The sequence below is a fragment of the Paenibacillus sp. FSL R10-2736 genome (genome assembly GCF_038000245.1).
Lineage (GTDB): Bacteria > Bacillota > Bacilli > Paenibacillales > Paenibacillaceae > Paenibacillus_AQ > Paenibacillus_AQ phytohabitans.
The window spans coordinates 115343-173013 of the sequence record NZ_JBBOBN010000001.1 but is presented as its reverse complement, the minus strand read 5'-3'; the positions used below and the strand labels follow the sequence as shown (position 1 = coordinate 173013).

The window sequence follows — 57671 nt, the reverse complement described above, 5'->3', positions numbered from 1 at the left end:
AGGCGGGTGGCGGCTCCTTCCAGAGGTACAACGCAAAAAAGCCGCCCTGTAGAGGACAGCCTGTTAAAGAATAACCTGGTATCGCCGCATAGCAATTAAGGCGAATTCCGTACCGCTTCTTCCCGGAACATACTCTTTAGCAGCGGCGGTGTCACCAGTGTAGTAATAATTACAGCAATGATAACGCCGGTGAAATATTGCGGCAGCAGCAGCCCGCTCTCAAGCCCCGTGGCCGCAATGATCAGGGCGACCTCGCCTCTGGAGATCATTCCCGTACCAATGACCAGTGATGAGCGGGTATTGAAGCCGGTAAGGCGTGCGCCGATTCCGCCGCCAAGCAGCTTAGCCAGAATAGCGACCAGTGACAGCACCACCATGAATCCAAGCTGGCTGGCGAGGCCCTCAAAGCTGACACTGAGGCCGATGCTGACAAAAAAGACCGGCACAAACAGCGAGTACGCAATCGGCTCTACTTTGGACTCCACCACATGCTTGAAGGAGGTTTGTGCAATGGCAATCCCGGCAGCAAAAGCGCCGATAATTCCGGCCATCCCCATCATTTCAGCGAAATAAGCATATCCGAACAGAATCACCAGGGCGGCCGTGATCGTCGCTTCGGTCACCCGCAGCGGAGCAAGCCACCGCATCACCCGGGGGACAACCAGCCAGCCAGCAAGGACAGCGACGGCGAAGAACAGCAGTTTTTTGCCGATCAGCAGACTTATCGAAATATCATCGCCCGTACCAAAGAAGCTCATCAGCACCGCGAGCAGAACCACTACCAGAATATCATCGACAACCGCCGCACCCAGAATTGTGGAGCCTTCCGGTGTATTCAGCCGGTTCATCTCCTTGAGCACCTGAACGGAGATACTGACCGAAGTAGCACTCATAATCACCCCCAGGAACAGCGCGTTATGATACGCGAAGCCGAACCATTCCCCGATGGCAAAGCCGCCTGCGAACGGCAGGATAATACCGCCAACCGCTACCGCGAAAGCAGACTTCCAGTTTTTGCGCAGCTGATCGAGGTCTGTCTCAAGGCCCGCGATGAACATCAGCAGCAGCACACCGATCTCCGACATGTAGTGAATGAACTCGCCGTCCTGCACCCAGCCCAGCACCGCCGGTCCAAGCAGGATACCGACAATCAGCTTGCCCAGCACGGCAGGCTGCCCCAGCCGCACAGACAGTTCCCCGGCCAGCTTGGTGAATAACAGAATCAACAGCAAATATAAAATGAATTCCATGATGTACTCTACTCCTTTTGTCTATATTGGCCCCTAAAAAAGACAAAGAGGAGCCCTTGGTGACAGGCTCCTCCTAAAAACACATAAATATTCAGTTCGGGTCAAACTATTACCTCTAGTATAACTTTAATGATAATGGCTGTAAACCGCCATGCTTATTTAAGCTCAGCCACTGATTCCCGCTTCATTCGGACGCAGTATGGTGGAGCCAATCGTCAGCAGGACTGCCGCCATCAGGCCCAGAATGGCAAAAGGCAGCCACAGCTCGTTCCAGCCTCCGCCCGTTGCGGCGATATCTACCGCCTGGATGGCCCATTTCTGCGGTGTGAAATTAGCTAGCTTCTGCATATAATCCGGCATGATCGAGATCGGCCAGAAGCAGCCGCCCAGCATACAGGTGGGTATAAGGATCAGCGAATTGAGCATGCCGGCATTGCGCGGATTACGGATCAGTCCCGCTACGGTGCTGGCGATGCCCATGGATACCAGCATGAATGCGGCCAGAACCAGGAAGTAGAGAAACATCGGCATCTCATAATCGTAGCGTAGCACCCATCTCCCAAGCGAGAGCACCACGATGATCTGAATAATCCCTACGAGAAAGCTGCCTAGGAAATTGCCGAGGGCAATTTCGTAAGAGCGGACCGGGGCGCTGAACATCCGCATCATCGTGCGCCCCCGGCGGTCATCGTTGATCAGGGACACGGAGCTTGTCACCAGTGTCATCAGGAACATGAGCGTCAGACCGGTAATCACACCCAGCGTCTCCCGGGGGTATAAATCATAATCCGTACGAAGGCTTCCCACATGATGCTGCTCCGCCTGCTTCAGCACAGCAGCGAACTGCGCCTGCTGATCTGCTGCCGTGCCGCCGCTGAGCGCAGCAACGGCATGCGCAGCTTCAGCCATGTTTCCGGCAATCGCATTGACCTTCATCTTGACGATAATGGAGCTCTCGCTCGCGCGAAGCTCATAGATGCTAATCTTCGGCTTCTGCCCGGCAATCAGGGCGGCTGAATACCCCTCTGGAATCCATATCCCTGCCGCCCCCTCCTGCCCGATCGCCGCTTCCTTCAATGCCGCCTCATCCTTGCGCTGCTCTAACTTGTAATCGCCGGTCTGCTCCAGTTCGGAGAGCAGATGCTTTCCGGCAGCACCCTTATCCATATTGGCGTACAATATGGTCGCCGGACCATCGCCAACGCCCCCAGTGAGCGAAATGATTCCTGCAACCACAACACTGGGCAGCAGAATAAATATCAGCACCCCTTTGACAGAGCCCAGGCTTCGGCGGATCATATTCCAGGCAATGGTTATTATTTTATTCATGGTAGCCCACCTTCCGGTATGAGACAGTCATTACACACAGCAGAACTGCACAAATCAGACACATCACCCATAAGTTCGGCAGAATCTGCTTCAGACCGGAATGGAGCATCATGCGGATAATCGCCTGCTGTGCCCAATGGTTGACTGTGAATGCACCGATGCTGTTCACCCAGGAATCAGGAAGCGGAGCCATCCCCCCGCTGACGAAGGTCATCACTACGGCGAGAACATTAATAACATTCGTTGCACTGGCCGAAGTTTTGCTGAACAGGCAGATGACAATGGAGAACGTCATGGACGCGATGATCATCAACAGGCAGAACAACAATAGAAGTCCCGGCCGGTTGCCCCAGTATACACCGAACAGCCGGTCTGACAGCACAATGATCGCCAGACACTGAAGGATGCTGACCAGGCCTACCCCCAGCATTTTGCCGATAAACAGCTGGGAGCCCTTGACCGGCATCGAATTGATCCGAAAAAGCGTATGGTTCTCTTTATCACTGAAGAGAGAGCCCGTTACCGTCAGCCCGCTGTACAGAAGAAACATCATCAGCATGGAAGCCGCGTAGAACTGGGAGGCTGTATAGGTTTTACCCCCGTTATTCAGATCACCCATCACCACTGCCCCTGCCTCTGCCGTTACCGGAGGAACTGCAAGTGCTTCCGGCCCAAGCGCTACCGCTGCCGATTGCTTGTAATTGATCGTACTAAGAAAATTGTCAAAAGCCGTTCCCGCCACCAGATTATCGGTATGATCCTTGCCGAGAATAAACTCCAGCCGGGCGTGTTCTCCGCGCTGTACCTCTTCATCGAAGCCGGAAGGGACAATGACCGCATAGGCGTATTTGCCTGTACGAAGCCCGCTTTCTGCCGCCTCCCGGCTCTCTGGCTTGTGGGCGATGATGAGATCCTTCACTTCCGGTACCTCCAGAAAAGCGGTTATCATAGCAGAGGTCCCTGCTTCTCCGCCTGCGGCATTCACAACAGCTACCCGTACTGGGTCGATCTCATCGGCTTCTTTCACACCCACCACCCCGGAGAGCGAAGCCCCCAGCAGAAAGATCAGCACCAGCGGGAGCAGAAACATATTAAGCAGCATCGAACGTGAGCGGAACAATCTGCGCAGTTCATAGTTCATAATGGTCCAGGTATTCATCTCGCTGTCCCCCCCTCTAATCCCGTAATGTCCGTCCGGTCAGACTGAGGAACAACGTCTCCAGATCCGGCTCTTCAATGTTAAGGGAGGCAATTACCCCTTCATGCTTGGCGATAATAAACAGAATGTCCTGCAGCTCATTTTGTGAAGAAGGCAGATACATCTCCACAGCATCCTGCACAACCTCCACCCGGCTAATCCGTGGATGCTGACGAAGCTCGTTAATTAGAGCTTGAGTGATATTCGCCGCCTTAACTACGATTTTCTCCTCATGGGCTACCCGTTCCCGCAGCTCGCTTTCCGTGCCGCAGGCAATAATATGACCTTTATCCATAATTGCCACCCGGTCACAGACCGCCGCTACCTCCTCCATATAGTGGCTGGTATAGATAATCGTTGAGCCCAGCTTATTCAGTGTTTTGACCGATTCCAGAATGTGATTGCGGGACTGCGGATCAATGCCGACGGTCGGCTCATCCATAATGATCAGGCGCGGCCGGTGCATGATGGCACAGGCGATATTGAGGCGCCGTTTCATCCCTCCCGAGAAGGTGGACGGCTTATCCCTGGCCCGGTCGCTAAGACCTGTGAATTCGAGCGCTTCCTGGATCCGTTCCTTCAGCAGCTTCCCGCGCAGGCCATACAGCTTCCCGAAAAAGCTTACATTCTCTGCCGCCGACATATTCTCATATAAGGCCAGCTCCTGGGGGACAAGCCCTATACGCTTCTTAACCTCCAGCGGCTTCTCCCTTACGGACAGACCATCGATCGTAATCTCGCCGCTGTCCGCCTTAAGCAGACCGCAGATCATGCTGATTGTTGTGCTTTTCCCGGCACCATTAGGGCCGAGCAGACCGAATATTTCACCTTCCTGCAGACTGAAATTCACATGGTCCACGATCAGTTTGCTGTCATACCTTTTCACCACATCGGTTAATACCGCAAGTGCCATTTGCCATCGCTCCTGTTCCCTTAGTTCTCGTATTCCCATTGTAGCGCAATGAAGGCGCCGCCGAAGGTACAGAAGGTCATCCTCCAGAGGTGACCAAAGTCATCTCCTGAACGATGGCGCTCTTATGCTAAGATGGAGATACCTGAGAAGGGATAGAAGGATAAGTTGTCGCGTAAGACATATAAATTCATTTATTTTAAAAAAGGATGACCCTAATTGACCAGAGAACTGAATATGCTGCGTTACGGTCTCATTATCATTCCTGCAGTACTGTCTATCTATGTCTATGAGTACGCCGACTATGAACAGTTCACTCTTCATTTCCTCCTGCTGCTCCTGATCGCGATGCTTGGCACAAAACTGCCGCAGCCCTTCCCTCTGCTCACCAGGGGCATTGAGCTGATCTTCACAGCCTGGCTGTGTTACCAGTACAGCACATTGATGATTTTTCCGGCCCTGTCGGCGGTACTCTCCTATTCCTGGCTGCAGCGTAAGAACACGGCAATTGCCTTCTTCTGTATTCACCTGGTGCTGCTCAATGTTGCCTTCCGCGATGCCGCCCCGGCTGTGCAGGCGTTCACGAACCTCACCTTCCTGCTGGCCGCCGCACTGAATATACAGCTGATCCGGACAGGGCGCGGCCGCACAGATACCTTGTTTCTCTACGATGAGCTGCGCAAGAAGCATTTCGAGCTTGAGGAAGCACGCTCGCGTCTGCTCCAGTTCACCTCGCAGGTAGAGGTTGCCGCGCAAGCGGAGGAACGGGTGCGGATCGCACGCCAGCTGCATGATGATATCGGACACCGGTTAATCCGGGTCAAAATGATGACCGAAGCCGCCATCCATACGCTGCCGGCTGCTCCCGAAACTGGCCTTGGCATGATGCATCAGGTCCGGGACCAGCTCTCGGCCAGTATGGAAGATATGCGGGCTGCGCTGAAGCGGATCAACTATACGCCGCAGCTTGAAGGTGCGTATGCGCTCGACCGGCTGCTGGAGGAGGTAGGCCGTGATACCGGCATTGCAACCGCCTATACTGTGCAGGGAATTCCTTATCCGCTCTACCCGAGCATTCAGGTCGCGCTCTACAAAAACGCCCGGGAAGCCATCACCAATGCACTGCGGCACGGCAAGGCAGACTCTGTCTGGATTACCTTATCGTATAGGGATCACGAGATCATGATGGAGGCAGGAAATAACGGCCGGCTGCCCGAAGAAGACGCCCTGCATAAACTGCAAAGCGGCGGAGGCATGGGTCTAACCGGTATGACGGAACGCACCGTCCTGATCGGCGGGACCCTGGAGCTGCGGCCTGTGCCGCAGTTCACAGTCATTACCCGGTTGCCTGTGTACAGGCAAGGAGAGGATTTTCAGTAATAGTTATGGGCTGGCAGAGCCCCAATTACAGTGAGAAGGAGCTAAGCATAGGATGATTAAAGTATTGATCGTGGACGACGACTCTTTTATCCGTGAGAGCTTGAAGGTGCTGGTCGGGCTGGACCCTGAGATTGAGGTAGCCGGTACGGCAGGGGATGGCTTTGAAGCGCTCGCTTTGCTGGGGACGCCAGGCTGCGGGGCTGATGTCACACTCATGGATATCCGGATGCCGGGCTGCGGCGGTGTGGAAGGCACACGCCTAATCAAAGAAGCTTATCCGCACGTAGCCGTTCTGATGCTGACTACCTTCGACGATGATGAATATATCATTGAAGCACTGCGTAACGGAGCCAGCGGTTATCTGCTCAAGAACATTCCGCCGGACCGGATCATTCAAGGCATCAAGACTGTTCATGAGGGTAACATGCTCATTCATCCGGATATCGCCCGTAAACTGGCCGGCTTCCTCCAGCCGCCTGTCCGTCAGGAAGCCACCCATAGGCAGGCTCTGGAATCCTACGGGCTGACTAAAGCAGAGCTGACAATAGTGTCCTCGATTGCAGAGGGACTTACCAATAAAGAGATTGCCGGGAAGCTGTTCTTAAGCGAAGGCACGGTCAAAAACTATATTACCGATATCCTCAGCAAGCTCGGGCTGCGGGACCGGACACAGATCGCCATTCTCTATTTGAAGAGTCAGGGGATCGGGTAGGGGTTCGGGTAGGAGATCGTGGCGGCTCGGGGAGTACATGGGGAGCGGCACGGCAGTACATGCGGAGGCAGCGATTCCTCCTCAGGAGGGTAGTCTCGATTTCTGGAGACTTTAGGTTTTTCAGGTGGAGATAGAACGGGGACTTCTGTGGGACATTAAATTTGGCGTATACGAGATTGGAATGAACCATAGGTTGGCGGTTCGCCGGGTTTGGGTAACCGGGACATATTGTTGTACGTAATGCAGGAATTCTGCCGGATTGGCGGGTAAAATGTTGCATTGTTGTACTTTTTGCAGGATTTTCGCCGGATTGGCGGGTGCTGAGCGCATATTGTTGTATTTTTTGCAGGATTTCCACCAGATGAGCGGGTGGTGGGCGTATATTGTTGTATTTCATACAGGATTTCCATCGGATTGGCGGCTACTGAGCGTACATTGTTGTACTTTCTACAAGATTCTCGCTGGATTGGCGGGTTTGCGGGATGATGGTGTCTTCAAGTTGCATAATTAAGCAGGTATTCTCTCAACTTTCTCTAAAAAAGGCCAGTTCTCCCTGGATGATAATCAGGGAGAACTGGCCTTCACGGTTTCATTCAGTTATGCTGCCCCGTCAGACTCCGGCAGATTTCTGCTTAGCCTCCGCAGAGGCGGACGGCTTCTTCCGGCCCCGCCGCCCGGGCGTATGCCCCCGCTGGTGGGTTCCCGTCTGCATCCCGATGATGCTGAAGATGCTGGACGGCTTGGCCTCTGCGGTCACGCTTCCGTCCGGCTCCGGCACCAGAATGATGCCGAGCTGATGGTGATCGCCATCGTAGATCGCGCGCTGGAGGTATTTGCTCTCGCCTTCGCGGTTCAGCACCTCCAGCTTGCAGAACGCCGAATTCATGCGCAGCGCCTCATGCAGCTGCGCCGCGCCGGTCAACAGGACCCCGTTGACCTTCAGCAGGACCTCGCCGGGCAGGATGCCCAGCTCCTGCCCGGGGCTGCCCGGCAGCACGGCCAGCACCTTGCGGCCGGCCGGGGGATGCACGAAGACGGGACTGGTACTGCGCTCCTCCAGAGCGCTGTACCAGCTTAACCCTTCGTGCAGGAGCACTGCACTTAGCGCCGCGACCAGGGTCAGCGGGCTCCACCAGTCCGCAAGCAGGCTTAAGCCGAGCAGGACGATGCTGTATACCAGCAGCCGTCCTGAAGTGCGGGCCGCCTTGCGTCCGGGCAGCATGCCCTGGGTCATCTCGCTGAAGCCGATGATGACCGGCAGGGAGACCAGGCCCAGGCCCCCGCCCAGCAGCGGATGCCAGGGCAGTTCGCCGATTCCCGCACCCGGGGGAATCAGCAGGAACAGCGGCAGCGGCCAGAAGGCCTGCAGCTGGTAGCCGCCGACTACCTTGCCGCGCTTGCCGGCAAGGAAGAGCGGGGTCGCCAGCCTGGCGCCCTGCCAGCGCGCCAGCAGCGCTTCAGCCAGATGGAGCAGCGCGGCCAGCACCAGCAGCGCCGGGATATCCATCTCCCGCAGCGCCCCGGCAATCGTTCCCGCGGCTCCGCTCTGCAGCGTATCCGGAAAGAACGAAAGAACAAACTGTACAATTCCCAGCACACCTATAGAATACGCAAAGCATAAATAGCGCACACGAAAAAGCATTAATACCAGACTGACCACCCAGATGCAGGCTACAGCCGTATAGGACAAAGAGATACCCAAGGCTACAGCTGCTAAGGAAACAATAAGTCCCGCAACCCCGCCGGTCCACACCGTCCGCCATGTTTCCCGGCCCCAGCTGTGCAGCTTCACATGGATGAGCTTCCGCTCCAGCGCAACCTGCCTGCGGTAATAGAGTGCAATAAATATAAGAGCGATATAGTAATAAGGCTGAATCAGCAGATGAATGACCGCTGTACCCCAGCTAGCAAGCAGTTCCAACATCACATTCAAACCGTTCGTCACACTCCTTTTCGTCCGGGACCAGTGGAAATGTATTAGGTGTCCTCTAAAATGAGTCTATGTTATCGAAGCAACAGTACTCTGTATCGCCTTCAGCCTTTAGCGTACAACATAAACTTTCTTCTATTTGTAGAAAAAAAGAAGGCTGGAATCAGCCTTCTTACTTGTTCGACGCCGTAGCCTTGATTTCCTTCCGGATCTCTTCGATTCCCTTATTCCGCTGATTGTCCTTGGCCGGGTCCTGAATGACCTTGATCAGCGCCAGCTCCAGCGCTTCTGCGGTCTTGGCATCAATCACGCCTGTTGACTTCAGCTTAGCGGCGCTCTGGAATTTCTTGACCGCTTCCTTGGTGCCCGCATCGAAATATCCATCCTTACGGCCCGGCTTATAGCCCAGACCATCCAGCATCGTCTGTGCGCTTTTGACATCCGTGCTGTTCATATTATATTGCAGCGTTACACTCTTATTAATCGGCGCCACCGAGAAGTAATCCGGCTGGGCGACCGCAATATCCGGCTTGATGCCCTTGCCGTGAATCCAGGTGCCGTCTGGTGTCAGCCACTTGGCAATCGTAATCTTCAGCAGACTGCCGTCACCCAGCTGCTCTTCGAAGCTGGTCTGGACGGTGCCTTTTCCGAACGAGTCCTCACCGATCAGCTTTGCACCCGCAGATTGCTGCAGTGCTCCTGCCATGATCTCCGAAGCGCTCGCGCTGCCTTTGTTCATCAGCACAACTACAGGATACTTTTTACTGGATCCCTTTGAGGTGCTGACCTCGCGCTGCTTGTTTTTGTCTTCGACCTGCACGATGGCTTTGCCGGCCGGTACAAACTGCTCTGCCATTTCGATAACGACCGGCAGCACACCGCCGGGGTCATTGCGGACATCAATGACAAGTCCCTTCATGCCTTGTGTTTCCAGCTTGGTCAGCTCTTCCTCGAACCGCTTCCCAGTATTCTGAGAGAATTGCGTAACCTCGATCACTCCGATATTGTCCTTCTCCATCGTAGCGTAGACCGTTTCCAGTCTCACATCATCGCGGGTAATGACGAATTCCAGCGGCTCAGCTGTACCGGTACGCTGAATCTTCAGGGTTGCATCGCTTCCCTTAGGGCCGCGGATTTTGGCTACAGCATCATTAAGCTCCAGCCCCTCCAGCGATTCCCCATTAACGGAGAGGATTACATCCTTGGCCTGAATGCCGGCCTTCTCAGCCGGTGAACCTTTGATCGGCGAGACTACAACGACCTTGCCGTTATCCGAGGAGACTTCAGCACCGATGCCCGAGAACGAGCCTTCGATACTCTCTTCGAATCTTGCTGCCGTTTCCTTGCCCATATAGTTGGAATAAGGGTCGCCCAGTGCTTCCATCATACCGTTGACAGCGCCGTCGATCAGCTTCTCGCGGTCCACGGTCTCATAATAATTGCTCTCGATCAGGCTGAGGGCGGTACCTAGCTTCTTGGATTCCTTGTCTTGCAGTCCGGCTGTCTGCAGGACCGTCGCAATTCCCTCGCCTGCCGCTTGTCCGAATACATGCGCATAGCCGGTCACGCCCAGGGTCAGCAGGCTGCCGCACAGCAGCGCGGCGACGATCATAAAGGCCGCGGTACTCTTCTTTAACATGATGTTCCCACCGTCCCTTCTTGTCCATCTTATCACCCGCAAGGGTCCGTTCCATGAGAAACGGCATCTCTTCCAGTATATGCCGCTGAATCAAATTATATTTATTAGAGCTTAAATTTACAGATAAGGCATAGGATTAACCGTCTTGCCGTCGACCCGCACTTCGAAATGCAGATGCGGGCCGGTCACGCGTCCGGTAGCACCGGATTCGGCAATGGTCTGTCCGCGTTCTACCCGTTCACCCGGTTTCACTTTGATTCCGCCTTCGCGGATATGGCCGTACAGCGTCCATACCCCGCCGCCATGGTCAATGATTACACAATAGCCGTAGCCGCTCCACCATTCCGCCACCAGGACAGTACCGGAATCCGCCGCATGAATATTCGTGCCCTGCGGAACTGCAAAGTCTACGCCTGTATGCATTTTGCCGACTTCACCCGTAACCGGATGCGTCCGGACACCATAAGGCGAAGAGACACGCGCCGAGCCTACCGGCAGCAGGAACGGCCCGTCACCGCCGGCATATTCCTCTACGCTGGCAATGGAGCTTCCGCCGCTGCTCGCAGACTTGGCGGCCTTGGCCGCTTTGGCAGCAGCTGCTGCCGCCCGGCGTGCCGCTTCAGCTTTGGCGGCCGCTGCCCGGCGGGCAGCTTCCTCAGCCTTGAGCTTGTCCTTCTGCTCCTCCAGGGCAGAGCGGTTGCTGGCCAGCTGCACCAGCTTGGCATTCTGCTCTTCGGAGATCACCTCAGCCTCTTGAATCTCTTCATCGTAGTAAGCAATTAGCTCCTGCTTCTCCGCTTCCTTCTCCTTCAGCGCACTGCGCTGGGACTCCAGATCGGTGTACAGCTGCTTAGCCTGGGCGTATTGGCCCTCCAGCTCCTGCTTCTTCGCGATGACCGTCTGCTTGTCCAGCTTATGCTGCACCAGCAGATCCTGATCCTGATCCACGATCATCTTCAGGGAATCGGCCCGGTCGAGGAAATCCGAGAAGCTGGTGGAAGACAGCAGCACATCCAGATAAGAGACTGCACCATCCGTGTACATTAGGCGGACACGCGATTCCAGCAGTTTTTCGCGGGAAGCCACACGTGCCTCTGCATCGTCCAGTTCAGTTGCCGTCACATTAAGCGACTCCTCCGTACTGGCGATTTTACCGGAAATGGTCGTCATCTCACCCTTCACCTGGTCAATCTGGTCCAGCACATACTGGAGATTCAGCGTCGTCTTATTCTTATAGTGCTGCGCTTCCTGATTGCGGGATGCCGCCTTCTCCTGCGCCGCCTTGGCCGCCTGGACCTCCTGCTGCAACTGCTTCAGCTGCTTGTCAATCTCGGCAACACTTGTTTTCTTCGCATATCCGTCAGAGGGCCCGAACATTGTGACAGCCAGCAACATTACGGCTATTCCGGCGACAATCTTCTTCAAATCGCACTCCCCGTCCTTTGTTCAAATGTGAATTTTATCTATGCTATACCTTCAGGAACTTGCGGATCGACACGGTACTTCCCCACACACCAATCAATACTCCGAGGCCAACCAGCAGTCCGCACAGCAGCAGCCAGATATCTTGAAATGGGATCAGCTGCAGCCCCAGCATCGGATCTCCCTGCACCGAAGAGACCAGACTGCTATAGCCCACATACAGCGCACCCGAAGTAACCAGCGAGCCGATCAGCCCGATGAGTGCTCCTTCAATAAAGAACGGCCAGCGGATAAAATAATTCGTTGCCCCTACGAGCTTCATGATGCCGATTTCCTTGCGGCGGGCGAGAATCGTTACGCGGATGGTGTTCGAGATCAGGAACATGGACATCAGCGCCAGACCTGCAACAAAAATAAACCCGATGTTGCGCACAGCCTTAGTCACTTTAAACAAGGTCTCCACCGAGCCTTTGCCATAATTCACTTTGTAGATCGGCTGCTCTTCATGGGTCTTGTTCAGCGCTTCTATCTTCTCAGCTACAAACGGAACAGTTGTCGGCTCGATCACCTCTACGAGCAGCTTGTCCGGCAACGGATTATTATCTTCATCGAAACCTTCCAGGAGCTCGGCGGCATCCGGCCCCATATCTTCACGGAATTCCTTCAGACCCTGTTCTTTGGAGACGAACTCCACCTTGCTGACTTCCGGCATACTGCCGATTTCGTTTTCCAGCTTCTCCCGCATTTTCTGGTCCGTATTCAGCGTCAGATGCACGTTGATCTGCACCTGGCTGTCTGCTTTGTCCGCTACTTCATTGACATTGAGCACCAGCAATATAAACACTCCGAGCACGAAGAGAGAGACAACGATGGACGTGATGGAAGCCACCGACATCCAGCCGTTGCGGAATACGTTTTTGAAGCCTTCCCGCACATGCCGCAAGAAGGTTTTAAAACTCATAACCGTAATCCCCTCTCAATTGGTCTCTGACAATCGTCCCGTTCTCAATAGCCAGCACCCGTTTGCGCATTTTGTTGACAATATCCCTGTTGTGGGTAGCCATTACGATCGTTGTTCCGCGAAAATTAATCTCGTCCAGCAGCTGCATAATGCCCCAGGAGGTCTCCGGGTCCAGGTTGCCTGTAGGCTCGTCCGCGATAATGACGGAAGGATTGTTGACAATGGCTCTGGCAATGGCGATCCGCTGCTGCTCTCCCCCTGAGAGCTGTGAGGGCTCACGTCCCGCTTTGCTGCGCAGTCCCACCAGATCGAGCACTTCATTCACACGTTTCTTGATAACCTTCTTCGGCGCCTCGATAACCTCCATGGCAAAAGCGACATTCTCATAAGCCGTCATCTTCGGCAGCAGGCGGAAATCCTGAAACACCACGCCGATGTTGCGGCGGACATAAGGAATCTTGCGGGGCTTGAGCTTGCCGATATTGAACCCGCCTACAGAGATCTGTCCTTTGGTCGGTGTTTCTTCTCTATAAATTAATTTCATGAACGTTGATTTACCTGCGCCGGACGGTCCGACGACATACACGAACTCATTACGGTCGATCTTGACAGATATCCCCTGGAGCGCATGGGTTCCATTAGGATAGGTCTTCCATACATCCTGCATCTCGATCATCTTTTCACTTCCCGATTCTGACATATTCCGCCGGGCCTTGTCCACCGGGCACCAAACTGCGGAAGCTTCCATAAACTGCATTATTATCGCAGGCGTATCTATTGTAACAAATCCCTAACCCCTTGAGTACCCGAAAGTTTTACCGAATCCTTACATATACATAAAAATATCAGGTTTACTCCAGCTCTTGCTCTTATATATATCGGCATTCCCAGGCGTTCCTTAACACTTGTGTCCATGGCCCGCGCCGCTTCCGGCGCAAATCCGCCCCTACAGAAGGAGATTGCTTATGAAAAAAGTACACGCTGCCCTCATCGCGGGTTTCGGCCTGATTCTGGCCGGCTCGCTGGTTGCCGGAGGGTTTCATTTATATGGCACCCAGACCACCCTGCCCAAGGGAACTGCCATTGCCGGCTGGGATATCAGCGGCCAGGACATCACCGAGGTGCGGGCCGCACTGGAGGCAAGACTTCAGGCGCTGGAAGCTACGCCGCTCACCCTGAAGGCCAAGGGGGATACCGGGCTGAGTGTCTCACTGCAGCAGGCAGGGGTAACCTATGAAGCCCAGGAATTCCGGCGCGCCCTGAAGACGCTGACAGACGGTCCGCTAATGGACCGGGTACAGGCCCGGTACAATTGGAACGGGAACTGGAATATCGGAATTGATCTGGAGATTTCGCAGCTCATGAACAGCCTAAGTCCAGCCTGGGAAAAAGAATCCTTCGGCGTTCCTGTCGACGCGGTGCGGCAGATTACCAGTGATGACCGTGTCGTCTATACGCCCGGGACCACCTCCTTCGAGGTAGACTGGCATGCGCTGGAGCTTGCCCTGCAGGCGGCCGTACCAACCCGGCTTGCCGGCAACGGGGCACTTGAGGGGGAGCGCATTTTGCTGGAGGTGCCCTTAACGGTCAAGCAGCCGAATGTCACGCTGCAGGCGCTCAAGGATCAGGGCATCGAGCGCAAAATCACCCAGTTCAGCACCTCACTCGGGGCCAGCGGACCCGGGCGCAGCTTCAATGTGGAGGCAGCCGCCAAAGCCGTCAACGGGACCATACTGCCTCCTGGCGCTATTTTCGATTACGGAAAAGCGATCCAGAAGGCCCAGGCGGAATATGGCTTCCGCGAGGCTCCGGTGATTGTAAACGGCAAGCTGCAGCCCGGCACGGGCGGGGGAATCTGCCAGGTCTCCAGCACTCTGTATAATGCCGCGCTGCGCTCCGGGCTTGAGATCGTTGAACGGCGCAACCATTCTCTTCCAGTCAGCTACCTGCCCAAGGGCCAGGATGCCACTTTTGCCGAGGGCTATATTAACTTCCGCTTCCGCAACAATACCGGCAAATATCTGATTATCAAATCCGAAGTGAAGGGCCGCACGCTGACCGTCAAGCTGTTCGGTACTTTTCCGAGAAACGTTACTTATTCCGTAGAATCCCGCACTGTTGAGGTACTTCCTCCCACCGACAAGTATGTGAGCGATGCCTCGCTCCCCCGGGGCGGAACAAGGGTACTGCAGGCCGGCAAAACCGGCTATGTAGTGGAGACTTATATTACCCGCTATGTTGACGGCAAAGCCATGGAGAAGAACAAGCTCTCCCGTGATGTCTACTACGCCCAGAAACGCGTCATTGCCATCAACCGCGGCGGCATGAGCAAATCTGCGCAGCCGGAATCCCCGGGCAGACAGCTGGTGGAGGACGGAGTAAAGGGCCAATAAGCTGCTGCAAGTAAAAACGGCTGTGCCCTCCTTGTAAAAGGGAGGCATAGCCGTTCGTGCGTAACATTAGGCGGAAACTCAAACTGTAGTCCAAGCATGCTTTTTAATAAATAATGGCATCCTTTACATAGGGCTTACCCGGGAAGCCATTATAATTTACGATTGCGCGCTACAGTTGAAGTAGACCTCTTCAGAAAGGATGAATTCTTATGACTACAGCATCAATAACCAATCTGTCTGCGATCCTCCGCCAGGCTCCGGCTGTGCTGCCATCCCTTACCTGCCGCGAAGCCCTGAGGGTATTGTTCCAGCATCCGGAGTCCAAATGCATCGTCGTCCGCAGCAGCAGCAATGAACCCGTGGGACTGATTATGTGCGAACGCTTCTTCCTCAAGGCTACAGGCCGGATGGGTATGGACAGATTCTACCATGAACCCGTATCCCAGCTGATGAACCGCAAACCTCTGGTGGCTGACATCTCCACCCCGGCTGAATTGCTCTGGGCCGAAGCCATGCAGCGTCCCGAACCGATGAGAAACGACTGCATTATCGTGACCGATCAAGGCCGGATTGCCGGTATTCTTCACCCTGCGGAGCTGCTGCACTGAGTGCAGTTCTCCATCCCCTCTAGAAAAGAGTATCCGGTGACATGTCGATTCTCCAGTAGCCGCTTACCTTCTTCAGCTTCACCGTTACGGTTTCGGTAACTCCATCTGAACCCTCACTTGGCACAGTCAGCTCAAACACTGCAGCTTGTGCCGTTTTTGAGATCATCCGGGCTGTTGCCTTCGTATAATCCAGTGTATTGCCTAAGTCCGCATGGACCTGGGCCATTCTTCCGTTATATTCCAGGAACTGTGTCTGTACATAGAAAGCTGCAGCATTATGCGTGTACGCTTTCTTAATATAGTTCATCAGCTGCTGCTTCGTGCCAAGGTCACTGGACAGATAACGGTATTCAAGCGTTTTGTAGGTGAATAGCTCCGGCTTGTATTCGTTGCCTCCCCGGCTTGCGTACGTATACAGTGCTTTGGCATGGACAACCAACGGAATCACACTCCGTACCGTAAGGTTATTAATCGTAGCGGGACCTTCCTTGCCTGGTGCAGACACTGCTACTGTTCTTACTCCCTCTATTCCCACCGCTGGCGAAGCCGCGAGCGCTCCGCTTCCCGCAGAAACCAGACCCAGTGATAGTGCTAATGAACCGATCAACATTTTTTTGTTCATCCTGAATGCCTCCTTGTAATCCTGTTTTATAAATTGAAGAACTATTTCTCTCCAACTGCTGCGATAAGTACTATATAACTTACGATAGCCCGTAAGCTAAAATACCCAATACTACCCCATGTGTAAACGGTTAAACCCCAAAACAGCATAAAAAAGCTCCGTCCTCCTGTTCATAGGGGCCAGAGCTGGAATAAATGGAACTATATAGGGTAAAAAAGCACTACCTATGATTGCCTAAGCTCAGGGCTGCTGCTCTTGATCCAGTGCCGCAACTTGTGCCGAAGTTTCTAGGGGTTCTGACGACTTCTCATAGTAGGCCGTAAAAGTAATATTGGCTGAAATAATGTTGCCGGAATCGCTGGAGTGCTGGAAACTGAATGCGTCCACATTAATAATGCGGGGCAGAAGCTGTAGTGCAGTCATCCAGCTTCGCACATTAGTATAAGTTCCTTCCACCAAGGCCGTCATCTTCAGGGCCTTCACGGTAGGGAACACTGCTTCGGAGGAACCGGTCATAACCTGAATGGGATTTGTATCATCCAGCGTGAACCCGATATCTTTCAGTCTGGCATTGGTCATTGTTCCAATGGCTCGCAGATCGAGAATAAGCTGCTCGCTGTCGTCACCGCGCGGAAGCTGGGCCAGAAGTGCATCCTGAGTATCGTCATTCACCGATGAACGGTTCAGCTCTTCTATTTTATTCTCCATGAGGCTGTTTTGCTGCTCCAGCTGCGACATCTCTGATTCCTGCTCCGCAATCCTGCTGTTTGTAGGCTGGAACCCCAGAAGGAAGAACGCGAACAACAGCAGGAACAGGACAAGAACCCCCAGCACAATAGGCGAGCGGTATTTATTGATTTGTTCCATTTTCATCCGCCTCCCCCGGGTTAGCTGCATCAGTATCCTGCTGCGTGCTTTTCGCCAAATTCACATGATATATTGCTGTGTAGAATCTCGTTAGAGTCGCTGGAGATTGCGTACTTCCGGACGGATCTCCTTCAGACAGCTTCTGAATACTCACGTCAACCGTGAAGGACATTTTGCGCAGTTCAGCGAGATATTCGGAAGCATCCTCCATTTTGAGCATCTTGACGGTCAGATCAATGGAGGTGAGGTATGTGTAACCAATATTGCTAAGCGAAGCCCCTTGCGGCAGCCCGGAAGCCAGCTCATTTAATACAGAAACAATATTCAGCTTGTACTTCAGGATCTCTTCAACGGCCGCTTTACGGTCGAGCTTGCCTGAACCGCCGTTATTAGCTTTGGCCAGCTCCAATTGAAGCAATGCGCTCCGGTCCTGCAGACCCTGGATCTGCTCCGACTGATCGTTAATCTGCCCCTTATTCGCTGCATAAAAGATCCCGGTGCCCACTATGCCCAGCAGCCAGATTCCGACCAGTGCAATGGCCAAATAGGGAAATAACATGGCCTCACGATCTTCTCGGGGCAAGAGATTAATATGCTGTGCACCCGAACCCAGTGCAGCTCCGGTTGCAATCCGGTAGCTATTCAATTGCAGGTTCTGGCTTCTAGCCGCACTGGTCTCCAACTGATCCAGACTTACCGGGATAATCTCCTGTTCGGATAAAGACAGGCTAAGCTCCTCATGCAACTGGCTGCGGATGCCTGAAGTCCCAGTAATCAGTACATTGCTGATACGGGTACTGCCATCGTGCAAGCTGTATTGGTAGAAGTTCAGCATCCGCGAGATTTCAGCTGTAATCTCCAGCATCTGTTCAGGTGACAGATGTTCTTCCACACTCTCTTGCGTAGCGGCGGCCTCCGACCTGAATTTGATCTCTTCCTGCATAGGTGGAGCTACCGGCTCTGCTCTACCCGCTTGCAGATCGGCAACATTAATCGTACGGATAAAGACTGGATTGCCATCACGGAACATATAGATATCCAGCAGTGACTGCTCCAGATGGATCAGCATCGTTTCTGCAAAGGCTTCGCCCTGATTCAGCATGATGCTTCTTGCTAACGCCGTAGCGGAAATCTCGACACTGCCCACCCGTAAACCTGCCGCTTCCAGGACATCGATATAATCCTGAATCGGCTTGCGCGGCGCGGCAAATACCAGCAGATGGCTCTGATTTTCATCCACGCTTGTTGTAACGTAATCATACACCGGATTTTCAAAAGGCAGATGCAGACCCGTTTCTACCTCCAGCTTCACAAGCTGCTCCAGCTGTTTTTCATTAGTGCTGGGAATACTCATTTTACGGATAATGATTTGAGCAGGTGGAATAGCCAGGGACACCTTCGAACCGCGAAGGCCTTGTTTTTTAACCCAGGGCTTAAGGATATCCAGCAGCGACTCACCGTCAGCAATCTGATTCTCGACAATCATGCCCGGATGCAGCGGAAGGACTTTCTTCTTGCGGAATTCCCATGTTTTATTCTTCTTCAAGCTGACGCAGCGTATGGCGGATTCCTCAATGGAAATCCCGACCGCTTGTTGACCTAATCTCAGCATCCGATGATGTTCCTCCTAACCGATAAACGAAAGATATGCGCCGATGATGTCCGGGCCGAACAGATATGAGAGCAGTGAACCCAGAGCCAGGAAAGGTCCAAACGGGATTGGCTGTTTGCGCTGGACAATGCCTAGCAGCTGCATAATTCCTCCGATGGCGGCGCCCAGCGCACAAGCCATCAGAAACGCCACAATGACATTTGGCCAGCCGATGATCCAGCCCAGCAGTGCAAACAGCTTGACGTCGCCCATTCCCATTCCCCCAAACAGGGCCAGCAGGAGGAGAACGCCTCCACCACTTAAAGCGCCAAGCAAATGATACCATAGCGGGACTTCCGCCATGAAAGGAACCAGTCCCAGAAATACCGGCGCAAAGAATAACAGCACCTTGTCAGGAATCAGCATATATCTCAGATCAGAGACTGTAATAATGACCGCCAGACTGACCAGCAGCATCCCTGTAATTCCCTCAAGCGTGAGGCCGAATTTCAGATACATCACCAGAAATAATAGTCCAGTTGCGGCTTCTCCAAATAGATACATTGGTGACACCCTAGTTCCGCAATGCCGGCACTTCCCCCGCGATAACAGATAGCTGAGAACCGGGATCAGATCCAGTGGCGTAAGCCGCATCCCGCACTTGGGACATTGCGATGGCGGATGCAGCAGAGACTCTGCTGCCGGTACCCGCAGTCCTACTACGTTTAAGAAGGACCCTAGAGTTAGACCTAGTAGAGTTATATAAATTGCGATAAATATAGTCATGATTGTTAGTGTCCCTTTCGGGGATTTTAAAAAAGGAATCGGAATGGTTCCGATTCCTTTTTTGATTAAGATAATCACATAATTAAAACTTACTTTTCTACACTTAGTACCTGCGCAGCAGTATAAGTTTTTGTACTGTCTACTGAAGCGGTTGTAGTAACAATTTCTACAGCATTAGTTGTATCTAAAGTACCAGTGCTACCGAAATTAACCTCACCACCAGAAACTGTTTTTTTATCACTTGGCAAAACTAGAGTGGACTCTAAATATTTTTTAGTCTGAAGCTCAGTGATACTTACAGTTTTACTTGTGAAATCCCCCTTAAGTTCACTGGTTATATATAGCCTTGCCGCTTCATAAATCTGCCGTGCAGTTGCAAGATCGGCATCTTTTTTAGAATTGTCTATTATTCCACTAATCATAGGAATCGCTATAACCGCAATAATCCCCAAAATAACGATAACCGCCAGTAACTCAATCAGCGTAAACCCTTTCTGATTCTCTTCCTTGCTGATTCTTCTCTTAATTGCCTGTGCCAACATTTCGTTTCCCCCTTGATATTAGTAGTGTGTGATGTTCCGACAGAAACTCATCCTATGTTGCTACCTTCCTGCTGTATTGCTCTTGGTATAGAAGCAGCTCTCTCCATCGTCCAGCACCTGCGGAAGCAGCTTCAGCTTCCGCTCCGCCTTTCCGGCGTCACCCCTCTCAATAATTGCAAGGAACCGTAAGGTTCACATATTACTGTACAGACTGAACATCGGCAGCATGATAGCTGCTACGATCACCCCGACTACTCCCGCCAGGAAGGCAATCAATAGTGGTTCTAATAGAGATTTTAGACGGTCAACTGTATTCTCTACATCCATCTCGTAGAAGTCAGCAACCTTGGATAACATCGTATCCAGCGCTCCGGTCTCTTCACCAATGGCAATCATCTGTGTAACCAGTGGCGGAAATACCCATGCCTTCTTAAGCGGCTCAGAGAGCGGATTCCCCTGTCTAAGGGAATCACTTGCACTGCGGATATAACGCCCGATTACCTTATTACCTGCCACTTCCTCTACAATAGCCAGGGATTGGAGGATGGGCACGGAGCTGGCGTAGAGTGAAGAGAATGTCCGGGTAAACTGCGCAATCGAGCCCTTCTGATTCAACTTACCAAAGACCGGAACCTTCAGCTTGGCGTAATCAAGTGCATAGGCACCTTTTTCGGTACGTTTAGTTATTTGATAGGCAACTACTAAGAGAAGTACCCCCAGAATCCAGATATACCATTGCCCCTGAATACTTTTGCTGAGTGCCAATACCATCTTGGTAATCGCCGGAAGCTCGGCATCAAAAGACTCAAACATGGTGACAAACTGCGGCACAATTGCCCATAACAGGTAAATCACTGCTCCTATTGCCATCACCCCAACAGTAATCGGGTAAGTCAGCGCAGATTTTATCTTCTCGGTTGTTGTATGCTGCTTCTCAAAAAATATTGCCAGCCGCTCCAGCGTTCCTTCCATATTCCCGGATTCCTCACCGGCGCGAATCATGCTGACAAACAGCGGTGGAAAGATCCGCTTGTGATCCTGAACTGCCTGCGAGAATGAAACCCCTCGCAGCAAGCTGGAACCAACATCCTGCAATGCCTTACGTAGCGGTTTACTATCCGTCTGCTCTGCCAGGATACGCGTAGCGTCTACAATGGATACTCCGGCACGCATAAGTGTAGCGAACTGGCGGCAGTAAATAATAAAGTGAATAGTTTTAACCGGATTGCCTATATAAATATCCATTTGCAGAATGGAGGTTTTACGTTCCACCAGCGAGAACACCGTCAGACCGCGTTTGCGGAGCTCATCCATGGCTGCCGGCTTATCCGTAGCGGTAAGCTTGCCTTTGATCGGCCTGCCCGCCGCTGTTTTGACCTGATATTCGAATAATGCCATCAGCCATTCACCTCACTCATATACGCTTTGGCCGCCGCAGGATGTACAAACCCTCCCGCAAGATATTCACGGATGTTCATCTCCAGTGTGTGCATACCCAGCGCCTTGCTCGTCTGCATGACATTCTTCAGTTGATGCGTCTTCTCCGTCCGGATCAGGTTGGCAACCGCCGGCGTATTCACCAGAATCTCTGTTGCACATAACCGCCCGTGGCCCGAAGCTCTCGGGAATAAGCGCTGGCTGACTACAGCCAGCATCACCGAAGCCAGCTGGGAACGGATCTGATTCTGCTGATGGCCTGGAAAAGCGTCGATAATCCGGTCAATCGTCTGCGGCGCATCTGTCGTATGTAGCGTTGCTAATACTAAGTGTCCAGTCTCAGCAGCAGTAACGGCTGCTGAGATCGTCTCCAAATCACGCATTTCCCCCACCAGAATGACATCCGGATCCTGTCTTAATGCTGCCCGGAGACCGCTGGCGAAGCTGTTCGTGTCGCTCCCCACTTCTCTTTGATCCACCAGACATTTGCCATGGCTGTGCAGGAATTCTATAGGATCCTCCAGGGTCACGATATGCTTGCTCTCGGACTGGTTGATGGAATGAATCATCGCCGCCAGCGTTGATGATTTACCGCTGCCCGTAGGGCCTGTCACCAGGATAAGACCTTGCGGTTTCTTTACCAGAGATGCCAGAATCGGAGGCAGGGATAACTGCTCCAGCGACGGAATATCAGCGGGAATAGACCGGGCTGCGATGCTTACTCCACTCCGCTGACGGTACACATTTACTCTGTAACGCACTCCATTATCAAGCGGGTAGGAGAAATCAATCTCACCGGTCTCATTAAAAATACTGTTATGCCGCTCCTCCATAAGCAACTCTGCCATTGCCAGTGATTCCCCGGCTGTGACCTGTTCCCCTTCAACCGGATACAGGGTTCCATCAATGCGTATTACCGGCGCTGAACCTACAGAGATATGCAAGTCGGAAGCCTTGGAGGTATAGGCCATATGAAGCAGTTGTATAATGTCTCTCGTGAATGTCGGCACTGGCTATCCTCCTCAACGTTTTGTCAGCTTAATTAAGACTTGTTTACTGCGATACTGTTTCCCGCAGAACCTCTTGGAGCGTCGTGGTTCCCTGTGTAACCTTGAGGAAGCCATCCTCCATTAGCTGCACAAGCCCGCGTTCACGCGCGGCAGCTTTCAGTTCATCGACGGATGCCAGATCCGTAATCAATTGCCGCATATGGTCATCGATAGTTAACACCTCGTGAATGGCAATACGTCCACGGTAACCTGTAGTGCTACAACTGCCGCAGCCCCGTCCGCGATGGAGACTGTCTGTTGGCAGACTATATTTTCGCAGCATGATCGCTTCCTGCTCAGACGGCTTGTACTTTTCTTTGCAGTCCGGGCAGATTTTACGCACCAGCCGCTGGGCTACTACCCCAATCAGGGAAGATGCAATCAGATAAGGCTCAACGCCCATATCTCTAAGGCGCGATATAGTACTGATAGCATCATTGGTATGGAGCGTCGACAGGACAAGATGACCGGTTAACGATGCTCTGACTGCAATTTCTGCCGTTTCAGTATCTCGAATCTCCCCTACCATTACGATATTAGGGTCCTGCCGGAGAATCGAACGCAACCCTGCTGCGAAGGTAAGGCCAACAGCAGCATTCACATGCACTTGATTGACTCCTTCGAGCTGATACTCTACCGGATCTTCAACCGTTATAATATTTGTGCTCTCCACATTTAAATGGTTCAGCGCCGAGTACAAGGTTGTCGTTTTGCCGCTCCCTGTTGGGCCAGTAATCAACAAAATCCCGTATGGTCTGGCAATCATTTCTCTAAAAACAGCAGCATTCGACTCACTGAAGCCAAGACTGTCCACTGATTTCACGCCTGTGCTGAGATCCAGCAGCCGGAGTACAATTTTCTCCCCGTGCATTGTCGGCAGTGAAGATACGCGGATATCAACCATTTTGTAATCGAATTGCATCTTGATACGCCCGTCCTGCGGAAGCCTGCGCTCCGCAATGTTCAGCTTCGCCATGATCTTCAGCCTTGCTGTAATAAAGCCCTGCATTTGTTTGGGAATCACACGTTCCGTACGCAGCGTGCCGTCAATCCTGTAACGGATAGAAAGGTTATTCTCACCCGGATCTACATGGATATCGGATGCCCGCAAGGCCACTGCCTGCTGAATCATCTGATTGACCAACCGGACTATAGGCGAATCTTCATCGGTAATCTCCGTCTCTTCAATTTCTTCCTGGGTGGGCAGTTCAACCATCATCTGGCTCATAGAATCACGCATGCCGTAATGCCGGGCAATCGCCCGCTGCAGCTCATCCCGGGTGGAAATCGCAGGTTCGATTCTGAACCCTGTACTCATCCGCAAATCCTCAATGGCGAAATAGTCCAACGGATCAGCCATAGCCACCATCAGCTTGCCGCCTTCCTTCATGAACGGGAGCACCTGATATCGTTTGGCCATACTCTCCGGAATAATCTGCGTAATGGCCGGGTCAATCTGATATTTGAACAAGCTTACATGAGGTATGCCAAGCTGGAATTCCAATACTTCAATTAGCTGCTGCTCGGTAATATAACCCTGCGAGATCAGCAGATCACCAAGCTTGCGTTTGGTTTTGCGCTGTTCGGCTAGAGCCTCGGTCAACTGCTCCTGCGAGATAATGCCGTTATCTACCAGCAAGTCTCCCAGTCTTTTTTTTATGATTGGCAAAGTTACTCATCTCCAGCTCTCACCCGTTTAATTTTTCTTACCGGTTATAAACTTACATAATTTAGCAATAAAAGGATCCAAAGCTGCTAACCTTCTGGAAACTCATACCGATTTCGTATATGTAGTCCTTTGCGTGTTACAGAAATCATTTTCCCGGAATTTCAATGGTTTTCTAGTTCTAATTACTTAAATTTGAGGTAAATTTTTCATATATTATGATTGCCTATAGAGGTAAATTGTCCTAGAATGATATATAGCATATAACCGTTATTTTTACAATTAGGATTTCCAATACTTGGTCAATTTTAGCGAAAGTTTCGATAAATCTACCAATCGATTATTAATATCTTTACGGGGGAGATGCTAGATGAAATCATTCCGGCGGAGAACATGGTTTCTAGTTTCAGGAGGTACATTTTCGGCTATATTAATTGCTTTGTTTGTCCATTCTTTTGTTCTTTCAGTCAATGCAGTAGTAGATAGTTCGTATACCATCCGTATTCTTGAGATCACTGATCCAACCAGCACTGCGAGCTTGGCACTGGATGCCAATGATAAATACCCCAAGAGCGAACTCGATGGTCTTCAGGGATTAGCCAACGTCAAGATTGATACAATGACTATGAAGCGCTTCGTATCCCTGCGTGATAACTGGGACGGCAAATACGATGCTGTCTATATCGGTAAAGGGGCATTCAGCAAGACATTGATTAAAAGTACAGGATCCACTTCCGAAGCTGATCGCAAGATTGCCCATAATACCACTGCGGTCGAGAATGATATTACCCTCCTCAAAGCTAAAGAGATCACCGACTACTATATCAGCAAAGGCCTGAATGTCTTCCTTCGCGAGGAGACCTTCAGCCAACAGACTACAAGCAACACTCAGGGTGTCCTGTATGCAACGTTCAATCCCTACCGCACAGCTACTCGCTCCAATGTAATTTTCCTAAAGAACCTGAACGAACTCAACACACTTACGGCTGCGATAAAGGATGGCAGTTGGTCTAACCTATCCACTCTTGAGCAGCGCCCTAGACTAACCATTACCAACAAACCTGATAATTACAGCGAGGGTTCTGCTACCGTATATAAGTCCGGAGACACACTGGTCTTCCCGATCAAGATCGATAACATCTCAGACCCCAAAACATCAGTGCGGGTCAAATTATATATGAATGTGGACTCTTCTCTGCCCGTAACTGAAGATACGGTAGTTGCTACCAAAGAAATCACTTCTCCAACAGATACATTGAGCTATACGCTGCCGTCTACTTTCTCAGGGCCGTTGTATTGGAGAATGGAAATCAGCACAATTGCCGGACTGAAAGACTTTGATACAGGGAACATCTTTTATAAGGGCATAAAGCCCGTCATCAAAGTACTTCAGATTATGCCTTCGGGCAAGACAGACAGCAACCTGTTGAATTCAAACAATATGCAGACTTCATATTTGTCCAGCGATAATTACGAGTTGCAGATCACTCCAAAGGACATGAGCTGGTTCAACACCTATATTACCGACCATGCCGGTACAAGTGATACAACTTCAGGCCTGAACGGAAAATTTGACATGGTGGTCTTCGGTTTCCAGGATATGTACGACCGTGTCAGTACGCCAATGCTCTCCAAGGCAGCTGCAGAGGCGGTTAAAGCTTTTGCTAAAGAGACCGGACAGAGTCTGATGCTTACACATGACACTATCTTCCGTGAGGTAACGGCTCCTTACCAAGAGAGTACCAATAATTATAACTATTGGAGCCCTTACTTCCACGATATGGTTGGTCAAGCTTTGCCCCGGACTTATCTGGGCGGCAACGCGGTGAATCCGTCTACCAAGGTAGTTTCGGTCAACCAAGGGCTTCTGACGCAATACCCGTTTAACCTTGATACAACCGGTATGACCGCGAACCGGTATTCAGTGGCTACGACCCATGACCAGTTCTTCCCGCTGAACCTGGAGCGGGCCGATGTTATTCCCTGGTATAATATTTCGGGTTCCAGCCGTGACACGGACGACAGCTATAACCATTTCTACACCTATTCAGTTGGCAATATTACATTCTCGGGTACCGGCCACACGAACACAAGGTTTCCCGAGTGGGAGCAGAAGTTATTCGTCAATACCATGTATCGTGCGTTCACCGGCGCCAATCACGCGCCTGATATTACCGTCTATACTCCGCAGGACATGAGTACCAAGCCAACGTACCAAGACAAATTGACTGTTAGCTATGCCGCTACTGATTTTGATTTCAAGGACAAGGAACTGATCACAGCAATACAGATTAATAAGCTAACCGACAAGGGAACATACGTAAAGGTCGATGAAATGCTTGAGAAGACTGTCCGTTCGGGTGAAACAGTAACTCAAATCTTCAATAATCCCCTGCATGAGGATGGCAAGCTGCAGATTCAGATTACTGCAAAGGACAAGCAAGGTGCCCTTGCTACGAAACTTATCACCCTTAATGTCAAAAAGGTAGATTCCAATCTGTCTATCAGCCGCACTCTCTCTTCTGATACAGTGGAAAGAGGACAGCCTCTTACCATTACGTATAGTGTAAAACCTAACCCTATTCCGGTTAATACCGTAGACGCAGGCGACAAAGGTGTTACACAGTTAGTGATCTCAGACATTCAGTATTCAGAGGTATTCCCGGCATATCTGAAATTCAATGATTTGGAGGCTGAAGGCCTCACCCATAGCGGGAATGATGCATCAGGCTACACGATCACCAAAAATCTCGGTAATCTCACTTATCATTTGTCAGAGGATGGTCTGACTTATGTGCCTGATGTAACTACAGGGATCAGCTTCACCGTTACTACAGTACCTACTGAGAAGATACATTATCTGCTTGATAACTCTAATTTGAGCTTTGAGGATCTGCATTCTCTGCCGGCTGCTACAGCAACTGCTAGTGCTACTGTCAGCCCTATTGCTACTGCCAGTGCTGCAACAGCTCCTGCAACAGCTTCACCTACAGTTGCTGCTACTGCTACCCCAGCACCAGTAAGTTCATCAAAGATATTCAGTTCGATAAGTAGTATTAGTAGTGAATTCAATGCATTTGTTCTTGGTAATGTTTATCTTAGGAGTACCAATACGGATGGACGTATCGCTGCGGCTGGAGACGTAGAATTCACCAGCTACAGTCTTTATGGGAATGGAGGTACCCTCAGTAATTCATTGGTAGTGGGAGGGAATTTCATCTTTAACGGAGGCAATGGAGCTACAGTTAATGGTAATGTGGCTTATGGAGGCAACTCGACAGTCACTGTTAACAATTCAGTCACTGGTTCATTGACTAAAGCTACTCCTATTAATTTTGAAGAAACCGAAAAATATCTTTTAGCACAATCTACTGATTTCACTTCATTAACTGCAAATGGCATTGTAGGCACCGATCTTAGTTTTGTCGGAACCGACGCTTTACAAAATGTGTTTAACGTTACAGCCAGCACGCTGAATAACGTCAAAATCAATGCACCACAAAGCTCAACGGTTGTCATTAATGTCTTAGGACAAATCATAAACATCAGTGGCGGATTCGATTTAACAAATATACAAAATAACCATATTATTATGAACTTTCCTCAGGCTACATCTCTTACTATTAACGGTGTAGCAGTAAAAGCAACGGTACTTGCTCCTTTAGCCAACGTTCAATTCGATAATGGCCAAATGCTGGGCACACTTATTGCGAAATCACTGCGAACAGATAACGGCGGTTATCTTAAGTTGGGGGTATTTAACGGTACATTGCCGCCTGTAACAGTAGCTACACCAACGCCAGTCATAACACCTGCGCCAACTGCAACACCAGAACCGACCGCGGAACCGACACCGAGTCCTACCCCGGCCCCGGTTCTGGCTAGAGTGACAATGAAATTTGATGCTCTGAGTTTTGATGCAATTGTTAAATTAACCGGTGTTACTTTGAGTGATGCCACCATTCGAGTTAACACCAGCCTGAACATGCTGCCTCAGGCTAATATTACTCCCTTGGACGTAAGTAATCCTACCTATACATGGGTTTCAGACAATCCTTCCGTGGCAACAATCACGCAAGAAGGAATAGTCACAGGAGTAGCACAGGGTGAAGCCTCTATTACACTTACAGTTAGAGATATTGTTGGAACTGCCTTCTCAGCTACAGCTAAGGTTGAAGTCATAACACCGGCACTTAATATCTCTGGTCCATCAACGGGGATTGTTGGCATACCGAACGAATACCATGCCACTTATAATACCGTAAATGATACTATCAAGGGTTATGAATGGTCGATTAAGCCCGACAGTAATACGGCAGGTGCAGTACTGGATTTTGATTCCACCAAATCACTTAATGATTATGCAACCTTAGTAGCTTCCCAATCCGGTCAAGTCGTACTAATTGCAGTCGCCAAAACCGAAGCTTTCCCAAATGGTTCTGCACCTAGAGAAGTTACGGTTACCTTCACCAATCCAGTCCAAGAGTTTGTCATTGAAGGACCACCTTCAGTGAAGGTTAACGATACAATCTCACTAACGATTAGGGTCATTAGACCATCGCCTTACGATCCGGCCGAATATGCTTGGAGCTTTGTAGGCGCCGGTCGCACATACGCAACATTCACGAATGAACCGGACAGCAGTAGTCATATTAAACTGACTGGCCTAAAGATTACAGATATCAACCAGCCGGTGGTTGTGAAGGCCTCCTTGAAGGGAGCACCAGCAGAACAACCCGTCGAAGCAATATTCAATGTAACTGTGGGAACCCGCTTGACTGACCTGAAGTTAATTGAATCCATCGATATTGGTGTGGGAAAAGAAAACTCCCGTGACCTGTGTGATTCCAAGTACCTTACGTTGTACCCGGAGGATATAGAGTTGAAGGACGTAATAGACAAGTTGGAATGGAGCAGCAGCAACCCGGCAGTGGTCGCAGTGTCTTCTGACGGCAAAATTACAGGCTTGATTAAAGGATCTGCAAAAGTTACGGTCATATTCAAAGATGATCCTTCAATTAAATCTTCAGTCATGGTCAACGTACTTAACGAAGACCGTTACTAATTTAACAGCTCCATGAAGAAACCCCGGCCAGCATCCAGTGGATGTGAACCGGGGTTTCTCATGGTTATAACTTCTTTTGATAATCAACCTAATTTTCTATTTCAGTTTAAGTTCCTCCACACTGATATTGATCGATTGAACACGGGGCAATCCCGCTTTTTGGTCGGCGAATACCTTATTGTTATAGGAAGCATTAAATCGAATCTGGCTATCATTCTGAATAACCAAGAAGTTCCCATCCTCATCTGTCGCACTGCCACGTACCGCGTTAATCGTCAAGTCTCCTTTGGCAAAAAATCCTCCACTTAAAGAAAAGACAGAACCTACACCGTACAGCAAAGCATCTGAATCGGTATAAAAGAAGGCCTCCAATGGCTTAGCCGATGCAGCATCGGTGAAGGCTGCCAAACGGTTAATTAGAATAGGGCCCTGCGAAATTAGAACCAGTTCTTTATCGTTCATCCCCTGAATTGAAGCATCCTCTACAAGAGTGGTGTACTCCTTATCACTGCCTGTCAACTGTGACTGCTGCAAAGCGAAGATTGTGGAATCGAATTCAACCTTGCCTCTAATCTCTACTTTTCCCGTGACGAGGATATTCGCTTGTACTTGCACAGGAGTAGAACGTCCAGAATTGTCAATCTTCAGATTTCCGTCAATGATGTACCAGTTTTTATCCTTATTGGCATATTGAATTCCCTCAAGCTCAATACCGTCCAAGGTTAAATCACCTTCGTAAACAAGAGATCTGCTAGGTTTGGTTAGTTGTTTCACTATTTCATCATAGGACTTTTGGGCTTTCAGGCCAATTTCTGTAGTATCAGCCGGATCAGGCTTTGGAGGTAGGACCTCCGGATGATCAAATATTGTATCATAGGTTCCAATAAGATATTCGGCTAAAGTTCCTTTCTCCACATTGTTGAGAATTTCCGAGCGTATGGCAAGACCACCCATTGCCTCTGCAACCTTATCTGTAAAAGAGGAAATAACATTCACTTCTACAAAGCTGCGGTGATTCTTGATCTTCACATTATCTGATTTAATCTTCCCCGTCATATCAGTAGTTGAGGTTATTTTATCTGCAGTAAGGTTGCCCAAAATCTGATCCTGATATATTAACTTCTGTAGTGATTGTACATGCGCCTCTCCTTCAAGCTGAAAAAGCTTGGAATAAAACGTATGGTCTACTCCTTTATATCTGTAATTAGCAGTATCACTGATTGTTAAAGTGTCCCCTGCGTATATATTGCCCTTAATATATGGAGAACCATTTATAGTCAGGTTATGCTCAGAACCCAGTGTGTAGTTGAGAAAATCGGGAAAAGTATCAATAACAACTACCTGTGATAAATTTCGGACAACCCCATTAATCTCTGCCTGGGAGTTCAAAGTCAGGCGATAGCTGACAGGCATACCACTCGTCGGATCTTTTTTCGTCTCGTAGTCTATACTGGTAATTTTGCCTGATGCCTTCTTTCCATCTGCCTGTAATAAATCAGTGCTGGCGAGCAGAATATTCTGATCATCATATAGATTCCTCAAAAAAAGATCAATTGCATTATCCAGATCTGACTGGCTAACCACAATGCTAGCTTGGATGGTCTGATTCAGCCGAGCCGTAATATAGGCCACCGCCTCATCCAGCGTCTTCTCCGCCAAATGCAGACTTTGCACATCATTCTTACGCGTCTCTGTACGCTGTGCGCCTCCAACTGCTGCAGTAAGTACACTCAATCCCAAGATCGTAAGAAGCAGAACAATAAACATAACCAGCACTAGGGCAGAACCACGTTCCTCCCGGAAGCGCCTGGCGAATTCCTTCAGTTCTTTAAGTCTCATATGACGCTGTGACGGTCCAGCTCCACGCATGGGCAGCATCCTCCTAGAATCCAAATTTACTCTTCATTTCCATGGTGTAGTCCCTGCCGTCATACTCCTGTGCCAATTGGAGTGTAATCTCAATCAGTCCGCTGCCACACGGAGAAGCGCTTGTACAGAACCTGCCGTCAGGCGTTGCAGAGGAAATGAGTGAACCGGTCAGATCTGATTTAACTGACGTCCGGGAGTCATTGGAAGGCTCCTCTGTTTCGGTGCCAATAACCAGCTTCCCTTGAGTGAAAGCTATCTTGACCACCTCAAAGCTAGGATCTGTATCGCTTTTCTTCTTTTTTAGAAGAATTCCATCGTTGGTGTTCGTTCTCTCTACCCGCTCCGGGGCAAATGTATATAATTCATTTATAATTGAAGACATAATAATATCCGCTTCATCTCTGAGAGAATTTTCGATTGTTATTTTATGATAGCTGCGGAATCCAAACATAGTGACCATAGAAATGATGCCCACAATCATTGAAAATAAGGTTATGGCGGCAATAAGCTCAATTAGCGTGAAGCCCTGCTGTGACTTTAGCCGGTCAACGTATTTTTTCATCGGTAATATAACCCTCCACCACCGTGCTGACTGTATTCGCATTGGGACCGCCCGGTCCAGTAACTTTTACTTGTACCGGAATCAGATAAGGGGCCATTTCTTGTTTGCGGGTGTCTATGGCATCCTCCCCTCCACTGCTGCTCTTTCCCGCCAGCATATCCTCATGCAGCTTTGCCTGATAAGTTATATTTACCTCATATTGGATATTGTTGATAAAAGGATTCAGCACTTCAGGCAGCACCCCCGAATTGATAAACCCCGCATTATTATATAAACAAGAAGCATCTTTACACTGCTCTGCTTCAATAACAGGGTGTACAGCACTTTGGCTAGTTTCTTTTACATTAAAGTATTGGCCCATAGCCTCAAAATCCTGCTTCTCCATATAAAAGAGCGCATTACGCGCCAGATTGACCATGATCGTCTTATTCTGGTTCGATTTCGAATAGGACAGCGCATTGGTGAAGTAGGAGGTTAGCACCAGAGAAACTATCGACAAAATCACGATGGCTGCCAGCACCTCAATCAGCGTAAATCCCTCTTCCCTGCCCCGCTCCCGGTTTCGGTTCCACTTGTCTCTCCAAGACATCCTGTTCGCTCCCTATGCTCTATTGAATTCAATCATCGGTCTTGAGTCCTGCACTCTTCTCCGTCTCTCTGAATCTTTCTACCTACTTCCATTATATTCTTTCAACTCCGGCACCAGCAATGCTTGCAAGGAATAAATCTAGAGATTTCTACAATTTATATCGTTTAGCGGCTGTGCTATTATTTGGGCTGAAAGGGGATATGCGAATGGCTTTAATCGAATGCAAGTTTTATTCGGAAGTGCTGGGGCTGAACACCTCGATGACCGTGATTCTGCCGCAGCAGACTACTACACAGATCGGAATGAGCAATGTGTCACGGGGGAATCTTCACCCTACGCTATACTTGCTGCACGGCTTATCCGATGATGATTCGATCTGGCTGCGCCGGACCTCGATAGAGCGTTATGTCGCGCAGATGGGCATTGCCGTTGTTATGCCTCAGGTCCACCGCAGCTTCTACACCGACATGGCGGCGGGCGGACAGTATTGGACATTTATCAGTGAGGAGCTGCCGGCGCTGGCCCGTTCGTTCTTCCCGTTGTCAGCGAAACGCGAGGATAACTTCGTGGCCGGACTGTCGATGGGCGGTTATGGAGCGATGAAGCTGGGACTGCGCAAGCCGGAGACCTTTGCCGCTGCCGCGAGTCTGTCCGGTGCCCTGGATATGGCCCATCATTTCATGAACTGGGAAGATAAATCGCAGAAGACGAAGGAGTATATGCAGATTTTTGGAGACAAGGACATTGCAGGCACGCCTGAAGACCTGCTGTGGCTGCTGAAGGAAGTGGACCGCTCCAAAGGGCCGAAGCCCCTTCTCTATCAGTGCTGCGGCACCGGGGATTTCCTCTATGAGGACAATCAGACTTTCCGTAAGGCCTGCTCCAAGACCAAGCTGTCACTGACTTACGAGGAAGGGCCGGGCGAGCATGAATGGGGATATTGGGATACCAAGATCCGTGATGTACTGAACTGGCTGCCACTCGGCAAAGCAAAGTCCGCTGACTTGTAAGCGGGTACCCGCCACGCATGTGAATTATAACTTTATTCCCTGCAAAAAAAGACTGTCCTCCCGCATCCTATCGATGCGGTAGAGGACAGTCTTTTTGAAAAGATAAGAATTTATATGCTTTGCACAATAAATGATCCTTATCTTTCTCGCTGAAACGATACCGTCCTTATTAAAGGACGGTATCGTTTCCACTTGTTGATTCAGTTATATCCGCTGCCAGCTTAGCTGCTTCTTATTGTGCAGCATCCCCATGCTGCACAACCCATTCGTTAGCCGCCAGCAGAGCTGCCTCGGCCCGTTCAATGGCTGCCTGCACCTGAACAGTAGCTGTGCCGCCGTATACGTTACGGGCGTTCACAACCGCCTCCGGCTGCAGTACAGCGTAGATCTGGTCATCGAACAGCGGCGAGAACTGCTTGAATTCCTCCAGCGTCAGATCCAGCAGGAATTTGCCTTCGTTAATGCAGTACAATACTGTCTTGCCGATAACCTCATGCGCCTGACGGAAAGGCAATCCCTTGCCCACCAGGAAGTCAGCGATATCAGTAGCATTGGAGAAATCGGTGTTGACGGCTTCACGCATGCGCGCCTTGTTCACCTTCATTGTGGAGATCATCGGCGCGAACAGCTGCAGCGCTCCTGTCAGCGTAGCTACCGTATCGAACATGCCTTCCTTGTCTTCCTGCATATCCTTGTTATAGGCCAGCGGCAGCGATTTGAGGACAGTCAGCAGCCCGATCAGGTTGCCGTAGACACGGCCTGTCTTGCCGCGTACAAGCTCCGGCACATCCGGGTTCTTCTTCTGCGGCATGATGCTGCTGCCGGTACAGAAGGCATCGTCCAGCTCTACGAAGCTGAATTCTGTGCTGCTCCACAGCACCAGCTCTTCGCTGAGCCGGGACAGGTGAGTCATCACCAGCGCTGCGTTGGCCAGGAACTCAACGATGAAATCACGGTCGCTGACAGCGTCCAGGCTGTTCTCATAGACGCTGTCGAAGCCAAGCTGCTCTGCCACAAAGTGGCGGTCAATCGGGAACGTTGTTCCCGCTAGCGCCCCTGCACCCAGCGGCAGCACGTTGATCCGCTTGTAGCTGTCGGTCAGGCGCTCCGCATCGCGGCGGAACATAGATACATAAGCCAGCAGATGATGCGCGAACAGAATTGGCTGAGCGCGCTGCAGATGGGTGTAGCCCGGAACAATAGTCTCCACATTGTCCTTGGCTTGCCGGATCAGCGCTTCCTGCAGCTCATGCAGGAGAGCCACCAGCTCTACTACACGGTTACGCAAGTAGAGATGCATATCCGTCGCTACCTGATCGTTACGGCTGCGGCCGGTGTGCAGCTTGCCGCCGACCGGGCCGATCTCTTCGATCAGATTCTTTTCAATATTCATATGGATATCTTCATCGGCTACGGAGAACACAATCTCTCCCGCACGCACCTTATCCAGTACCTTATTCAGTCCGTTCTTGATCGTCTCCACATCATCCTGCGGCAGAATCCCGCATTTGCCCAGCATCGTGACATGCGCCAGACTGCCCTGCACATCCTCTTCTGCAAGTGCCTTGTCGAAACCGATGGAAGCCGTATATTCCTCCACCAGCTTGTTCGTTCCCTTGGTAAACCGTCCGCCCCACAGCTTGCTCACCTGTTGTTTCCTCCTCGATTGACGTTAGAAGGGCCGCCCCTGTCCGGATGGGAGGAACGGCCTTCTTCTGTCCGCTTATATTGTGCGATGCTGTATAAATTCTTATATTTTGAAAAACCGCTAAGCGGCTAGATGCTGCTACTTGTTGGACTCTGCTACGCCGGCCGATACCTTAAGGCGCAGAGCATTCAGACGGATGAAGCCAGTGGCATCTCCCTGATCATATGCCTGTGTAGGATCTGCTTCCATAGTAGCGATATCCGGGTTGTACAGGCTGACCGGACTCTTTACACCGGCTCCAATGATGTTGCCTTTGTACAGCTTGACGCGTACAGTACCGGTTACGTTCTTCTGGCTTTCCTTCACCAGGGCCTGCAAGGCAAGCCGTTCAGGAGCGAACCAGAAGCCATTGTACACAAGCGTGCTGTAACGGGTGATCAGGCTGTCCCGCAGGTTCATCACTTCACGGTCCATGGTGATCGACTCCATTTTGCGGTGAGCGGTGAACAGGATCGTTCCGCCTGGTGTTTCGTACACGCCGCGGCTCTTCATGCCGACGAAACGGTTCTCCACCATATCGACGCGTCCAATGCCATGCTTGCCGCCGAGCTCATTCAGCTTCTCCATGACTTGCAGCGGGGATAACGGTTCGCCGTTCAGCGCTACGCAGTCGCCCTTCAGGAAGTCCAGCTCCAGATATTCCGCTTCATCCGGAGCATCTTCCGGCGCATTCGACAGCAGGAACATTTCCTTGTTCTCCGGTGCGCTTGGATCAAACCAAGGATCTTCCAGCACGCCGCTCTCATAGCTGATATGTAGCAGGTTACGGTCCATCGAATACGACTTCGCTGCTGAAGCTTGTACCGGAATGCCGTTGGCCTCAGCGTAAGCGATCATTTCCGCACGTCCCGGGAACTGGTTGCGGAACTCTTCCAGACGCCAAGGTGCAATTACTTTGATGCTTGGGGACAAGGCTGCGGCGTTCAGTTCGAAACGCACCTGGTCATTCCCTTTGCCGGTTGCCCCGTGAGCAATAGCAGTTGCGCCTTCGGCGATGGCGATGTCCACCATACGCTTAGCGATCAGCGGACGCGCGATGCTTGTGCCCAGCAGATATTGGCCTTCGTAGAGTGCGCCCGACTGGAACATCGGGTAGATGAAATCATTCGCGAATTCGTCGCGCAGATCATCGATGTATACTTTGGAGGCGCCGGTCGCCAGTGCTTTCTCCTCCAGGCCGTCCAGCTCTTCCTTTTGCCCGATATCGGCTGTAAAAGCAATAATCTCCGCGTCATACGTTTCTTTCAGCCATTTCAGAATGACTGAGGTATCCAGCCCGCCGGAATAGGCGAGTACGATTTTTTCTTTTGCCATGGGGGTGCAACTTCCTTTCGTTGTGGGGGAGGTTATAAGATCAACTGCAATCTCATAATCGGGTTTTAGACGTCACTGCAGAGAATATTTGGACTTTCGGCCGCTGTTGTCTCCAGATATCTTTGAATATACCGCTGTAGCGGACAATATCCGGAGACAAAGGCGGACGCTACCGCTCCTACAGTTCCAAAATTCCCTTTCGATCCTTCTATCCCTCTTATTTCAATCCAGTTCATCTTATATAGGTTTGTATATAAGATAAGATCCAAACAGGCTTACCCCTGTTTTACTCTAAGATTCAATCAACTAACAGAACTTACATAGGCCTAGTACAATGTCAGATTTAAACTAGTGAAAAACTACTTTGGTAAATCGCTTGCTGAGGGTTTGCAGAAACCCGATTACGGTATATATGCAGGCTTAATTGTACTTTATACAACTAAATCGTCTGATTTTCAACCGATTATCCATTTAGTTGTATTTCGTACAATTAAACTGCCAGTTGTACGCGGTTTTCACCTATTCAGGCAGATTTAGTTGTACAGACTACAGTTATAAGAGGCAAGCCTCCCTTTTCGCTGTTTTTAATTGCACAGTATACAACTATCACTGAATTTCACTTGGATCTGAATACATCAATTGCTTCCTTGTTGTATTAAATTACTTCTTTAGTTCTGGTTGTACTAGGTTAGCCCATCAAAGCAGCCATAAGCGCCTTCTGCGCATGCAGGCGGTTCTCCGCCTGATCGAAGATAACGGAGTTCGGTCCGTCAATGACACCGGTGCTGACCTCTTCCTCACGGTGGGCCGGCAGGCAGTGCAGGAACAGATAGTCGCTTTTGGCACCCTTCACGAGTTCCTCATTGACCTGATAGTCCTTGAATGCCGCCTCACGCGCCAGCTGCTCGGCCTCGAAGCCCATGCTCGCCCATACATCCGTATAGATCACGTCAGCGTCCTGTACCGCCTCCTGCGGGCTGCGGGTAACGGTGATGACCGAACCTGTCCCCTTGGCGATCTCGCGCGCCTCGGCCACTACAGCCTCATCTGGCTCATAACCTTCCGGTCCGGCGATAGAGACATGTACGCCCAGCTTGGCACCGCCGATCAGCAGGGAATGCGCCATGTTGTTGCCGTCGCCGATATACGCGAGCTTCAAGCCCTTCAGCTTGCCCTTGTGCTCGTACACGGTCTGGTAATCCGCCAGCACCTGGCACGGATGCGCCAGATCGCTCAGGCCGTTGATAACCGGAACGGATGCATAACGGGCTAATTCTTCCACTTTATCATGGCCGAAGGTACGGATCATGATACCGTCCAGATAACGCGACATCACCTGCGCCGTATCACCAACCGTCTCACCTCGGCCGAGCTGGATATCATTTTTGCTGAGGAACAGCGCATGGCCGCCCAGCTGATACATGCCCACTTCAAACGATACGCGTGTACGGGTTGAGGATTTCTCAAAAATAAGTCCGATCGTCTTGCCCAGCAGCGGCTGGTAGACTTCGCCGTTCTTAGCTTTGCGCTTCAGCTCAATCGCCAAATCAATCAAATACGTAATTTCCTCCGGGCTGTAATCATTCAGCTCCAGAAGATCACGTCCCTTGAGCTGTGCGGCGATAGTCTCTGTAACGCCCGTTGTTCCCTGACTCATGAATCTGCCTCCCCGTTTCCTTTGTTAGCATAAGTATGAATTAGTTCCGAAAGGATGTCCACCGCCTGGTCGATCTCCTCATGGGTTACGTATAAATTAGGCAGCAGGCGAACGACATTCGGTCCGGCTTGGACGAACAGCAATCCGCGTTTCTGTCCGGCCAGCACAATCTCGGCCACAGGCTCTGCACATTCAATTCCGATCAACAGGCCCTTGCCGCGGATATCCTTCACGAAGGTAGTGTCCGCCAGCTTCTCTCTAAGCAAGCCGGTCAGATAATCGCCCATCTCAGCAGCCCGCTGAGCCAGCCCGTCTTCCAGCATTGTCTCAATCGTCGCTTCCATAACCGCTGCCGCCAGCGGTGTGCCGCCGAAGGTAGTCGCATGGCTGCCCGGGCTGAAGGCCTCACGCAGGTAGCCCTTGCCCAGCATGACGCCGGCAGGGAAACCGCTGGCCACGCCTTTGGCCAGGGTGAAGATATCCGGCTCAATGCCGTAATGCTGATGGGCGAACAGCTTGCCGGTACGGCCCATGCCGGTCTGCACCTCGTCTACGATCAGCAGCAGTCCATGTTCCTTGCATAACGAGACTACAGCGTCAAGGAATTCCTGCTGCACTTCAATCACGCCGCCCTCAGCCAGCACCATCTCCAGCATGATCGCTGCCGTATGCTCCGTGATTGCAGCTTTCAGTGCCTCCAGATCATGCAGAGGCACAGTCTTGAAGCCTGCCGGAAGCGGCAGGAAGCCTTCTTTTACCTTCGCCTGCCCTGTTGCTGTCAGTGTAGCCAGCGTGCGGCCGTGGAAGGACTGCTCGAACGTGATCACTTCATAGCGGTCCGCACCCTTCACCTTCTGGTGATACCGGCGCGCCAGCTTAATCGCTGCTTCATTCGCTTCCGCTCCGCTATTGCAGAAGAATACCTGATCTGCACAGCTGTTGTCTGTAAGCAGCGCAGCAACCCGGTCCTGGCCCGGAATGTGGAACAGGTTCGAGACGTGCCACAGCGTATCAATCTGTTCCTTCAGCTTCGCGCCGACCTTCTCCGGGGCATGGCCCAGGCTGGTTACAGCGAGTCCGCACATGAAATCCAGATATTTGTTCCCCTGATCATCCCACACCCAGCTGCCCTTACCCTTGACCAGACTGATATCATATCTGGCGTACGACGGGAATACCGCACTCAGCTTGGCAGGAGCAGCAGCGGCCCCCTGTCCCTTCGTTTCCACAGAACGTTCCTGCGGCGCCCCCGTCAAAGAATCCTTATCTGCCTGTGTAAGCTCACTCATTCTCAGTCACTCTCCCACCATGCTGCTGCCGGATTACCGTCAGCGCCTCTAATTTACTTTCTGCTCTACCAGATACCCATCTGCCAGATGCCAATCAGATCAACCTTGCACTCTCTATACCACTCCGGCAGCTAAGCTGCTAACTGCATAATTATCGGACAATCCGCGTCCCCAGCTCTTCGCCCTGCAGCACCCGGCTGAGCACATTCGGCTCTTTGCCGTCGACAATGACAACCTCAGATACCTTGCCCTGGATGCAGTCCATGGCTGCGCGTACTTTGGGAATCATTCCGCCGTAGATTTCACCATCCGCAATCAGTTCCTCAATCTGCGCCACCGTAACAGACGGGAGCACAACCTTCTCTCCGTCCAGCACACGCATAATTCCCGGCACATCCGTAACCACGATCATAGTAGGCGATTCCACAAAAGATGCCACCGCTCCGGCAGCTGTATCCGCATTAATGTTGTAACGCTGACCGCCGCCATCCACACCAATAGGGGCGATTACAGGGATGTAACCCATCGCGAGGATACCCGTCACAATCTCCGCTCTGACCTCGGTTACTTCTCCCACCATACCCAATACATCGCTGTTCGCAACCGGACGCGCCATAATCAGGTTGCCGTCAACTCCGGATAATCCGAGCGCCTGCCCGCCGGTGGCTTGAATCCGGCGGACAATCGCCTTATTAATGCTTCCAGCCAGCGTCATCTCTACCACATCGAGCACTTCTTCCGTCGTCACCCGCAGGCCGTTCACGAAGCTGCTCTCAATCCCAAGCTTCTCCAGATTCCCCGAGATCGCCGGACCGCCGCCATGAACAATGACAGGCTGAACCCCGCTTCGCTGCAGCTCCCGCAAATCCTCAAAGAACGAATCCGGCAGCGCAGCCAGCGTACTCCCGCCGCATTTCATCACGAACAGGCCACTGCCCAGCTGCTTCTCTATAGGTTCAAACGTCATCTCTCAGTTACCTCCCTATATAAGCTGAACTTAAGATACTAACTTTAAGCTCAGTCGTCACTACGGTGAATATTTGGATTTCCGGCCGCTGTTGTCCCCAGATTTCTTGATTGATTGATACCACTATTGGCGGTGGAAATCCGGTGACAAATGCGGTCGCTAACGCTCCTACAGTTCCAAAATCCCCCTCCGATCCTTATCGCTTTTTGTTGGTTTCTTGTATTCCGCTTATATAGAAACTTATACCCGCCGCCAACCAGCGCAGATCAGGTGCGGTACGCCGCATTAATGCGCACATAGTCGTAAGTGAGGTCGCAGCCCCAGGCTGTAGCACTTCCGCTTCCGTCTGACAAGGTTACCGTGATCAGTACGGTATCACTTTTTTGCAGATAATAGAGAGCCTTCTCTTCGTCAAAAGCCACCGGACGCGACGCCCGCAGCACCTCTATATCTCCCAGCTTAATGTCTACCTGTTCCGGCGATACCGGAACTCCCGCACGGCCTACAGCAGCGATAATCCGTCCCCAGTTGGCATCCGCCCCGAAGATCGCTGACTTCACCAGGCTTGATCCGACTACAGTCTTGGCAATCGCAGCAGCACCTTCATCATGCACTGCACCATTCACCTGCACTTCGATCAGCTTCGTCGCACCTTCCCCGTCACGGGCAATCGCCATCGCCAGACTGCGGCACACATGCGTGAACGCTGCGGCAAAAGCCTCCCAATCCGGATGCAGACGCGTCAGCTTCTCATTTCCCGCCAGGCCGCTCGCCATAGTGACCAGCATATCATTTGTGCTAGTATCTCCATCTACTGTAATCATATTAAAAGTAGAGTTGGTTGCACTGCGCAGCAAACTAAGCAGATCCTCAGCATCAATGACTGCATCCGTGGTCATGAAGCCCAGCATCGTCGCCATATTAGGATGAATCATACCTGAACCCTTGGCCGCACCCGCAATCGATACCTCTGTACCGCCGACCGTCAGCTTGACGCAGCTTTCTTTTTTGACCAGATCCGTTGTAAGAATCGCTTGGCTGAACTCCTCTGCACCCGCAGCACCGCCATCCAGCTTCTCCGGCAGTCCGGCGATGCCGCTGCGCACACAGTCCATCTTCAGCAGCTCCCCGATTACCCCGGTCGAGGCTACCGCAACATCCAGCTCGTTCACGCCCAAATAACGGGCAGCTGCAGCGCGCATCTCATACGCATCCGCTTCACCCTGATCACCTGTGCAAGCATTGGCATTTCCGCTGTTCACGATTACCGCCTGCAGTGTCCCGTTCGCCAGACTCTCCCGCGTTACCTTCAGCGGAGCCGCCTGAAACACATTCGTGGTAAAAACCGCAGCAGCCGTCGCCGGAACCTCGCAGAGAATAGCTCCGAGGTCGTTACGTTCGGTTTTTTTGAGACCGCAATGCAGCCCTCCTGAAGTGAAGCCCTTAGGTGTAGTAATACTTCCGCCTTCCACGACGGTATATAGTTTGTTCTCGCTCATGTTATAGTTTGACCGCTGCACATTATGGATACACTGGTGTGTAACCAAGACCGCGGGTTTCCTCCCATCCCATCATCAAATTCAGGTTCTGAATCGCCTGTCCTGCAGCGCCTTTAACGATATTGTCGATGACCGACACAATGGTGACCCGTCCTGTACGTGCGTCTGTGGCGAAGCCGATGTCGCAATAGTTCGATCCGCTGACTTCCTTCGTCGCCGGAACCACTCCGGGCTCACGCACCCGCACATACGGTCTGCCTGCATAATACTTACGGTATAATTCCACGAGCTCCTGCTCGCTGTGTTCTCCGGTCAGCCCGGCATACATCGTGCTCATAATTCCCCGGGTCATCGGCACAAGATGCGTAGTGAACGTTACCGTTACTTTTTCCCCGGCGATATCCGTAAGCACCTGCTCAATTTCCGGGATGTGCTGATGTTTGTTGATCTTGTAGGCTTTGAAGTTCTCATTGATCTCGGCAAAATGAACCATCAGGCTCGTTCCCCGTCCCGCCCCGGACACCCCGGATTTCGCATCAATAATGATACTGTCCGGTTTGATCCAGCCTGCCTCAAGCGCCGGAACCAGTCCCAGCAGCGTAGCTGTGGGATAACAGCCGGGATTAGAGATGAAATCCACACCGGCCGCACGCTCGCCGTATACCTCGCATAACCCGTATACCGCCTGCTGCAGATAAGCTTCCGGAGGAGCGGGATGCTTATACCACTGCTCATACTCCGCGCCATCCTTCAGCCGGAAATCCCCGGACAGGTCGACGACCTTGAGTCCGGCTTCGAGCAGCTGAGGCACCAGCTTCGCGCTCACACCCGAAGGAGTAGCTGTGAATACGACATCCGCCCTGCCGGCAATCTCTGCCGCATCCACACCATCCAGATTACGCTGCACAATCCCTGTTAAATGAGGGAAGCCTTCCTCAATCGGTGCACCGGCGCTCGAAGAAGATATTACTGAAGTAATCTCTATATCAGGGTGGCTCTGCAGCAGCCTGATCAGCTCCACGCCCCCATATCCCGTTGATCCGACAATCGCCGCTCTCAGCTTACCTGTCACTGTCATCCCCGCTTCCCGTTTCTGCTTTATATCATTATTACCTGTGAATAACCGTTCTGCAAATATGTATTATTATACGACCGAATTAATATAAATACAACATGTAACGTTAACTTTATTCCGATGTTCCCACTGGAAACAGCCATGCCTTTTATCAAAAGAAAAGCGCAGAGCTCCCCTAAAGGGAGTCTACGCTTCTCTTTTGAAACCTTCGCCCAGCACTTCATGGGCTTCCGTAATAATTACAAATGCACTCGGATCTACCGAGCGGACGATCGCCTTGAGCCTCGTAATTTCATTCTGGCCTACCACGGCCATCAGTACAGTACGATTGTCTCCGGTGTAGCCGCCTTGCGCATTCAGCTTGGTCAGCCCGCGGTCCAGATCATTCAGAATCGCCTGCGAGATATCCTCCGTCTGATCGGAGATGATATACGCTACCTTCGTGGTGCTGAAGCCTACCTCCAGCGCGTTGATTACCTTGCCCGTCACGAACAGCCCGATCAGTGCATACATTGCCTGTTCCATGCCCAGCACAAAAGCAGCCAGCGTAATCACCGTACCATCCAGCAGCACGACGGACAGCGAGAAGCTGAAGCCGGTAAGCTTTTGAATAATCTGCGCGAGTATGGTCAGTCCGCCCGTTGATCCGCGTCCACGGAAGACCAGGCCAAGCCCCAGACCCACACCAATTCCTCCATATATAGAGGCAAGCAGCGGATTCGTAGTCGGTACCGGACCATCCTTGGTCAAGAAGATAAACAGCGGCAGCACAAAGCTCCCCAGCAGAGAGCGGATGCCGTACTGTTTACCAAGGAATATGACCCCGAGAATAAAGAGCGGAATATTGAGCGCCCACTGGGTAAAAGCCGGCTCCGCCCCAAACCAGGCCTCGGCAAGCACCGACAACCCCGATACCCCGCCGGAAGCAATCTGGTTCGGGAGAAAGAACAGATTGAACGCCAGCCCTGTAATCAGCGAGCCGATCAGAATGAGCGCAATATCCACTGTATGACGCAGCGGCCCGTTTAGCGGGATGAGCGGAGGTTTGTTGCGTGAATTGATTTTTTGCATGGATGCCCTGCTCCTTAGATGTGATCTTACTGTCCTTGTTATTCTTTTCAGAAAAAAATCCCTACACCTCCGAAGACGCGTAGGAATATCCATGCCCTTATTCAGTTTCCGTCTTGATCTGACTGCGCAGATAGCCGTCAATGAAACCATCCAGGTCGCCGTCCATCACCGCTCCGACGTTGCCCGTTTCTACAGAAGTACGGTGATCCTTCACCATGCTGTAGGGGTGGAACACATAGGAACGAATCTGGCTGCCCCAGGCAATCTCCGATTGTTCGCCGCGGATCTCATCGAGATGCGCCTGCTGCTCCTGGATTTTGCGCTCATAGAGCTTGGAACGCAGCATCTTCATCGCCTGTTCCCGGTTCTTGATCTGTGAACGTTCATTCTGGCACGTTACCACGACTCCGGTTGGCAAGTGGGTAATCCGCACCGCCGAGTCCGTAGTATTGATATGCTGACCACCCGCGCCGCTGGCCCGGTACGTATCGATCTTCAGATCCTCTGTACGGATATCTACTTCCACATCGTCCGCAATCTCCGGTACCACATCGCAGGATACGAAGGAGGTATGCCGTCTGCCCGAGGAGTCAAAAGGCGAAATGCGCACCAGACGGTGTACACCTTTCTCTGCCTTCAGGTATCCATATACATTGTAGCCTTTAATCAGCAGTGTTACACTCTTGATGCCTGCTTCATCACCCGGCAAATAATCAAGCACGTCTACCTTGAAGCCCCGCTTCTCCGCCCAGCGTGTATACATGCGCAGCAGCATCTGGCCCCAGTCCTGGGATTCTGTTCCGCCTGCACCTGGATGCAGCTCCAGAATCGCGTTCAGCTTATCGTACGGCTGATTGAGCAGCAGTTGCAGCTCGAACTCATCTACCCTGCTGCTTACACTGCGGATCGTTCCGGCAATCTCAGACGCAAGCGCGTCATCGCCTTCTTCATCCGCCAGCTCCGCCATCATCGATGCATCGTCATAATCCTGCTGCAGCTTATCGTATTGATCGACCACCGACTTCACGGCGTTCATCTCGCCAATAACGCTTTGCGCCTTCTCCGGCTCATCCCAGAACCCGGGCGCTGCCATCTTTTCTTCAAAGTTCGCTATAATCTCCAGCTTAAGGTCTAAGTCAAAGTGACCCCCTAAGATTGGTTAGTTTCTTGCCTATTTCACGCAGGTCCTGCTTCACATTAGGATCGATCACTTGGATCACATCACCTTTCAAAATAAAATATTGCGCCGGCCGCTGGGTTTGGAGGTTTTGCGGACAGGGGGAGATGCAGCTTCTGCCGCTGCATCATTGCTCTTAAGAAATGCCTATCGGTGTACGCCGTAACTGCGGGGAATGTTTGGACTTCCGGCCGCTGTTAGGATTGAATTTCCTCATTCAAACTGCTCATCGCAGTAGAAATTCAATCCTAAAGGCGGACGCTGACGCTCCTACAGTTCCAAACTTCCCCTCCGCCACTTCCACCTCAATTACAGTTCTACAGAGCCATTCCGTTCGCTTCGCTTGAAGCAATCGCCCCATTCACTCAACCATCCAAAAAAGCGGCCGGGCCGCAAACGGGGAGTCCCCCGGGCCCAGCCGCTTTTATTGTCATTATAACCTAAGTGACAGTGAACAAAACTCGAAGTGCATTACGGTGAAACGTGCTCACAGATTTAATGCCTGCTCGCTATTTCACCAGAATCAGACAAGTGAATTTCTTCTCTCTTACGCCTGACCGTGACAGTTCTTGTATTTCTTGCCGCTGCCGCAAGGGCATGGATCATTACGGCCGACTGTAGATTCCACATGCACCGGACGTTTCTCAGCAGGCTCAGCGTTCGTGGAGATCTTATCTTCTTCCACTACCGACTGACGCTCCTGATTCGCCTCGATGTGCGCCTTCATAATGTAGGTCGCCACTTCTTCCTGAATGTTCGCCGTCATGGCATTGAACATTTCGAAGCCTTCGAACTGATATTCGCGAAGCGGATCGGTACCGCCGTAAGCACGGAGGTGAATCCCTTGACGAAGCTGATCCATGGCGTCGATATGATCCATCCATTTGCTGTCTACGGAACGAAGTACAATAACCTTCTCGAATTCACGCACCAGCTCAGCGCCGAGACGTTCTTCACGTGCTGCATATTTCTCCAGTACACGGCCAAAGATGAATTCGATGATTTCTTCTACTTCTTTGCCCCATAGATCATCGCGGGTCAGGGAGTCTTCCTCCAGCAATTTGCTGTTCACATAATCCGCGACTTCCTGCAGCTCCCAGTTTTCCGGGATATCGTCACTGCAGTGGGCATTAACAATACGGTCAACGACCGGTTTGATCATTTCCACTACAATGTCTTTGATATTGTCAGACTCGAGAATTTCGCGGCGCTGTTTGTAGATAATCTCACGCTGCTGATTCATCACGTCATCATATTGCAATACGACTTTACGGATATCGAAGTTATTGCCTTCCACCCGTTTCTGGGCAGATTCAACAGCTTTGGTAATCATACGGCTCTCAATCGGCTGATCTTCTTCGAATCCAAGACGGTCCATCATGTTCAGCACGTTATCCGCGCCGAAACGTTTCATCAGTTCATCCCCAAGAGACAGGTAGAACTGCGTGGAACCCGGGTCACCCTGGCGTCCGGCACGTCCGCGCAGCTGATTATCGATACGGCGTGATTCATGACGTTCTGTACCAATAATATGCAGACCGCCAAGATCGGTCACGCCTTCGCCCAGTACGATATCCGTACCGCGTCCAGCCATATTCGTAGCAATCGTTACGGTTCCCGGCTGACCAGCAAAAGAGATGATTTCAGCTTCTGCAGCATGATGCTTCGCGTTCAGCACCTGGTGTCTGACACCTTTGCGCTTCAGCATTTCAGATACGCGTTCGGAGTTCTCAATCGATACCGTACCTACAAGCACAGGCTGATTCTTTTTGTGGCGTTCCACAATTTCAGCGACTACAGCGTTGAACTTGCCATTCTCGCTTTTGTAGACCACGTCAGGCATATCGACACGCTGATTAGGTTTGTTGGTAGGTACCTGGAGGACTTCCAGACCATATATCTTCTTGAATTCCTCTTCTTCCGTCTTCGCAGTACCGGTCATTCCACCGAGCTTGCGGTACATACGGAAGTAGTTCTGGAAGGTGATTGTAGCCAGCGTCATGCTCTCATTCTGGACTTCAATCTCTTCCTTAGCTTCGATAGCCTGATGCAGCCCGTCACTGTAACGGCGGCCCTGCATCAGACGTCCCGTGAACTCATCGACGATCATAACCTCGTCTTCGTTAACCACATAGTCTACATCGCGGCGCATAATTGCATTCGCCTTCAGCGCTTGTACGATATGATGGTTCAGCGTAACGTGACTGTGATCATACAGATTCTCTATGCCAAAAGCACGCTCAGCTACAGCAACGCCCTTCTCGGTTAAGGCAACAGACTTCACTTTAATATCAACAGTATAGTCTTCTTCAGCAGTCAGCTTCTTCACGAAACGGTCTGCCGCATAATACAGCTCTGTCGATTTCTCAGCTTGTCCGGAAATGATCAGAGGTGTACGGGCTTCATCGATGAGGATGGAATCGACTTCGTCAATAATACAGAAATATAGCGGACGCTGTACCATCTGTTCCTTATAGAGCACCATGTTGTCACGCAGATAGTCAAAACCAAACTCATTATTCGTGCCATACGTAATATCGCAGGCATATGCTGCTTGTTTATCATTATGGTCCATGCCGTTGAGGTTGACCCCAACCGTCATGCCCAGAAAGTTATAGATTTGCCCCATTTGTGCGCTGTCGCGCTGAGCCAGATAATCATTTACGGTTACGACATGCACGCCTTTGCCCAAGAGTGCATTCAGATATACCGGCAGTGTACCTACCAGCGTCTTGCCTTCCCCGGTCTTCATTTCGGAGATCCGGCCTTCATGCAGCGCCATACCCCCAACTAACTGAACGTCAAAATGCCGCATGCCCAGCGTCCGTTTGGAAGCTTCGCGTACGGTTGCAAATGCCTCGGGAAGAATCTCTTCCAAGGTTTCACCCTTCTCAAGACGGGCACGGAACTCTACTGTCTTAGCCTGCAGCTCTTCATCCGTAAGCGATACGAAATCCGGCTCCAAACCATTAATTACTTCGACCGTCTTCATGAGACGTTTGACATCACGTTCATTAACGTCGCCAAATATTTTTTTAACAAGTCCTAGCATGGTTAACCCCTTTCATGCAACACAGATGGTGGAACCGAGCCCATCCTCAACAAATTGAAAGGGCCATATATGATTTCGATTCCGCTGCTTCATAAATTGTAACAGTTTGTAAGAGAAGCCGCAATACAAGCTGCCGCAACCTTATTCTGCATAATGCCTTTTCATAGGAACAAATGCAGGTATTCTTGACTCTACCTTCTGTATATACGCACAAGAGCCCTATTCGCTTCAAGCGAATAGGGGCTCGTCTAATTGTCTACGTCAGGCTGAAACGGAAGCCCTTCCTTATACCAGCAATTTCCGGTTAGCAGGTTAGTTCTGTTCGATCAAACCATACTTGCCGTCATCGCGTTTGTAAACAACGCTAACTTCAGAAGTGTCGATGTTGGAGAACACGAAGAAGGTATGTCCAATCATGTTCATTTGCAGAATCGCTTCTTCCACATCCATAGGCTTCAAGGTGAATCGTTTATTCCGCACAACCTCAAGATCATCATAATCCTGTTCCTGATCCTCAACAGCTACGGCGCTGGCCGAACCTTCTACGAACAAGGTCTTCAAGCTGCCTTCCTGGCGGAACTTGCGGTTAAGTTTGGTCTTGTGCTTGCGGATCTGACGTTCCAGCTTGTCCACTACGGCATCGATGGATGCATACATATCATCGCTGCGGTCTTCCGCACGAAGCGTCACACCTGCCAGAGGGATTGTAACTTCCACCGTATGAAGGCCGCGAACGACGCCAAGCGTCACATATCCTTCTGAGGTAGGGGGTGCATCGAAATACTTCTCAAGTCTGCTGAGCTTCTTATCAACATAGTCTCTCAAAGCGTCGGTCACTTCAATTTGTTGACCTCGAATGCTGAATTGCATGGGCACTCCTCCTTTGTTTACCTTTTCATTATAGCAAATTGTCAGGGCTAAGTAAAAAACAAATCATGACAGCCTTTACATTTAGCTAACAAAAGATGTCATAGTCTTGCCCTAAACAATAAACAGGTCCGGCTAGCGCATGAACACGCCCTGGCCGGACCATTACAGCTACAGTATTATCTCACTTTGAAGTCTAGATTATGAATGATTGCTGACATATTGCATATTGCAGACAGTAGCGTCTGATTTATTTGTCTTACTTATTTGGTCTGGATGCGCAAAATCTCTACTGGGGAGAAGTTACCATTAGAACCAGTGATGAAAAAGATTTTGTAGGCTGTGTTGGAAGTCAGTCCGCTCAGCGCAAAGGTATGCTTGGCACCTGGAGATACTGTAGAATTCGGACCCGTAAAAGTTCCCGTTAAGACAACGCCAGCACTATCCTTTCCTTCAGAAATTTGTTGTGCTGTAGGATCAGCTTCCGTTGCCTTGACCACAACATATTTCAGGGGTGCAGGGAGACCCTCTGTCTGCCCATATTTGGCATACACAGCGGCAGTTACAGTTCCTATGCTTTCCACTCCCACCTGTGTGAGTGAGGTGGTGCTGCTTGCTGCTGTTTTCAATCGAAGCGGTGTTACGCCAGACCAATTGCCTGAATTATCAGCCAGAGCGACATATACGGTATATTCAGTACCTGCACTCAGACCATATACAGAGAACACAACGGTTGTATTAGCTGTTGTTGCGATTGTGCCGGAATGAACGCCTGCTGTTCCTGCACTAGTCAATCCGTTTTTCACTTGCGCTACAGTTGGTGCTGTTACATTGATGCTGTAAGGAGCAACTACATAGTATACTGCCCCTGTTACCGAAGGCGTAACATATACATCTGCAGTAACCGAACCCACATGACCATAGGTCACATTGCTTACAGAAGGCAAGGTAACGTTGCCGCCACCACCACCGCCAGTGCCGCCACCACTACCACCGGTGACCGGGGTTGCTGTTGGGCTGGTGCTTGGCACAGGTGTTGCTGTAGGAGCAGGCGTTGCCGTAGGAGCCGGTGTAGGTGTCACTCCACCAGTGCCTGACGGTTTATAGACAACAGAGTTACTGATGATTCCGACCGCTTCGGCCCGTGTAAGTGATTTCTTCGGTCCGAAGGTTCCGTCCGGATAACCATTAATAATCTTCTTGTCTGCTGCTGCTACCACCGCACCTTTGGCCCAGGCTGCCACTTGGGCACTGTCCTTGAACTTAAGTGTAGTAGAGCTTGTACTCAGCTTCAGGACTTTGGCTGCAATGACAGCCGCTTCCTGCCGGGTAAGCGGATTATTGGCACGGAAGGTATTATTCTCATACCCGCCGATGTAACCGGCCTTTACGGCTTTGGCTACTTCGCTGTAAACCCAATTTGTGCTTTTGACATCCGTGAAGCTAATGGAAGCCGTTTCGGTGAACCCGAACAGGCGATTGATCAGTGCAACATACTCGCCACGGGTAATAGCCTTGTTCGGCTTCACCGTTCCGTCAGGATAACCGCCCAGGTATCCTTTATCCAGCCAGCTCTGCAATTGCTTCTGCGCCCAGTGACCTTGAATGTCTTTGGGGGTAGCCGCAGCTGACACACTGCCTAATGATCCGAGCAACATCGAAATACCAAGTAATCCGGCCATAAGGCCACGCCATGTTTTCTTCATTCTTTTGTTCATCCTCCTGAGTGTTTGATGGGCATAGGCTTCACTGCATGTCTTCTTATCTAGGTTCTTTTCGGAAGCATACGCCTAAGCTAATAATGGGGTGCTATCTAGGCAACAAAAAGCCCAACGTCTCTCATTACCCATATTTTGGAGGCAATTAACGGATTCTTGAAATAAAACTTTACAAAGTGTCAAATGATGTGTCTTTCCCGCCTTATGTTGCGCGTCATTTGTGAAATAGACGCAAGCAGAAACAACAGTACCGTCCTTAATAAGGACGGTACTGTTTCAGCGTGAAATAGAAGGATACTTTATTACGCAACGCAGATGAAGTCTTATATTATAAAAAAGACCCCGGGGAGTATCCCCAAGGTCTAACGCTAGCGTTGTCTCAATTGCTAACCATCTACCATATATGTAGGTCGGCTTCGCCGGATGATTATAATTTGATGACGTTAGCTGCTTGTGGTCCGCGTGCGCCTTCAACGATATCGAACTCTACGGATTGGCCTTCGTCCAATGTCTTGAAACCGTCAGTTTGAATCGCGGAGAAGTGTACGAATACGTCGCCACCATCGGCAGTTTCGATGAAACCATAACCTTTTTCTGCGTTAAACCATTTTACTTTACCTTCCATTGACTAAACATTCCCTTCGTCATCAGATGAACGTGAGTCTTGCTCACAAATCGACTATACCACCGCTACTTCTCAGTTGTCAATTGGAAAAGAAAATGTTTACTTTCTATATTTTACCACCCATAAAAAATAAACTTTTATTCTTCAAAATTCTACAATTGACGCGGATTTTAGCTAAATTGTATTGTCAATTAAGACTCTTTAACCAAAATGCTTAGGGATGAAACATCGGAGAGAAAGCAATTTACAAAAGAGATAATCTCTCAATAGATGGTGCATAATTGTAATCTACAGCCAGCGTATATTGCTCTTTTGCCTTACCTACATCACCTATTGCTTCGTAATACACCCCTAGGTTATGATGAGCAGCAAAACTTCCGGTTCCTATGACACTGCCCTCTTGATCAGTTTCACCGATTTCAATCGCCCTTAAGTAGAAACGTTCAATATAAGTAACTAGATCACTATATTGATCAGGATCACTCAAAATGAGCTCAAGAAGAAAAAGAGCAGAGACAAAGTAAAAGTCAGCCGAACCGCTGAGAAAGTCCTGCTCCGCTTCTACTACGGCTAAGCCTTCACCTAAGTTGCCGGAAGATATAATTGCATATAAATAGTTCACTATAAGACTCGGAGCATAGCCTTCTTTATGAGTGATTTTGCTGTATGCAAGCTTTAATGAGGCGAACGCTTTACCGTGTTCTTCCATTCCGCGATACTCTTTAGCGATTTGATAATAGTAATAAGGATCAAGCGGGTTCTCTTCAATTACTTGTAAAAGTATTGGAATATTTCTGTCTGACTTCTTATTTTCAAAATACCCATCATGCTGAATTTCCACATCCACTCTTGCTCTAGGCAGGTCAGACACTACCTGTTCATGAATTCTTCCAGAATATCGGCAACTCGATGGAAAAAGGCGTGAGATATAGCTTTGCTCAAAGCTCACTCCATCTTTCGACATGAATTTATCTATTCTTTTGACTTGGCCTATAGCAGCAGGAGAACGAGCAATAAAGTCACGAATCTGATCTCCACAGTCATTAGAAACATATTCATCTGCATCCAATACCAAACTCCACTCACTGGTTGCCTGCTCCAAAGCAAAATTGCGGGCAGCGGCAAAGTCGTTAGTCCACTCGTAATCAAATATCTTGGCTTTGAATTCGGATGCTATTTGTTTGGTAGTATCAGTAGAGCCTGTGTCGGCTATAATAATTTCGTCTACAAGAGTTAAGACGCTATCCAGACAGCGTCTTAAGGTGGCTTCTTCATTTTTCACGATCATGATCAGGGAAAGTTTCATTTTATCCATCCTAAAAAGTCTAATTTTGAAATATCAAAGGTTACACCTAAGAATGCCTAATGTGAAACATATCGAACACTCCTGAGATATGTCCTATATTCCATTTTCCTTAAGTATCATTTTACACATCTCGTATATATTTTAAGCCATCAATAAAAAAGTAGTAATCGAATATATTCATTTCCTCAAGCTGCCTGGCTATTTCTTCATAATGGATACTTGCAATAATGAGCCGTGAATTCTCATCCATTAACACAGGTAATTCGGAAGGAGATCGTACGGGTACACCATATGCTAGACTCCCCCATGCGGCTTTACGATTATCAAAAGCGCAAACTACATTCAATCCATTACTGTAACGTTCCAGCCAGATCCGCAGGCTATCACCAGCACCGAAGATATACACCTTTTTATTTTCAATACCGCATAGCATGTCTGTATAGGCACGAACATACTCTTTGTAAGACCGGCCCAAATCCACAATACTATGTTCCCAGTGCTTTGATTTGCGATCTTTCGCATCCGGCTCGTATAATCCGCCAGGATAAGATGCAATTAGCGTTTCCTTATAACCGACAGGCACTGGAATTTTCAAATCTTCAAAGTCCATTTCAATACTTTCCGCAAACCACTTCTTGTCATAAACTCTTTTGCCATGCTCGCCCATTACAACGGGAATGGAGTAATATAACTGGTCAGAATACTTTGAACAGAAGCGTTCATACCGCTCTGCAAAAAAGTTATATTGTCCAGATATTCCGCCGGCACCGTAGCAAAATGCCTCTTTACTTTCAGAGATCTCAGCCCCCTCGCATTCATCAAGGGCAGCCGAAGCGTACATTTGAATTTGCATCTTCAAAGCGGTTTCCTGAACACGTTTTGCGGCATCACCGCCGGGCATATCGTCTAGTGGAAGGATGTCGATATAGGCACCCATGTGCCCCCCTCGCGTATACCCATTAGGAAAGTTCGAGAGGACCGTCGTGTCACTTCGCCGCAGCCTTATATAATGTGGAGCGGCGGAAGGATCATTTTGCGGTGTCTGCAGGAAATAGGGTTCATCAAACCAATGCTGTGAAAGCCTGAGACGCTCATATTCCTTACGTGGCAAAGCAATATCAATATCGTCATCCCAAGGGATAAACCCTTTATGACGTACCGCGCCTAGGAGAGTTCCAAACATGGCGAACCAGGTTAGCCCTTCACGCTTTGCGACCCTTGTAAATTCTTTTAGAATTTCAAGTTCAACAACCTGTAACTCATTTAGTTTATTCACGGATTAATTCTCCTAAGGTGTATATAAGAATGGATACTTCCTGCCTATGTCTTATTGATTTCTTTGCCCTCAATGATGATGCTTACAATTAAAACGTCACAGTTGCTGGCCAACTTTGTCTCTTCAATAATTTCATTATTATATTAAAAGCTTTATCGATAACAGCTGTCATGTCGATGTGGCAATCGTCAAACACGCGCTTCAATGTTTTCCCGCACAAGCCAAGTCCATAAATAGCTGAGTAATATCAGGTGAGGCATTTTCTCAAAAATAGTACTGATCAATAATGATAGCTCCTCGTTTTCTTTATCATAAAAACATCTCTCCGGAACCCGATCCAAAAGCATTTACCGGTCTTTGCAGCATTTATGATAGTTTCTCGATACGGTCAAACTGGGAAACTACCTTATTGACACCAATGCTCCATCCGAAAGTTTCTTAGCACAATACCCATAAGGTTGGCAAATTCAACTGCGGCATGACCAACGAATCTTCTACCATTTTTTATTGAAATGACATTTACACCTAGCCAGCAAACTGAATCGTTTAACTTGGCCCCCTCAGGACCTATTGTCTTACCTTCTAAGTTGTAGTAATCTGGGTGTTTTTAACGATTACCACACTTGATGAGTCACCAATGGATATTGGCATCAAGGCGTTATTTTGACAAAACTCGTCAACCGCTTGCTTGGCACCTTTAAATCGAATCGAGAAATAGTCGTGAATTAACAATATCCCGCCAGTAGCCAGTTTTGGATAGAAAAAATCCAAACCCGCCAAAGTAGGTTTATACAAATCAAAATCCAGATTTACAAAAACGAAGGTGTCTTCAATTCCTGCTGTAGTTTCTGGAAAATATCCCTTCTTAATGACTACCTTTTCTGGAATAGGCATAGACCTCATTACAGCATCAGCGGATGTGAGCCCACCGAATGTGCCAGCTAGTGAGTTTGAAAAACCGTTAGTCAGTTCCATACCTATATCACGTTGGTCAAATCCTTCAAAGGTATCAAATAGATATAAAGTTTGATCGTAGAACGTTTCATTGATGACTTTGGCAAAAGAACCGCTTAAAACTCCACATTCAGCGCACGAACCTGCAATTTCTCTTTCTCTAAGTATTTCTGCTTGAGATTTCAGAAAAGCAATACGGGCTTTGTACGAGAGAGATACTAGACTATCATCTATTTTGCTTTCATTTACACCCATTGAAATAAGTCTCTGGCTTAATAATTCGATATCCATAATTGTACCAATATAAATTTTATCATAATTAAGCGTCACAACTTCACTAGGGGCAATAACTGGTATCCCATTTATTGTTGTACCCTGCAAGTTAGAATCGTTGTCAATAAAAGCTATACAACCTACACCTTTTTTTTGAATTTGCTCTAATACAGACTTTCCGGTAGTACCAGCACCATATATAATCGCTTTTTCCACTTCGTCCCCACTCCTTGTTAATCCAAAAGTTTATAATAAGAAACTGGATGTGATTTTCTTTGACTTTCCGGAGGAATTGTTAGATAAGCACCAAACTTGTGCTTTAAGTATGCATCGGCACTCTCCGCCCCCAATAAATTCAAATCCCCAAATCTGTAATCAATTGTTTTTTCATACCATTCACGCCTGCCCTCACTTACATTATCTCGTGCGGGAAAAGTTAAAACTCTTACGCGCTGATATTTTTTGCGGTTACTTCTTCCAGCAAAACGCTGCAAATGATTTGAAACCATTCCAAGTGGTATTAGGCTAAGCAGTGAGAACACGCCGCGCAACATTGGATTTTCATCCGTTTTCTTTCCTACTTCTGACCAGAGAATTTTCCGAATTACCGTACAGTGGAGATTATGAATTTTCTCGGCCAACTTCCCGTCAGGCACATTGTCGAATGGGAATATGTCAATAAACACACCCGACTCATAAGGCATATGTGCCTGTCCCTCCCTAAGGAAATAAGTATTCTTTCGTCTAATTTTCCCATATCCCCAACGGTAACCATGAGTTGCCCTAATATCTTGAAAGTAAAACCGGTCATGATCTAAATCCGTTTCACATACCTTGCGGAACTTCTCGTATTCTTCCCGAAGTAGACCAATATCCGCATCATCGTCCCAGGGTATGTAGCCTTTATGACGAATAGCGCCAAGCATGGTACCGCCGATCATAGCGTAATTTATGTGATTTAAACGGCAAATTCGATCCACTTCCGCTAGCATTTCAACCTGTATGAGCTGAACGGCTCTTAGATCCTCCGGAGAAAGCGGGCCCCTTTTCGTATTGTTTGGTTGACTTTCAATTTCCATCTGCCAAAACACCCTTCGCCCAGTCAATTCTGTTAACTATCACCGCGTCTACGCCGAGATCCCTTGCAAGTTTCAGCTCATCATCTTTCGTTACCGTCCAAGGGCGTATCAATATGCCCCGTTTCCGGCAATCTTCCACGAGCGATGGATGACGCAACATATGAACACTAGGATGCAGCGCTTCAGCGCCAACCTTTTCGCATTGCTCCCCAGTGACCAGTATTTCTCCGCCGCATAGCAGCGCAGTTTTGGCTGACGGCTCAAGCAGCTTTATTTTCTGAACAGAATAGTGATTAAAAGACGACCATATAATCCTGTCGCACATACCGTACTTTTCTACTAACTGTAACGCATTATGTTCAATCCCATCGTAATAGATGACACCTGTTTTCAACTCTATATTGATAGTCAATCCTGTCGGTTTCAATAATTCCAATACTTCTGCCAGTGTCGGCACTTCCATAAAGAACGGCTCAGTGCGACCGCTTTTATTGAAATTGAGCTTTTTTATTTCAGAAAGGGTAAAATCCTGCACCCAACCCTGTCCATTGCTCGTTCGGTCAACAGTTTCGTCGTGGATGACAACAATCTCGTTGTCCTTTGTAAGCTGAATATCAAGCTCTACTCCTTCAACGCCCATTTGGGCTGCCATTTTAAAACCGACGAGCGTATTTTCAGGCGCGGAAGAATAGGCACCACGATGACCCCATATTTTCATTAAAGCCACTCTGCCCTTCCGTGTGTAACTTCCTTATTTTTACCCGCCCCAAATCTTGCAAAGCGTATCTGTCTCTTCTCTGTGTTAACGAGCATAATGTCAAATGCTTCTTGAGAGAGCTCCCCGAGTTTTCGGCCAGGGGTGATAAAGGCTTCCGGCTTATATTCCGTAAATGCTTCACACTTTGAATTCACCATGGATATAATAGGAAAGCCTTCTTCATTGTCCAATAAATCCGCATGGTTATGACCATTTATAAAGGCAAGGATTTTCCCGGCATGATTGTTCAACAGCCCCATTAACTCTATTTCGCCACGTATTTCCTTTGCCCAATACTGTAAACGGCTAATAGGCGCAAGGTGGGAAAAAATCACAATCCGCCAATCATCAGGCGTATTTTCTAGTTGTTTATCTAGCCACTGGATGCATGCTGCGTTGTATCCATAACGCATTGTCTCATCCGGATCAAAGGAATCCAAGAAAATAAAGCGCAGTTTGTGTGCGCCAAAATCAATGGAATATCGCGGTTCATCTCTGCCTAAATAAAGCTCACACTGTTCTTTTAAGGAAAACAGATCCGGGTTATCCCTGAAATAGTTTGTGTCATGATTGCCAAGCGTTGCCCATACAGGTATTTTGCACTTTTTCAAATCTCCAAG

Annotated in this window: 45 protein-coding genes (1 of these 45 cut by a window edge); 6 read left to right on the top strand and 39 right to left on the bottom strand. The window is 50.0% G+C overall.

All coding sequences use genetic code 11. The features are described from left to right. Window positions 1–95: 95 nt before the first annotated feature. The 4 genes from NSQ73_RS00700 to NSQ73_RS00685 form a co-directional block, all read right to left on the bottom strand. Window positions 96–1250 (bottom strand): cation:proton antiporter, encoded by a 1155-nt coding sequence (locus NSQ73_RS00700; protein ID WP_340985107.1) that lies wholly within the window; start codon window positions 1248–1250, stop codon window positions 96–98. 165 nt (window positions 1251–1415) lie between these two features. Further along, window positions 1416–2579 carry an ABC transporter permease gene (locus tag NSQ73_RS00695; protein WP_340985106.1) on the bottom strand — a complete coding sequence of 388 codons (1164 nt, stop codon included), beginning with the start codon at window positions 2577–2579 and terminating at the stop codon, window positions 1416–1418. Further along, window positions 2572–3738, bottom strand: coding sequence for an ABC transporter permease (locus tag NSQ73_RS00690; protein ID WP_340985105.1), 1167 nt, complete (start codon window positions 3736–3738; stop codon window positions 2572–2574). The genes NSQ73_RS00695 and NSQ73_RS00690 overlap by 8 nt, the downstream gene beginning before the upstream one ends. A gap of 16 nt (window positions 3739–3754) precedes the next feature. Then, complete coding sequence (locus NSQ73_RS00685; RefSeq protein ID WP_340985104.1) at window positions 3755–4690, bottom strand: ABC transporter ATP-binding protein; 936 nt, start codon at window positions 4688–4690, stop codon at window positions 3755–3757. A 216-nt stretch (window positions 4691–4906) separates the two neighbouring features. Between NSQ73_RS00685 and NSQ73_RS00680 the strand changes: the two genes are divergently transcribed. Both NSQ73_RS00680 and NSQ73_RS00675 read left to right on the top strand, forming a co-directional pair. Further along, complete coding sequence (locus tag NSQ73_RS00680) at window positions 4907–6067, top strand: sensor histidine kinase (protein ID WP_340985103.1); 1161 nt, start codon at window positions 4907–4909, stop codon at window positions 6065–6067. 52 nt (window positions 6068–6119) lie between these two features. Beyond that, on the top strand, window positions 6120–6779 hold the full coding sequence (locus NSQ73_RS00675; protein ID WP_340985102.1) for a response regulator transcription factor: 660 nt from the start codon (window positions 6120–6122) through the stop codon (window positions 6777–6779). 610 nt (window positions 6780–7389) lie between these two features. On the opposite strand, the gene NSQ73_RS00670 is transcribed toward NSQ73_RS00675, so the two are convergent. From NSQ73_RS00670 to ftsE, 5 genes are all read right to left on the bottom strand, one after another. Then, on the bottom strand, window positions 7390–8712 hold the full coding sequence (locus NSQ73_RS00670) for a PDZ domain-containing protein (RefSeq protein ID WP_445669475.1): 1323 nt from the start codon (window positions 8710–8712) through the stop codon (window positions 7390–7392). A 169-nt stretch (window positions 8713–8881) separates the two neighbouring features. Next, window positions 8882–10348 carry a S41 family peptidase gene (locus NSQ73_RS00665; protein ID WP_076246471.1) on the bottom strand — a complete coding sequence of 489 codons (1467 nt, stop codon included), beginning with the start codon at window positions 10346–10348 and terminating at the stop codon, window positions 8882–8884. A gap of 117 nt (window positions 10349–10465) precedes the next feature. Next, entirely contained in the window at window positions 10466–11773 is a 1308-nt protein-coding gene (locus NSQ73_RS00660) for a murein hydrolase activator EnvC family protein (protein WP_340985101.1), read from the bottom strand. Window positions 11774–11816: 43 nt separating this feature from the next. Next, complete coding sequence (ftsX, locus tag NSQ73_RS00655) at window positions 11817–12731, bottom strand: permease-like cell division protein FtsX (RefSeq protein WP_042140203.1); 915 nt, start codon at window positions 12729–12731, stop codon at window positions 11817–11819. Next, entirely contained in the window at window positions 12721–13407 is a 687-nt protein-coding gene (gene ftsE / locus NSQ73_RS00650; RefSeq protein ID WP_042140204.1) for a cell division ATP-binding protein FtsE, read from the bottom strand. Before ftsE ends, ftsX begins: the two co-directional genes overlap by 11 nt. A gap of 289 nt (window positions 13408–13696) precedes the next feature. On the opposite strand from ftsE, the gene NSQ73_RS00645 reads away from it, so the two are divergent. Both NSQ73_RS00645 and NSQ73_RS00640 read left to right on the top strand, forming a co-directional pair. Then, the gene (locus NSQ73_RS00645) at window positions 13697–15124 is read left to right on the top strand and encodes a VanW family protein (RefSeq protein WP_340985100.1); all 1428 of its coding nucleotides are present in this window, start codon (window positions 13697–13699) and stop codon (window positions 15122–15124) included. 209 nt (window positions 15125–15333) lie between these two features. Further along, entirely contained in the window at window positions 15334–15732 is a 399-nt protein-coding gene (locus tag NSQ73_RS00640; RefSeq protein WP_340985099.1) for a CBS domain-containing protein, read from the top strand. A 19-nt stretch (window positions 15733–15751) separates the two neighbouring features. Here the strand turns inward: NSQ73_RS00640 and NSQ73_RS00635 are convergent, their stop codons facing one another. From NSQ73_RS00635 to NSQ73_RS00600, 8 genes are all read right to left on the bottom strand, one after another. Beyond that, a complete protein-coding gene (locus NSQ73_RS00635) occupies window positions 15752–16354 on the bottom strand; it encodes a DL-endopeptidase inhibitor IseA family protein (protein WP_052422130.1) in 603 nt (200 codons plus the stop codon). Window positions 16355–16594: 240 nt separating this feature from the next. Further along, on the bottom strand, window positions 16595–17221 hold the full coding sequence (gspM, locus tag NSQ73_RS00630) for a type II secretion system protein GspM (protein WP_340985098.1): 627 nt from the start codon (window positions 17219–17221) through the stop codon (window positions 16595–16597). Next, the gene (gene pilM / locus NSQ73_RS00625) at window positions 17205–18833 is read right to left on the bottom strand and encodes a pilus assembly protein PilM (protein WP_340985097.1); all 1629 of its coding nucleotides are present in this window, start codon (window positions 18831–18833) and stop codon (window positions 17205–17207) included. The genes gspM and pilM overlap by 17 nt, the downstream gene beginning before the upstream one ends. Window positions 18834–18848: 15 nt before the next feature. Then, window positions 18849–19598, bottom strand: coding sequence for a prepilin peptidase (locus tag NSQ73_RS00620; protein WP_340985096.1), 750 nt, complete (start codon window positions 19596–19598; stop codon window positions 18849–18851). 89 nt (window positions 19599–19687) lie between these two features. After that, on the bottom strand, window positions 19688–20140 hold the full coding sequence (locus NSQ73_RS00615; RefSeq protein ID WP_340985095.1) for a type II secretion system protein: 453 nt from the start codon (window positions 20138–20140) through the stop codon (window positions 19688–19690). 192 nt (window positions 20141–20332) lie between these two features. Then, complete coding sequence (locus tag NSQ73_RS00610; RefSeq protein ID WP_340985094.1) at window positions 20333–21538, bottom strand: type II secretion system F family protein; 1206 nt, start codon at window positions 21536–21538, stop codon at window positions 20333–20335. Then, entirely contained in the window at window positions 21538–22587 is a 1050-nt protein-coding gene (locus NSQ73_RS00605; RefSeq protein ID WP_340985093.1) for a type IV pilus twitching motility protein PilT, read from the bottom strand. Before NSQ73_RS00605 ends, NSQ73_RS00610 begins: the two co-directional genes overlap by 1 nt. 43 nt (window positions 22588–22630) lie before the next feature. Then, complete coding sequence (locus NSQ73_RS00600) at window positions 22631–24295, bottom strand: GspE/PulE family protein (protein ID WP_340985092.1); 1665 nt, start codon at window positions 24293–24295, stop codon at window positions 22631–22633. Window positions 24296–24662: 367 nt separating this feature from the next. Between NSQ73_RS00600 and NSQ73_RS00595 the strand changes: the two genes are divergently transcribed. Further along, the gene (locus NSQ73_RS00595; RefSeq protein WP_340985091.1) at window positions 24663–29357 is read left to right on the top strand and encodes a DUF5057 domain-containing protein; all 4695 of its coding nucleotides are present in this window, start codon (window positions 24663–24665) and stop codon (window positions 29355–29357) included. Between the two features lie 96 nt (window positions 29358–29453). Here the strand turns inward: NSQ73_RS00595 and NSQ73_RS00590 are convergent, their stop codons facing one another. Genes NSQ73_RS00590 through NSQ73_RS00580 form a run of 3 tightly spaced genes read right to left on the bottom strand, consistent with a single transcriptional unit; the run spans window position 29454 to window position 32377 of the window. Beyond that, a complete protein-coding gene (locus NSQ73_RS00590; protein WP_042140212.1) occupies window positions 29454–31226 on the bottom strand; it encodes a hypothetical protein in 1773 nt (590 codons plus the stop codon). Window positions 31227–31239: 13 nt separating this feature from the next. Further along, window positions 31240–31788 (bottom strand): type II secretion system protein, encoded by a 549-nt coding sequence (locus NSQ73_RS00585; protein ID WP_052422133.1) that lies wholly within the window; start codon window positions 31786–31788, stop codon window positions 31240–31242. Continuing rightward, a complete protein-coding gene (locus NSQ73_RS00580; RefSeq protein ID WP_340985090.1) occupies window positions 31772–32377 on the bottom strand; it encodes a type IV pilus modification PilV family protein in 606 nt (201 codons plus the stop codon). The genes NSQ73_RS00585 and NSQ73_RS00580 overlap by 17 nt, the downstream gene beginning before the upstream one ends. 206 nt (window positions 32378–32583) lie before the next feature. On the opposite strand from NSQ73_RS00580, the gene NSQ73_RS00575 reads away from it, so the two are divergent. Next, window positions 32584–33387, top strand: a complete 804-nt coding sequence (locus tag NSQ73_RS00575) for an alpha/beta hydrolase (RefSeq protein WP_042240201.1) — start codon at window positions 32584–32586, stop codon at window positions 33385–33387. 232 nt (window positions 33388–33619) lie between these two features. Here the strand turns inward: NSQ73_RS00575 and argH are convergent, their stop codons facing one another. The 19 genes from argH to NSQ73_RS00480 all read right to left on the bottom strand — a co-directional run. Beyond that, entirely contained in the window at window positions 33620–35035 is a 1416-nt protein-coding gene (gene argH, locus NSQ73_RS00570; RefSeq protein WP_340985089.1) for an argininosuccinate lyase, read from the bottom strand. A 138-nt stretch (window positions 35036–35173) separates the two neighbouring features. Next, a complete protein-coding gene (locus tag NSQ73_RS00565; protein ID WP_340985088.1) occupies window positions 35174–36409 on the bottom strand; it encodes an argininosuccinate synthase in 1236 nt (411 codons plus the stop codon). 688 nt (window positions 36410–37097) lie between these two features. Continuing rightward, window positions 37098–38066, bottom strand: a complete 969-nt coding sequence (gene argF / locus NSQ73_RS00560; RefSeq protein WP_336101358.1) for an ornithine carbamoyltransferase — start codon at window positions 38064–38066, stop codon at window positions 37098–37100. Then, window positions 38063–39355: an acetylornithine transaminase gene (locus tag NSQ73_RS00555; protein ID WP_340985087.1), complete on the bottom strand. Its 1293-nt coding sequence runs from the start codon at window positions 39353–39355 to the stop codon at window positions 38063–38065. The genes argF and NSQ73_RS00555 overlap by 4 nt, the downstream gene beginning before the upstream one ends. Before the next feature lie 151 nt (window positions 39356–39506). Further along, window positions 39507–40322: an acetylglutamate kinase gene (argB, locus tag NSQ73_RS00550; protein ID WP_340985086.1), complete on the bottom strand. Its 816-nt coding sequence runs from the start codon at window positions 40320–40322 to the stop codon at window positions 39507–39509. A 266-nt stretch (window positions 40323–40588) separates the two neighbouring features. Next, a complete protein-coding gene (gene argJ / locus NSQ73_RS00545) occupies window positions 40589–41821 on the bottom strand; it encodes a bifunctional ornithine acetyltransferase/N-acetylglutamate synthase (RefSeq protein ID WP_340985085.1) in 1233 nt (410 codons plus the stop codon). A 22-nt stretch (window positions 41822–41843) separates the two neighbouring features. Beyond that, entirely contained in the window at window positions 41844–42899 is a 1056-nt protein-coding gene (gene argC / locus NSQ73_RS00540) for an N-acetyl-gamma-glutamyl-phosphate reductase (RefSeq protein ID WP_042140218.1), read from the bottom strand. Window positions 42900–43082: 183 nt separating this feature from the next. Continuing rightward, entirely contained in the window at window positions 43083–43967 is an 885-nt protein-coding gene (locus NSQ73_RS00535) for a YitT family protein (RefSeq protein WP_042140219.1), read from the bottom strand. Between the two features lie 97 nt (window positions 43968–44064). Further along, a protein-coding gene (gene prfB / locus NSQ73_RS00530; RefSeq protein ID WP_340985084.1) for a peptide chain release factor 2 occupies window positions 44065–45178 on the bottom strand; the annotation gives its coding sequence in 2 pieces (ribosomal slippage) (window positions 44065–45105 and window positions 45107–45178; 1113 coding nt in all). A gap of 513 nt (window positions 45179–45691) precedes the next feature. Beyond that, window positions 45692–48196, bottom strand: a complete 2505-nt coding sequence (gene secA, locus NSQ73_RS00525; RefSeq protein WP_076246415.1) for a preprotein translocase subunit SecA — start codon at window positions 48194–48196, stop codon at window positions 45692–45694. 312 nt (window positions 48197–48508) lie between these two features. Next, window positions 48509–49066: a ribosome hibernation-promoting factor, HPF/YfiA family gene (gene hpf, locus NSQ73_RS00520; RefSeq protein ID WP_042140221.1), complete on the bottom strand. Its 558-nt coding sequence runs from the start codon at window positions 49064–49066 to the stop codon at window positions 48509–48511. A 260-nt stretch (window positions 49067–49326) separates the two neighbouring features. Continuing rightward, entirely contained in the window at window positions 49327–50769 is a 1443-nt protein-coding gene (locus tag NSQ73_RS00515; protein ID WP_340985083.1) for an S-layer homology domain-containing protein, read from the bottom strand. Window positions 50770–51208: 439 nt separating this feature from the next. Further along, the gene (locus NSQ73_RS00510) at window positions 51209–51406 is read right to left on the bottom strand and encodes a cold shock domain-containing protein (RefSeq protein WP_019915069.1); all 198 of its coding nucleotides are present in this window, start codon (window positions 51404–51406) and stop codon (window positions 51209–51211) included. A gap of 244 nt (window positions 51407–51650) precedes the next feature. Further along, complete coding sequence (locus tag NSQ73_RS00505; protein WP_340985082.1) at window positions 51651–52712, bottom strand: glycosyltransferase family 2 protein; 1062 nt, start codon at window positions 52710–52712, stop codon at window positions 51651–51653. 121 nt (window positions 52713–52833) lie between these two features. Next, window positions 52834–53988, bottom strand: a complete 1155-nt coding sequence (locus NSQ73_RS00500; RefSeq protein ID WP_340985081.1) for a LicD family protein — start codon at window positions 53986–53988, stop codon at window positions 52834–52836. A 582-nt stretch (window positions 53989–54570) separates the two neighbouring features. Beyond that, window positions 54571–55431, bottom strand: coding sequence for a TylF/MycF/NovP-related O-methyltransferase (locus NSQ73_RS00495; RefSeq protein ID WP_340985080.1), 861 nt, complete (start codon window positions 55429–55431; stop codon window positions 54571–54573). Between the two features lie 17 nt (window positions 55432–55448). After that, window positions 55449–56294: a LicD family protein gene (locus NSQ73_RS00490; RefSeq protein WP_340985079.1), complete on the bottom strand. Its 846-nt coding sequence runs from the start codon at window positions 56292–56294 to the stop codon at window positions 55449–55451. Next, window positions 56284–57012, bottom strand: coding sequence for a glycerophosphodiester phosphodiesterase (locus NSQ73_RS00485; protein ID WP_340985078.1), 729 nt, complete (start codon window positions 57010–57012; stop codon window positions 56284–56286). Before NSQ73_RS00485 ends, NSQ73_RS00490 begins: the two co-directional genes overlap by 11 nt. Next, window positions 57012–57671 carry the 3' portion of a metallophosphoesterase family protein gene (locus NSQ73_RS00480; protein ID WP_340985077.1) on the bottom strand. It continues 651 nt past the right edge of the window, so the window shows 660 of its 1311 coding nt (coding positions 652–1311); its start codon lies off the right edge, out of view; it ends in the stop codon at window positions 57012–57014. The genes NSQ73_RS00485 and NSQ73_RS00480 overlap by 1 nt, the downstream gene beginning before the upstream one ends.

What these genes read in the sequence shown, in the direction of transcription:
- argC (WP_042140218.1), bottom strand. Translation starts at nt 42,899, where the DNA reads ATGACAGTGACAGGTAAGCTGAGAGCGGCGATTGTCGGATCAACGGGA.
- NSQ73_RS00675 (WP_340985102.1), top strand. Translation starts at nt 6,120, where the DNA reads ATGATTAAAGTATTGATCGTGGACGACGACTCTTTTATCCGTGAGAGC.
- secA (WP_076246415.1), bottom strand. Translation starts at nt 48,196, where the DNA reads ATGCTAGGACTTGTTAAAAAAATATTTGGCGACGTTAATGAACGTGAT.
- NSQ73_RS00585 (WP_052422133.1), bottom strand. Translation starts at nt 31,788, where the DNA reads ATGAAAAAATACGTTGACCGGCTAAAGTCACAGCAGGGCTTCACGCTA.
- NSQ73_RS00535 (WP_042140219.1), bottom strand. Translation starts at nt 43,967, where the DNA reads ATGCAAAAAATCAATTCACGCAACAAACCTCCGCTCATCCCGCTAAAC.
- NSQ73_RS00565 (WP_340985088.1), bottom strand. Translation starts at nt 36,409, where the DNA reads ATGGCAAAAGAAAAAATCGTACTCGCCTATTCCGGCGGGCTGGATACC.
- NSQ73_RS00510 (WP_019915069.1), bottom strand. Translation starts at nt 51,406, where the DNA reads ATGGAAGGTAAAGTAAAATGGTTTAACGCAGAAAAAGGTTATGGTTTC.
- NSQ73_RS00490 (WP_340985079.1), bottom strand. Translation starts at nt 56,294, where the DNA reads ATGGAAATTGAAAGTCAACCAAACAATACGAAAAGGGGCCCGCTTTCT.
- NSQ73_RS00665 (WP_076246471.1), bottom strand. Translation starts at nt 10,348, where the DNA reads ATGTTAAAGAAGAGTACCGCGGCCTTTATGATCGTCGCCGCGCTGCTG.
- NSQ73_RS00515 (WP_340985083.1), bottom strand. Translation starts at nt 50,769, where the DNA reads ATGAAGAAAACATGGCGTGGCCTTATGGCCGGATTACTTGGTATTTCG.
- NSQ73_RS00575 (WP_042240201.1), top strand. Translation starts at nt 32,584, where the DNA reads ATGGCTTTAATCGAATGCAAGTTTTATTCGGAAGTGCTGGGGCTGAAC.
- NSQ73_RS00685 (WP_340985104.1), bottom strand. Translation starts at nt 4,690, where the DNA reads ATGGCACTTGCGGTATTAACCGATGTGGTGAAAAGGTATGACAGCAAA.
- NSQ73_RS00700 (WP_340985107.1), bottom strand. Translation starts at nt 1,250, where the DNA reads ATGGAATTCATTTTATATTTGCTGTTGATTCTGTTATTCACCAAGCTG.
- NSQ73_RS00485 (WP_340985078.1), bottom strand. Translation starts at nt 57,012, where the DNA reads ATGAAAATATGGGGTCATCGTGGTGCCTATTCTTCCGCGCCTGAAAAT.
- NSQ73_RS00580 (WP_340985090.1), bottom strand. Translation starts at nt 32,377, where the DNA reads ATGTCTTGGAGAGACAAGTGGAACCGAAACCGGGAGCGGGGCAGGGAA.
- NSQ73_RS00615 (WP_340985095.1), bottom strand. Translation starts at nt 20,140, where the DNA reads ATGTTGGCACAGGCAATTAAGAGAAGAATCAGCAAGGAAGAGAATCAG.
- gspM (WP_340985098.1), bottom strand. Translation starts at nt 17,221, where the DNA reads ATGGAACAAATCAATAAATACCGCTCGCCTATTGTGCTGGGGGTTCTT.
- NSQ73_RS00635 (WP_052422130.1), bottom strand. Translation starts at nt 16,354, where the DNA reads ATGAACAAAAAAATGTTGATCGGTTCATTAGCACTATCACTGGGTCTG.
- ftsX (WP_042140203.1), bottom strand. Translation starts at nt 12,731, where the DNA reads ATGAGTTTTAAAACCTTCTTGCGGCATGTGCGGGAAGGCTTCAAAAAC.
- NSQ73_RS00555 (WP_340985087.1), bottom strand. Translation starts at nt 39,355, where the DNA reads ATGAGTGAGCTTACACAGGCAGATAAGGATTCTTTGACGGGGGCGCCG.
- pilM (WP_340985097.1), bottom strand. Translation starts at nt 18,833, where the DNA reads ATGCTGAGATTAGGTCAACAAGCGGTCGGGATTTCCATTGAGGAATCC.
- NSQ73_RS00505 (WP_340985082.1), bottom strand. Translation starts at nt 52,712, where the DNA reads ATGAAACTTTCCCTGATCATGATCGTGAAAAATGAAGAAGCCACCTTA.
- NSQ73_RS00640 (WP_340985099.1), top strand. Translation starts at nt 15,334, where the DNA reads ATGACTACAGCATCAATAACCAATCTGTCTGCGATCCTCCGCCAGGCT.
- ftsE (WP_042140204.1), bottom strand. Translation starts at nt 13,407, where the DNA reads ATGATCGAGATGCAGGATGTATGGAAGACCTATCCTAATGGAACCCAT.
- NSQ73_RS00645 (WP_340985100.1), top strand. Translation starts at nt 13,697, where the DNA reads ATGAAAAAAGTACACGCTGCCCTCATCGCGGGTTTCGGCCTGATTCTG.
- NSQ73_RS00595 (WP_340985091.1), top strand. Translation starts at nt 24,663, where the DNA reads ATGAAATCATTCCGGCGGAGAACATGGTTTCTAGTTTCAGGAGGTACA.
- argF (WP_336101358.1), bottom strand. Translation starts at nt 38,066, where the DNA reads ATGAGTCAGGGAACAACGGGCGTTACAGAGACTATCGCCGCACAGCTC.
- NSQ73_RS00590 (WP_042140212.1), bottom strand. Translation starts at nt 31,226, where the DNA reads ATGCGTGGAGCTGGACCGTCACAGCGTCATATGAGACTTAAAGAACTG.
- argB (WP_340985086.1), bottom strand. Translation starts at nt 40,322, where the DNA reads ATGACGTTTGAACCTATAGAGAAGCAGCTGGGCAGTGGCCTGTTCGTG.
- NSQ73_RS00610 (WP_340985094.1), bottom strand. Translation starts at nt 21,538, where the DNA reads ATGGCATTATTCGAATATCAGGTCAAAACAGCGGCGGGCAGGCCGATC.
- NSQ73_RS00620 (WP_340985096.1), bottom strand. Translation starts at nt 19,598, where the DNA reads ATGACTATATTTATCGCAATTTATATAACTCTACTAGGTCTAACTCTA.
- NSQ73_RS00690 (WP_340985105.1), bottom strand. Translation starts at nt 3,738, where the DNA reads ATGAATACCTGGACCATTATGAACTATGAACTGCGCAGATTGTTCCGC.
- argJ (WP_340985085.1), bottom strand. Translation starts at nt 41,821, where the DNA reads ATGAGCGAGAACAAACTATATACCGTCGTGGAAGGCGGAAGTATTACT.
- hpf (WP_042140221.1), bottom strand. Translation starts at nt 49,066, where the DNA reads ATGCAATTCAGCATTCGAGGTCAACAAATTGAAGTGACCGACGCTTTG.
- NSQ73_RS00695 (WP_340985106.1), bottom strand. Translation starts at nt 2,579, where the DNA reads ATGAATAAAATAATAACCATTGCCTGGAATATGATCCGCCGAAGCCTG.